Source organism: Microbacterium sp. KR10-403 (assembly GCF_040196215.1).
Taxonomy (GTDB): domain Bacteria; phylum Actinomycetota; class Actinomycetes; order Actinomycetales; family Microbacteriaceae; genus Microbacterium.
Genome location: NZ_JBEGDC010000003.1, coordinates 55861 through 112856 on the forward strand (window position 1 = coordinate 55861; position 56996 = coordinate 112856).

The 56996-nt window shown below is 69.3% G+C and carries 53 protein-coding genes (1 of these 53 running past the window's edge); 13 read left to right on the forward strand and 40 right to left on the reverse strand.

The window, feature by feature from the left end; all coding sequences use genetic code 11:
- Positions 1-202: 202 nt before the first annotated feature.
- The 4 genes from ctaE to qcrB are packed head-to-tail and all read left to right on the forward strand — an operon-like array spanning position 203 to position 4600.
- The gene (ctaE, locus tag ABMQ42_RS07000) at positions 203-841 is read left to right on the forward strand and encodes an aa3-type cytochrome oxidase subunit III (protein ID WP_275279518.1); all 639 of its coding nucleotides are present in this window, start codon (positions 203-205) and stop codon (positions 839-841) included.
- Between the two features lie 20 nt (positions 842-861).
- Positions 862-1668, forward strand: coding sequence for a cytochrome bc1 complex diheme cytochrome c subunit (gene qcrC, locus ABMQ42_RS07005; RefSeq protein WP_349722161.1), 807 nt, complete (start codon positions 862-864; stop codon positions 1666-1668).
- Positions 1669-1700: 32 nt separating this feature from the next.
- Positions 1701-2780, forward strand: coding sequence for a cytochrome bc1 complex Rieske iron-sulfur subunit (gene qcrA, locus ABMQ42_RS07010; protein ID WP_349722162.1), 1080 nt, complete (start codon positions 1701-1703; stop codon positions 2778-2780).
- The gene (gene qcrB / locus ABMQ42_RS07015; protein ID WP_349722163.1) at positions 2777-4600 is read left to right on the forward strand and encodes a cytochrome bc1 complex cytochrome b subunit; all 1824 of its coding nucleotides are present in this window, start codon (positions 2777-2779) and stop codon (positions 4598-4600) included. The genes qcrA and qcrB overlap by 4 nt, the downstream gene beginning before the upstream one ends.
- A gap of 62 nt (positions 4601-4662) precedes the next feature.
- On the opposite strand, the gene ABMQ42_RS07020 is transcribed toward qcrB, so the two are convergent.
- From ABMQ42_RS07020 to ABMQ42_RS07045, 6 genes are all read right to left on the reverse strand, one after another.
- Positions 4663-5136, reverse strand: a complete 474-nt coding sequence (locus tag ABMQ42_RS07020) for a GNAT family N-acetyltransferase (RefSeq protein WP_349722164.1) — start codon at positions 5134-5136, stop codon at positions 4663-4665.
- Between the two features lie 404 nt (positions 5137-5540).
- A complete protein-coding gene (locus tag ABMQ42_RS07025) occupies positions 5541-5975 on the reverse strand; it encodes a cytochrome c oxidase subunit 4 (protein WP_349722166.1) in 435 nt (144 codons plus the stop codon).
- Positions 5976-7700: an aa3-type cytochrome oxidase subunit I gene (ctaD, locus tag ABMQ42_RS07030; protein WP_349722167.1), complete on the reverse strand. Its 1725-nt coding sequence runs from the start codon at positions 7698-7700 to the stop codon at positions 5976-5978.
- 1 nt (position 7701) lies between these two features.
- On the reverse strand, positions 7702-8598 hold the full coding sequence (gene ctaC / locus ABMQ42_RS07035) for an aa3-type cytochrome oxidase subunit II (RefSeq protein ID WP_349722168.1): 897 nt from the start codon (positions 8596-8598) through the stop codon (positions 7702-7704).
- 111 nt (positions 8599-8709) lie between these two features.
- Positions 8710-9075: an iron-sulfur cluster insertion protein ErpA gene (gene erpA, locus ABMQ42_RS07040; protein ID WP_349722169.1), complete on the reverse strand. Its 366-nt coding sequence runs from the start codon at positions 9073-9075 to the stop codon at positions 8710-8712.
- Between the two features lie 79 nt (positions 9076-9154).
- On the reverse strand, positions 9155-10549 hold the full coding sequence (locus tag ABMQ42_RS07045; RefSeq protein ID WP_349722170.1) for a dipeptidase: 1395 nt from the start codon (positions 10547-10549) through the stop codon (positions 9155-9157).
- A 46-nt stretch (positions 10550-10595) separates the two neighbouring features.
- Between ABMQ42_RS07045 and ABMQ42_RS07050 the strand changes: the two genes are divergently transcribed.
- On the forward strand, positions 10596-11162 hold the full coding sequence (locus ABMQ42_RS07050) for a DUF3043 domain-containing protein (protein WP_349722171.1): 567 nt from the start codon (positions 10596-10598) through the stop codon (positions 11160-11162).
- On the opposite strand, the gene ABMQ42_RS07055 is transcribed toward ABMQ42_RS07050, so the two are convergent.
- The 14 genes from ABMQ42_RS07055 to murC all read right to left on the reverse strand — a co-directional run bounded on the left by ABMQ42_RS07055 (position 11134) and on the right by murC (position 26162).
- Positions 11134-12171 (reverse strand): quinone-dependent dihydroorotate dehydrogenase, encoded by a 1038-nt coding sequence (locus tag ABMQ42_RS07055; RefSeq protein WP_349722172.1) that lies wholly within the window; start codon positions 12169-12171, stop codon positions 11134-11136. The two genes, ABMQ42_RS07050 and ABMQ42_RS07055, sit on opposite strands and share 29 nt — an antisense overlap.
- 15 nt (positions 12172-12186) lie before the next feature.
- Positions 12187-12642: a transcriptional regulator NrdR gene (gene nrdR, locus ABMQ42_RS07060; RefSeq protein WP_349722173.1), complete on the reverse strand. Its 456-nt coding sequence runs from the start codon at positions 12640-12642 to the stop codon at positions 12187-12189.
- A gap of 11 nt (positions 12643-12653) precedes the next feature.
- Positions 12654-13955: a histidinol dehydrogenase gene (gene hisD, locus ABMQ42_RS07065; RefSeq protein WP_349722174.1), complete on the reverse strand. Its 1302-nt coding sequence runs from the start codon at positions 13953-13955 to the stop codon at positions 12654-12656.
- Positions 13956-14004: 49 nt separating this feature from the next.
- A complete protein-coding gene (locus ABMQ42_RS07070) occupies positions 14005-15117 on the reverse strand; it encodes a hypothetical protein (protein ID WP_349722175.1) in 1113 nt (370 codons plus the stop codon).
- A 57-nt stretch (positions 15118-15174) separates the two neighbouring features.
- Positions 15175-18693, reverse strand: coding sequence for a DNA polymerase III subunit alpha (dnaE, locus tag ABMQ42_RS07075; RefSeq protein ID WP_349722176.1), 3519 nt, complete (start codon positions 18691-18693; stop codon positions 15175-15177).
- 48 nt (positions 18694-18741) lie between these two features.
- Entirely contained in the window at positions 18742-19662 is a 921-nt protein-coding gene (locus ABMQ42_RS07080; protein WP_349722177.1) for an RluA family pseudouridine synthase, read from the reverse strand.
- Between the two features lies 1 nt (position 19663).
- On the reverse strand, positions 19664-20203 hold the full coding sequence (locus tag ABMQ42_RS07085) for a signal peptidase II (RefSeq protein ID WP_349722179.1): 540 nt from the start codon (positions 20201-20203) through the stop codon (positions 19664-19666).
- Between the two features lie 21 nt (positions 20204-20224).
- A complete protein-coding gene (locus ABMQ42_RS07090) occupies positions 20225-20806 on the reverse strand; it encodes a DivIVA domain-containing protein (protein WP_349722180.1) in 582 nt (193 codons plus the stop codon).
- A 120-nt stretch (positions 20807-20926) separates the two neighbouring features.
- A complete protein-coding gene (locus ABMQ42_RS07095; protein ID WP_349722181.1) occupies positions 20927-21229 on the reverse strand; it encodes a YggT family protein in 303 nt (100 codons plus the stop codon).
- A 5-nt stretch (positions 21230-21234) separates the two neighbouring features.
- Positions 21235-21699, reverse strand: coding sequence for a cell division protein SepF (locus ABMQ42_RS07100; RefSeq protein WP_349722182.1), 465 nt, complete (start codon positions 21697-21699; stop codon positions 21235-21237).
- Positions 21700-21730: 31 nt separating this feature from the next.
- Positions 21731-22417: a YggS family pyridoxal phosphate-dependent enzyme gene (locus tag ABMQ42_RS07105; RefSeq protein ID WP_349722183.1), complete on the reverse strand. Its 687-nt coding sequence runs from the start codon at positions 22415-22417 to the stop codon at positions 21731-21733.
- Positions 22418-23581 (reverse strand): cell division protein FtsZ, encoded by a 1164-nt coding sequence (gene ftsZ, locus ABMQ42_RS07110; protein WP_349722184.1) that lies wholly within the window; start codon positions 23579-23581, stop codon positions 22418-22420.
- Between the two features lie 179 nt (positions 23582-23760).
- Entirely contained in the window at positions 23761-24717 is a 957-nt protein-coding gene (locus ABMQ42_RS07115; RefSeq protein ID WP_349722185.1) for an FtsQ-type POTRA domain-containing protein, read from the reverse strand.
- A 5-nt stretch (positions 24718-24722) separates the two neighbouring features.
- Positions 24723-26162, reverse strand: coding sequence for a UDP-N-acetylmuramate--L-alanine ligase (murC, locus tag ABMQ42_RS07120; RefSeq protein ID WP_349722186.1), 1440 nt, complete (start codon positions 26160-26162; stop codon positions 24723-24725).
- A 67-nt stretch (positions 26163-26229) separates the two neighbouring features.
- Between murC and ABMQ42_RS07125 the strand changes: the two genes are divergently transcribed.
- A complete protein-coding gene (locus ABMQ42_RS07125; RefSeq protein WP_349722187.1) occupies positions 26230-26589 on the forward strand; it encodes a GntR family transcriptional regulator in 360 nt (119 codons plus the stop codon).
- A 6-nt stretch (positions 26590-26595) separates the two neighbouring features.
- Here ABMQ42_RS07125 and ABMQ42_RS07130 read toward each other — a convergent pair whose 3' ends face one another.
- From ABMQ42_RS07130 to ABMQ42_RS07175, 10 genes are all read right to left on the reverse strand, one after another.
- Positions 26596-27669, reverse strand: a complete 1074-nt coding sequence (locus tag ABMQ42_RS07130) for a UDP-N-acetylglucosamine--N-acetylmuramyl-(pentapeptide) pyrophosphoryl-undecaprenol N-acetylglucosamine transferase (protein ID WP_349722188.1) — start codon at positions 27667-27669, stop codon at positions 26596-26598.
- 9 nt (positions 27670-27678) lie between these two features.
- The gene (gene ftsW, locus ABMQ42_RS07135; RefSeq protein ID WP_349722189.1) at positions 27679-28890 is read right to left on the reverse strand and encodes a putative lipid II flippase FtsW; all 1212 of its coding nucleotides are present in this window, start codon (positions 28888-28890) and stop codon (positions 27679-27681) included.
- Positions 28850-30406, reverse strand: a complete 1557-nt coding sequence (gene murD / locus ABMQ42_RS07140) for a UDP-N-acetylmuramoyl-L-alanine--D-glutamate ligase (protein WP_502884640.1) — start codon at positions 30404-30406, stop codon at positions 28850-28852. The genes ftsW and murD overlap by 41 nt, the downstream gene beginning before the upstream one ends.
- On the reverse strand, positions 30388-31497 hold the full coding sequence (gene mraY, locus ABMQ42_RS07145; RefSeq protein WP_349722190.1) for a phospho-N-acetylmuramoyl-pentapeptide-transferase: 1110 nt from the start codon (positions 31495-31497) through the stop codon (positions 30388-30390). The genes murD and mraY overlap by 19 nt, the downstream gene beginning before the upstream one ends.
- A complete protein-coding gene (locus ABMQ42_RS07150; protein ID WP_349722191.1) occupies positions 31494-32906 on the reverse strand; it encodes a UDP-N-acetylmuramoyl-tripeptide--D-alanyl-D-alanine ligase in 1413 nt (470 codons plus the stop codon). Before ABMQ42_RS07150 ends, mraY begins: the two co-directional genes overlap by 4 nt.
- A gap of 19 nt (positions 32907-32925) precedes the next feature.
- Complete coding sequence (locus tag ABMQ42_RS07155) at positions 32926-34707, reverse strand: peptidoglycan D,D-transpeptidase FtsI family protein (RefSeq protein WP_349722192.1); 1782 nt, start codon at positions 34705-34707, stop codon at positions 32926-32928.
- Positions 34708-34711: 4 nt separating this feature from the next.
- Positions 34712-35296, reverse strand: a complete 585-nt coding sequence (ftsL, locus tag ABMQ42_RS07160) for a cell division protein FtsL (protein ID WP_349722193.1) — start codon at positions 35294-35296, stop codon at positions 34712-34714.
- Positions 35293-36261 (reverse strand): 16S rRNA (cytosine(1402)-N(4))-methyltransferase RsmH, encoded by a 969-nt coding sequence (rsmH, locus tag ABMQ42_RS07165; RefSeq protein ID WP_349722195.1) that lies wholly within the window; start codon positions 36259-36261, stop codon positions 35293-35295. Before rsmH ends, ftsL begins: the two co-directional genes overlap by 4 nt.
- 104 nt (positions 36262-36365) lie before the next feature.
- Positions 36366-36797, reverse strand: a complete 432-nt coding sequence (gene mraZ, locus ABMQ42_RS07170) for a division/cell wall cluster transcriptional repressor MraZ (RefSeq protein WP_349722196.1) — start codon at positions 36795-36797, stop codon at positions 36366-36368.
- 197 nt (positions 36798-36994) lie between these two features.
- Entirely contained in the window at positions 36995-37360 is a 366-nt protein-coding gene (locus ABMQ42_RS07175) for an SCO2097 family morphological protein (RefSeq protein ID WP_349722197.1), read from the reverse strand.
- 107 nt (positions 37361-37467) lie between these two features.
- On the opposite strand from ABMQ42_RS07175, the gene ABMQ42_RS07180 reads away from it, so the two are divergent.
- The gene (locus ABMQ42_RS07180; RefSeq protein ID WP_502884659.1) at positions 37468-38523 is read left to right on the forward strand and encodes a polyprenyl synthetase family protein; all 1056 of its coding nucleotides are present in this window, start codon (positions 37468-37470) and stop codon (positions 38521-38523) included.
- A gap of 3 nt (positions 38524-38526) precedes the next feature.
- On the opposite strand, the gene ABMQ42_RS07185 is transcribed toward ABMQ42_RS07180, so the two are convergent.
- Positions 38527-38877, reverse strand: coding sequence for an Rv2175c family DNA-binding protein (locus ABMQ42_RS07185; protein ID WP_349722200.1), 351 nt, complete (start codon positions 38875-38877; stop codon positions 38527-38529).
- Between the two features lie 139 nt (positions 38878-39016).
- On the opposite strand from ABMQ42_RS07185, the gene ABMQ42_RS07190 reads away from it, so the two are divergent.
- Complete coding sequence (locus ABMQ42_RS07190) at positions 39017-40282, forward strand: LysM peptidoglycan-binding domain-containing protein (protein WP_349722201.1); 1266 nt, start codon at positions 39017-39019, stop codon at positions 40280-40282.
- Between the two features lie 43 nt (positions 40283-40325).
- Positions 40326-42287 (forward strand): Stk1 family PASTA domain-containing Ser/Thr kinase, encoded by a 1962-nt coding sequence (gene pknB, locus ABMQ42_RS07195; protein WP_349722202.1) that lies wholly within the window; start codon positions 40326-40328, stop codon positions 42285-42287.
- A gap of 28 nt (positions 42288-42315) precedes the next feature.
- Here the strand turns inward: pknB and ABMQ42_RS07200 are convergent, their stop codons facing one another.
- Positions 42316-43653 (reverse strand): class II 3-deoxy-7-phosphoheptulonate synthase, encoded by a 1338-nt coding sequence (locus ABMQ42_RS07200; RefSeq protein WP_349722203.1) that lies wholly within the window; start codon positions 43651-43653, stop codon positions 42316-42318.
- A gap of 26 nt (positions 43654-43679) precedes the next feature.
- Complete coding sequence (locus ABMQ42_RS07205) at positions 43680-44372, reverse strand: lysophospholipid acyltransferase family protein (protein ID WP_349722204.1); 693 nt, start codon at positions 44370-44372, stop codon at positions 43680-43682.
- Positions 44373-44571: 199 nt separating this feature from the next.
- On the opposite strand from ABMQ42_RS07205, the gene ABMQ42_RS07210 reads away from it, so the two are divergent.
- Positions 44572-46407, forward strand: coding sequence for an AMP-dependent synthetase/ligase (locus ABMQ42_RS07210; RefSeq protein WP_349722205.1), 1836 nt, complete (start codon positions 44572-44574; stop codon positions 46405-46407).
- Between the two features lie 152 nt (positions 46408-46559).
- On the opposite strand, the gene ABMQ42_RS07215 is transcribed toward ABMQ42_RS07210, so the two are convergent.
- The 4 genes from ABMQ42_RS07215 to ABMQ42_RS07230 form a co-directional block, all read right to left on the reverse strand.
- The gene (locus ABMQ42_RS07215; RefSeq protein WP_349722206.1) at positions 46560-47015 is read right to left on the reverse strand and encodes a hypothetical protein; all 456 of its coding nucleotides are present in this window, start codon (positions 47013-47015) and stop codon (positions 46560-46562) included.
- 160 nt (positions 47016-47175) lie between these two features.
- A complete protein-coding gene (gene def, locus ABMQ42_RS07220; protein WP_349722207.1) occupies positions 47176-47667 on the reverse strand; it encodes a peptide deformylase in 492 nt (163 codons plus the stop codon).
- A gap of 3 nt (positions 47668-47670) precedes the next feature.
- Positions 47671-49323, reverse strand: a complete 1653-nt coding sequence (locus ABMQ42_RS07225; RefSeq protein ID WP_349722208.1) for a MinD/ParA family ATP-binding protein — start codon at positions 49321-49323, stop codon at positions 47671-47673.
- Between the two features lie 48 nt (positions 49324-49371).
- Positions 49372-52779 (reverse strand): pyruvate carboxylase, encoded by a 3408-nt coding sequence (locus ABMQ42_RS07230; protein ID WP_349722209.1) that lies wholly within the window; start codon positions 52777-52779, stop codon positions 49372-49374.
- A gap of 94 nt (positions 52780-52873) precedes the next feature.
- On the opposite strand from ABMQ42_RS07230, the gene ABMQ42_RS07235 reads away from it, so the two are divergent.
- A complete protein-coding gene (locus ABMQ42_RS07235) occupies positions 52874-53686 on the forward strand; it encodes a ParA family protein (RefSeq protein WP_349722210.1) in 813 nt (270 codons plus the stop codon).
- 48 nt (positions 53687-53734) lie between these two features.
- Here ABMQ42_RS07235 and ABMQ42_RS07240 read toward each other — a convergent pair whose 3' ends face one another.
- The 3 genes from ABMQ42_RS07240 to ABMQ42_RS07250 all read right to left on the reverse strand — a co-directional run bounded on the left by ABMQ42_RS07240 (position 53735) and on the right by ABMQ42_RS07250 (position 55569).
- Positions 53735-54280, reverse strand: coding sequence for a MerR family transcriptional regulator (locus ABMQ42_RS07240; RefSeq protein ID WP_349722211.1), 546 nt, complete (start codon positions 54278-54280; stop codon positions 53735-53737).
- Between the two features lie 105 nt (positions 54281-54385).
- Positions 54386-55075, reverse strand: coding sequence for a transcriptional regulator FtsR (gene ftsR, locus ABMQ42_RS07245; protein ID WP_349722212.1), 690 nt, complete (start codon positions 55073-55075; stop codon positions 54386-54388).
- Positions 55075-55569 carry an FHA domain-containing protein gene (locus ABMQ42_RS07250; RefSeq protein ID WP_349722214.1) on the reverse strand — a complete coding sequence of 165 codons (495 nt, stop codon included), beginning with the start codon at positions 55567-55569 and terminating at the stop codon, positions 55075-55077. Before ABMQ42_RS07250 ends, ftsR begins: the two co-directional genes overlap by 1 nt.
- 107 nt (positions 55570-55676) lie before the next feature.
- Between ABMQ42_RS07250 and ABMQ42_RS07255 the strand changes: the two genes are divergently transcribed.
- Together ABMQ42_RS07255 and lpdA are read left to right on the forward strand one after the other, a co-directional pair.
- Positions 55677-56225 carry a copper resistance CopC family protein gene (locus ABMQ42_RS07255; RefSeq protein WP_349722215.1) on the forward strand — a complete coding sequence of 183 codons (549 nt, stop codon included), beginning with the start codon at positions 55677-55679 and terminating at the stop codon, positions 56223-56225.
- 9 nt (positions 56226-56234) lie between these two features.
- Positions 56235-56996, forward strand: the 5' portion of a protein-coding gene (gene lpdA, locus ABMQ42_RS07260) for a dihydrolipoyl dehydrogenase (protein ID WP_349722216.1). 636 nt of this gene lie beyond the right edge of the window; only the first 762 of its 1398 coding nucleotides appear in the window; it begins with the start codon at positions 56235-56237; the stop codon falls past the right edge of the window.

Below are 56996 nucleotides of genomic sequence, written 5' to 3' on the forward strand. Positions count from 1 at the left end.
GCGAGACCGCTCCGACCCCTTCGCATGACGACGACCGCCCTTCAGACGGACTGACGCATTCACCGGGGATTCTCAGCGCGGATCCAGCCGTTCCGCGGCGGATTCGCATCGATCCGGCGGTCACTTCTTAGGTTGCCCTAACCCGCGATCCGGGTGCTTTCGGGCATGCCGATGCGAGAATCCCGCCGCAGAATCGGCCATAATGGTCTGCGTGACGACCCCAGCGACTTTCAATCAGGCTTTGCGCACAGTGAAGCGACCTGACCCGGTCGCCGTCGGCACGATCGTCTGGCTCGGCAGCGAGGTGATGTTCTTCGCGGGTCTCTTCGCGATCTACTTCACGCTGCGCAGTACTTCCCCCGACCTGTGGGCGGAGATGACGCAGCACCTGAACGTGCCGTATGCCGCCGTGAACACGATCATCCTCGTGCTCTCGTCGGTGACATGTCAGATGGGCGTGTTCGCGGCGGAGCGGTTCCAGCCCTATTCCGTGAAGAAGCGCGGGCCCCTGGGCTGGGGCATGGTGGAGTGGTTCTTCCTGACCTTCGCGATGGGCGCGATCTTCGTGTCCGGACAGGTGTGGGAGTACGCCCAGCTCGTCGCCGAGGGCATGCCGATCCACGCGAACGCCTATGCCTCCGCGTTCTACCTCACGACCGGCTTCCACGCCCTGCACGTGACCGGCGGCCTCATCGCCTTCCTCCTGGTGATCGGACGCGCCTACGCCGTGAAGAACTTCGGGCGCAAGGAGATGACGACCTCCATCGTCGTGTCGTACTACTGGCACTTCGTCGACGTCGTCTGGATCGCCCTGTTCCTCGTCATCTACTTCCTGAAATAAGAAGCGAAGGCCGCATCGAAATGGCACGTGAGAAGAAGCGTCGCGCCTCCGGGCGCCGCAGTCCCCTGGCAGCAGTCGCCCTCATCGGGATCGGTCTGCTGGCGACCGGCGGCATCTACGCCGGCGCCTCGGCGGCCGTCGCCGCCACCAACGACACGTCGACGTCCGCCTCGACGGCGCTGACCGTCGACGACGGCAAGAAGCTGTTCCAGGCCAACTGCGCCACCTGTCACGGCATGGACCTGCAGGGCTCCGACGACGGACCGTCGCTGGTGGGCGTCGGCGAGCTCGCCGTCGAGTTCCAGGTGTCGACCGGACGCATGCCGCTGGCCATGCAGGGCCCGCAGGCGCCGGAGAAGCCGGCCCAGTTCACCGAGGACCAGATCAAGGCGCTCGCCGCCTATGTCCAGTCGGTGGCCCCCGGCCCGACCTACCCCTCCGCGGAGACGCTCGACGGAAAGGGCGACGTCGCCAACGGCGCGGAGATCTTCCGCACCAACTGCGCGATGTGCCACAACGTCGCCGGCGCGGGCGGCGCCCTCACCCAGGGCAAGTTCGCTCCGTCGCTGGAGTCGACGAGCGCACTCCACATGTACGCCGCGATGGTGACGGGACCGCAGAACATGCCCGTGTTCAGCAACCTGAACCTGAACCTCGACGAGAAGCGCGACATCATCTCGTACCTGCTCTACCTGCAGGACCACGAGTCGGTCGGCGGCTTCGGCCTCGGTTCGCTCGGCCCCGTCGCGGAGGGCCTCTTCATCTGGATCTTCGGCATCGGCACCCTCATCGGTGTGACGGTGTGGATCACCGCGAAGTCCAACTGATCGTTCACGCAATTCCACGCACGAGGAGCACCATGGCACACGAGGAAGACCCGCTCGAGCACGAGAGGGCTTCGTGGAAGCCCTCCCCCGGGCTCGCCGTCGCGGTCCCCGATCCGGTGCAGAACAGCGAGCTGCCGCCGCACCGCGAGCGGGTCACCGACAAGGATCCCGCCGCCATGAAGCGCGCGGTCCGCACGGTCTACACGCTGTTCTACCTGTCGGTCGCCGCGAGCATCTGGGCGGTCGCCGCCTACATGATCTTCCCGATCGAAGACGGCCAGATCACGAGCATCCGGCACAACAACCTGTTCATCGGGATCGGCATCGCCCTGGCGCTGCTTGCGATCGGCATCGGCGCGATCCACTGGTCCAAGGCGATCATGTCCGACAAGGAGTTCGTCGAGCCGCGTCACGCCACGCGTGGTCGTGACACGACCCGTGAGGCCGCCATCAAGGCGTTCGCCGATGCCAACGAGGAGTCCGGCTTCGGCCGCCGCGCGATGGTCCGCAACTCGCTGATCGCGGCGGTCGTGGCATCCATCGCCCCCGGCGTGGTGCTCTTCCGCGGCCTCGCTCCGCAGAGCAGCCCCTCGAACCCGTACGCCGGCGACCCCGTGCACCTGCTCAGCCAGACGATGTGGAAGAAGGGCATGCGCCTGGCGCACGACCCCAGCGGCGTGCCCATCAAGGCATCCGACGTCACCCTCGGCTCGGCGTTCCACGTCATCCCCGAAGCGCTGGCCGATGTCAGCCACGCGGAGGGCTACCTCGACGAGAAGGCCAAGGCCATCGTGCTGCTCATGCGCCTGCCGGTCGACCAGCTGCACCCCGAGCCCGGCCATGAGGACTGGGGCTTCGACGGCATCGTCGCCTACTCCAAGGTCTGCACGCACGTCGGCTGCCCGGTTGCTCTGTACGAGCAGCAGACGCATCACCTGCTGTGCCCGTGCCACCAGTCGCAGTTCGATGTGTCGCATGGCGCACGCGTCATCTTCGGCCCGGCTGCGCGTGCACTGCCGCAGCTGCCCATCGAAGTCGACGACGAAGGCTACATCGTCGCCAAGAGCGACTTCCACGAACCCGTCGGCCCGAGCTTCTGGGAGCGTCATTGAGTACTGCAACCGCCACCTCACGTTTCCAAGAGGAGACGAAGGAAAAGCCGCTCGGCGGGCGATTCGTCGGCTGGGCCTCGAACTACATCGATGAGCGGACGAGCCTCTCCGGCTTCGTCAAAGAGCTCGGCCGCAAGATCTTCCCCGACCACTGGTCGTTCATGCTGGGCGAGATCGCACTGTGGAGCTTCGTCGTCATCCTGCTCTCGGGCACGTTCCTGACATTCTTCTTCCAGGCCTCCATGGTCGAGACCCACTACGCGGGCTCGTTCATCCCGATGCGCGGCGTCGAGATGTCCGCCGCGCTCGACTCGACGCTCCGGCTGTCGTTCGACATCCGCGGCGGCCTGCTCGTCCGGCAGATCCACCACTGGGCCGCGCTCGTGTTCGTCGCCGGCATCGGCGTGCACATGCTGCGCATCTTCTTCACGGGCGCCTTCCGCAAGCCGCGCGAGCTGAACTGGGTGATCGGCTTCATCCTCTTCATCCTGGCGATGGCCGAGGGCTTCACCGGATACTCCCTGCCTGACGACCTGCTCTCCGGCAACGGTCTGCGCATCATCGACGGCATGGTCAAGGGCATCCCGCTCGTGGGCACCTGGATCTCGTTCCTGCTCTTCGGGGGCGAGTTCCCCGGCAACCAGATCGTGGGGCGTCTGTACACCCTGCACATCCTGCTGCTGCCGGCGATCCTCGTCGCGCTGCTGGTGCTCCACCTGATGCTGATGGTCATCAACAAGCACACGCAGTTCGCCGGCCCGGGCCGCAAGAACAGCAACGTCGTGGGCTACCCGATGATGCCGGTCTACATGTCGAAGATGGGCGGCTTCTTCTTCATCGTCTTCGGTGTGATCGTCCTGATCGCCTCACTGTTCACGATCAACCCGATCTGGAACTACGGCCCGTACGACCCGTCCCCCGTCTCGGCCGGCACCCAGCCCGACTGGTACATCGGCTTCGCGGACGGCGCACTGCGTCTCGTGCCGCCGCACCTGGAGTTCGTGTGGCTCGATCGCACCTGGTCGTTCAACATCATCCTGCCGCTGCTGGTGCTGGGTCTGTTCATCGTCCTGGTGCTCATCTACCCGTTCATCGAGGCGTGGGTCACGGGCGACAAGCGTGAACACCACATCGCGCAGCGTCCCCGCCACGCGGCCACCCGGACGGCCATCGGCGTCGCCGGCGTGATCTTCTACGCGGTGCTGTGGGCCGCGGCGTCGTCCGACCTCATCGCCACGCACTTCTCGCTGACGATGGAAGGCGTGATCCACACGCTCCAGGCGCTTCTGATCCTCGGGCCGATCATCGGGTACTTCGTCACCAAGCGGATCGCGATCGCGCTGCAGAAGAAGGACCGCGAGATCGTCCTGCACGGCTACGAGTCCGGCCGGATCGTGCGTCTCCCCGGTGGCGAGTTCACCGAGGTGCACCGCACCGTCGACCAGTACGACCGCTTCAAGCTGGTCGACTACGAGACGTACGAGCCGCTCGTGGTGCGTCCGAACGCGAAGGGCAAGATCGGCTTCTGGCAGAACACCCGCTCGGCACTGTCGCGCTGGTTCTTCGAGGACCGTCTCACCCCCGTCACGCAGACGGAGCTCGACGCGGCCGTGGCGCACCAGCACCACACGCTGGAAGAGGTCAACGCGACCACGTCCGCCGAGATCCAGGGCGCGCACGCCCGTGCCGGCCACCCCGAGTCGCCGCTGCGGCCGCAGGAGCCCGACGCGAAGACGGGTGAGATCCCGACCACTCCGACGTCGGTCCTCAGCGACGACGAAGAGAACAAGCACCACAGGGAGAAGGACCGCGACCAGTAGGCTGCACCGCCTCAATCCCTGGGCCCCGCCCGCACACTGTGCGGCGGGGCCCTTCTCGTCGGTCACAGAGCCGCAGCGAACAGGACGCCCTCTCCCCCGTCGAAGGGCACGCCGCGGAACCCGGGCGCCCGCGCGATCTCCCGGAAGCCCCACCGGCGGTGGGCGGCGATGGATGCCGCATTCCGCACGTTCGTGAAGTAGTAGGCGTGATCCGCGCCCGACCGCCGAATCAGTTCGAGGCGGGCGGCGACCAGGGCCGCGCCCACTCCCCTGCCCCGCTGCGCCGTGCGCACGCGCACGCCCATCAGGTACTCGCCCGCCGGGGCGGCGTCGGCCACGTCGTCGTAGCGACGCGTCGCCGCCCAGCCGACCGGCTCGCCGTCGCTCTCCGCGATGCAGAGACGCTCGTGCGCGGCATCCACCGCCCCGGTCGCCCAGGTGCGGAAGCGCTCGTGCGTGGCGCCGTCGCCGTGTGCCTGCACCTCGAGGATCGCATCGATATCGGATGGGCGGGCGATGCGTACGGAGAGCGACATGGCGTCCAGCGTACCGTCGTACCGTCCGCCTGACTTGGCCCGCCCGGCCCGCCACGACGGCCGCGGAGAGGACAGCTGCAGCCCGAGAGAACGGGGAATCCCCGCACCTTCGGCCTGCAGCTGTTCTCTCGCTTGGCCGATGTGGGCGGTCCCGCGCGCGGCGACGCGACCGCGCACGGCTGATCGGCGGTGCGTCGTCGAGGCCAGCCCGCGCGCGGTGAGAGTGCACCTGGTGGACGAGAGGTAGGGAAACAACCGCTTCCTCGTCCACCAGATGCACTCTCAGCGATGGGGGGCGGTACGCGGGGCTCGGGGCGAGCGAAGCCCGGACGCACGCTCGCACTCCACGAACGAAAAGGGCCCCGGCCCGGGAAACCCGGTGCCAGGGCCCTGTGAAGGGGTGCTCAGCGAGCGAAGTGCCCGCGGTAGTACTCGAAGACCCAGCCGACGATCGCGACCGCGAAGATGCCCAGCCCGATCGGCAGCATCCACGTTCCGACGGCGAGTCCGATCATGGCGAACGCCGCAGACAGCGCCAGCACGAGCGGCCACCACGACCAGGGCGAGAACTCGCCCATCTCGGGGTCGCCGTCGTCGATGTCGGCCGTGAGGACGTCAGCGGGCAGCTCGCCGCCCTGTGCGCGGTGCACGCGGCCGATGTAGAACGCGATCAGCGCGGACATGAGCCCGACGAAGAGCAGAGCGATCGTGCCCACCCACTCCACACCGTGGTTCCACGGCAGGTCGGGGTGCGGAAGCGCCGACCACACCGTGTAGACGGCGGACATCAGCACGAAGAACGCGCAGATCACCCACCAGACGACGACATTGGTACGCATCTACTTCGCCTCTCCGCTCACGACAGCCACAGAATGGACGCCTTCGGGCGCCGCCTCGGGGTGGTTCAGGTCGAACGCGGGGCGCTCGCTGCGGATGCGCGGGATCGACGTGAAGTTGTGCCGCGGCGGCGGGCAGCTGGTGGCCCACTCGAGCGACGCACCGTAGCCCCACGGGTCGTTCACGGTCACCTTCGGAGCGTTCCGGGCGGTGATCCACACGTTCAGGATGAACGGGATCATCGACGAGCCCAGCAGCATCGCACCGATCGTGGACACCTGGTTCATCCAGGTCCAGCCGTCGGACGGCGCATAGTCGGCGTAGCGTCGCGGCATACCGTCGACGCCGGCCCAGTGCTGCACGAGGAACGTCATGTGGAATCCGATGAACAGCATCCAGAAGTGCACCATGCCCAGACGCTCGTTCAGCATCTTTCCGGTCCACTTCGGCCACCAGAAGTAGAAGCCCGAGAACATCGCGAACACGACCGTGCCGAACACCACGTAGTGGAAGTGCGCCACGACGAAGTACGAGTCGGACAGGAAGAAGTCCAGCGGCGGAGAGGCGAGGATGACGCCGGTGAGACCGCCGAAGATGAACGAGGCGAGGAAGCCGATCGCGAAGACCATCGGCGTCTCGAACGTGATCGAGCCGCGCCACATGGTGCCGATCCAGTTGAAGATCTTCACACCCGTGGGGACCGCGATGAGCATCGTCATCAGCGAGAAGAACGGCAGCAGGACCGCACCCGTCACGTACATGTGGTGCGCCCAGACCGATGCCGACAGCGCGGCGATCGAGATGGTGGCGTACACGAGCGTCTTGTAGCCGAAGATCGGCTTGCGGCTGAAGACCGGGAAGACCTCGCTCACGATGCCGAAGAACGGCAGCGCGATGATGTAGACCTCGGGGTGGCCGAAGAACCAGAACAGGTGCTGCCACAGCAGCACGCCACCGTTCGCGGCGTCGTAGATGTGCGCACCGAGGATGCGGTCGGCCGCACCCGCGAGGATCGCCGCGGCCAGCACCGGGAAGACCATCAGGATCAGGATGCTGGTGATCAGCGTGTTCCACGAGAAGATCGGCATGCGCCACATCGTCATGCCCGGTGCGCGCATCGTGATGACCGTCGTGACGAAGTTGACGGCGCCGAGGATGGTGCCGAAACCGCTCATGCCCAGGCCCAGGAACCACAGGTTGCCACCCGCGCCGGGTGAGAACGTCGCATTCGCCAGCGGCTGGTAGGCGAACCAGCCGAACGCCGCCGCACCCTGCGGGGTCAGGAACCCGGCCACCGCGATGAGCGAACCGAACAGGAACAGCCAGAACGCGAACGCGTTCAACCGCGGGAACGCGACATCGGGCGCACCCAGCTGCAGCGGCAGGATCGCGTTCGCGAAACCCGCGAACAGCGGCGTCGCGAACATCAGCAGCATGATCGTGCCGTGCATCGTGAACAGCTGGTTGAACTGATCCTTGGTGGCGACGATCTGGATGCCGGGCTCGAACAGCTCGGCGCGGATGATCAGGGCCATCACGCCGCCGAGCATGAAGAACATCACCGACGAGATCAGGTACATGTACCCGATGATCTTGTGGTCGGTGGAGGTGATCCACCGGACGACGATGTTGCCCTTGGACTCGACGCGCGTCGAGGACATCAGCGCCGCCTGGCGGGGCGGCAGCGTGGTGCGGCCGCTTTCCTGCAACGGGAGCGTTGTCGCCATCTCAGTTCTCTCCCTCGTTCTGCGCGCCCGTGCCCGGCTCATTGCCGAGACGGTCGTACGCGTCCGTGATGTCTCCGGTGTTGCCCTCGGCACGCAGCTCGTCGAGGTGCTGCTGGTACTCGTCGGCGCTGACCACCTTCACGCGGAAGAGCATGGCCGAGTGGTACTCGCCGCACAGCTCCGCGCACTTGCCCTGATAGGTGCCCTCACGGGTCGGCGTGAAGGACCACGAGTTGTCCCGGCCGATGTAGAGGTCCTTCTTGTACAGGAAGTCGATGATCCAGAACGAGTGCGCGACGTCGCGCGACTCGAGGTCGATGCGCACGCTCTCGTTCACGGGCAGGTACAGGGTGGGCAGGGCGTCCTGGTCGACGTTGCCGCTCTTGTCGGGCTGGGCCTGCGTGCCCATCGACCAGACGGCGTCGGAGTTGTCGGAGGCCTCGCCGTTGTACTGGAAGTCCCACGACCACTGCTTGCCGATGGCCGTCACCGACACGTCGGGGTTCTGGTCCTGCGTCTCGAGGATCGTCTGGTCACGCGCGGTGAACGAGAACATGCCCGCCACGAGGATCAGCGGCACGACCGTGTAGAAGATCTCGATCGGCATGTTGTAGCGCAGCTGGACCGGCAGCCCCGTCTGACCCTTGCGACGACGGTAGGCGATCATCGCCCACAGCATGAGGCCCCAGGTGATGAGGCCGACGATCAGGAGAACGACCCAGGAGTTGGTCCACAGCGCCGCCACCATCTCGGTGTGGTTGGTCGCCGGCGGTGCGTCGGCATCCTCGAAACCGGGTAGGAACCCGTGGAGCTGGGTCGAAGTGCAACCCGCCAGCAGAACGGCCGCAGCGGTCCCGAGCGGGAGGGCGAGCCAGCGGAGGCGACGTTTCGAGGGCACAGTGCACCTTTCCGGATCAACGAACTGACAGAGGCCAGTCTAGAGCAACCTCCCACCTGATTCTGGCCATTCGTCCAGGTGGAGGCTCCGCGCCGACGGCGCGATCAGAGCTCAGTGGAAGCTGTCGCCGCAGGCGCAGCTGCCCGACGCGTTGGGGTTGTCGATGGTGAAACCCTGCTGCGCGATGGTGTCCTGGTAGTCGATCGTGGCGCCGTCCAGGTACGGGATGCTCATCTCGTCGACGATGACCTCCACGCCGTCGAAGTCCACGGTGTGGTCGCCGTCGAGGAACCGCTCGTCGAAGTAGAGCTGGTAGATGAGACCCGAGCATCCCCCGGGCTGCACGGCCACGCGGAGACGCAGGTCATCGCGACCTTCCTGAGCGAGCAGGCTCTGGACCTTCTGCGCGGCGGCGTCGGTCAGCAGCACTCCGTGCTCGCGGACGGGCTGATCGGTCGTCAGTGCGGTGTCGGTCATGGCATTCCTCCGTGAGTGGCGGGTGGATGCCACGAGTCTACGCCCGAGGCGAACGCCGGGGCCGCCCGTTCAGGCGTGTTCAGACGGTGCGCGCGTCGAGTCGTTCGAGCAGCAGCGCCTCCGCCGTCAGGGCGTTGTGGAAAGTGCCCAGGTGAAGCGACTCATTCGGGCTGTGCGCCCGCGCGTGCGGGTCCTCGACCCCGGTCACGAGAATCTGCGCCTCCGGGAACTCGCGCACGAGATCAGCGATGAACGGGATCGATCCGCCCACCCCCAGATCGACCGGCGTGACGTCATAGCCGCCCTCCAGCGCCGCCCGCGCCTCCTCCACGGCCCAGCCGGAGCCGTCGACGAGGAAGCCGTCGCCGAAGTCGACGTCGGAGAACGTCAGCTCGGCCCCGAACGGCGCGTGCGCGCGCAGATGCGCGGCGATGGCCTCGTAGGCGTCCTGCGCGCGCTGTCCGGGCGCCACGCGGGCGCTCACGACCACCTTCACCTCAGGGCTGAGCGTGTTCGACGCGTTCACGACGCTCGGGGCGTCGATGCCGGTCACCGTGATCGACGGCTTGTTCCAGATCCGGCTGAGGATGCTGTCGCGCCCGATCGGGGCGACCCCGTCGGGAAGGCCGGCCTCGTCGCGCAGCGTCTCCTCGGTGTACGCGGGGGTCGGGGCATCCCGCACCGTCATCCCCTCGACCGCGACGGCGCCGTCATCGTCCCACAGCGTCGCGAGCAGCTTCACCGTCGCCATCATCGCGTCGGGCACGGCTCCCCCGAACATGCCGGAGTGCGAGGCGTGCTCGAGCGTGCGCACGGTGAGCGTGAACCGCGCGTTGCCGCGCAGCGAGACCGTGAGGGCCGGCGTGCGGGCGTCCCAGTTGCCCGAATCGGCCACGACGATGACGTCGGCCCGCAGCGCGTCGGCATTGTCGGAGAGGAACTGCGCGAAGGAGCGCGAGCCGGCCTCCTCCTCGCCCTCGATGAACAGCGCCACCCCGAGGTCGAGGTCGTCGCCCAGCGCCGCCCGCAGCGCCCGCAGGGCCCCGATGTGCACCATGACGCCGGCCTTGTCGTCGGCGGCGCCGCGCCCGTACAGCCGCCCGTCGCGCACGGTCGGCTCGAACGGCGTCGACTCCCACAGGGACTCGTCGCCGACCGGCTGCACGTCGTGGTGCGCGTACAGCAGGATCGTCGGCCTGCCCCTGCGGGCCGCGCGCGTGGCCAGCACGGCCGGCATGCCGCGCTCGGGTCCGCCGTCGATCGCGGCGTCACGGATCTCGACGCGGTCGAACAGCCCGGTGCCCTCCGCCAGAGCCTTGACCGCCTCGGCGCTGCGCTGCACCTGAGCGCGGTCGAAGCCGGGGAAAGCCACCGACGGGATGCGCACGAGCGCCCCCAGATCGGCGAGTGCCGCGGGCACCGCATCGGCGGCGGCGGCGTGGACGGCTTCGTGTCGAGGCGTCTGTGAGGTCATGCGGGTAATCTTAAGGGCACCCCATCCCCGATCCCGAGGTTCATCCGTGTCCAAGAAGACAGCCGCCGACGAGAACGACGTCACCGATTCCACGCCTGCGAGCGGCAAGGGACGTCCCACTCCGTCGCGCGCCGAGCAGGAGGCCGCCCGCAAGCGGCCCCTCGTCCCGGACACCAAGGAGGCCCGTCAGCGCCAGAAGGCCGATCTGGCCGCGCAGCGTGAGAAGGCGCGCGTCGGCATGGCCGCCGGCGACGACAAGTATCTGCCCGCCCGCGACAAGGGGCCGCAGCGACGCTTCGTGCGCGACTACATCGACGCCGGCTGGCACGTCGGCGAGCTCGTGATGCCGCTGATGATCCTCGTGATCGTCATCATGATGGTCAACCTCGTGATGCTGCAGGTCTACGCGATGATCGTGCTGTGGGCCTACGTCGTCCTCGTGATCATCGACATGGTCATGACGTCGATCCGGGTGAAGAAGGCGGCGGACAAGAGGTTCGGCGGCCGGCGCGAGAAGGGCCTCGGCTGGTACGGCGCGATGCGCACCATCCAGATGCGGTGGATGCGGCTGCCCAAGCCCCAGGTCAAGCGCGGGCAGTACCCGACGAAGTGAGCCCGCGGTTGATCTGCCGCGCCCACAGCGGACCGCGGTAGAGGAACGCCGTATACCCCTGGACGAGGTCGGCTCCGGCATCCCGTCGCTCCTGCACGTCGGCCGCCGTCTCGATGCCGCCGACGGCGATCACGGTGAACGTGCCGGGCACGACCTGTCGCACCTGACGCAGGACGTCGAGCGCGCGCTGCTTCAGCGGGGCGCCCGACAGGCCGCCCTCCCCCGCCGCGGCGACGATCGCGGGATCGGTGGTCAGCCCGTCCCGCGAGATCGTCGTGTTGGTGACGATGATGCCCGACAGGCCCAGCTCGACCGCCATCGTCGCGATCGCGGCGATCTCGTCGTCGGGCAGGTCGGGGGCGATCTTCACCAGCAGCGGGGTCGAGCCCGCGGCATCCTGCACCGCCCGCAGCAGCGGGCGCAGCGTCTCGACCGCCTGCAGACCGCGCAGGCCGGGGGTGTTCGGCGACGACACGTTCACCGCGAGGTAGTCGGCCAACGGCGACAGCAGGGTCGCGCTGCGCACGTAGTCGGCGGTCGCATCGGCCACGTCGACGACCCGGCTCTTGCCGATGTTCACACCGATGACGCCGTGCCGCCCGCCGCGGCGCAGACGCCGCAGGCGTGCCGCCGCCGCCTCGGCGCCGCGGTTGTTGAAGCCCATGCGGTTGACGACGGCCCGGTCGGGGATGAGCCGGAACAGTCGCGGCTTCGGGTTGCCGTCCTGCGGGATGGCGGTGACTGTGCCGACCTCGACATGGCCGAAGCCGAGCGCGGTCAGTCCCCGCACGCCGAGCACATTCTTGTCGAATCCGGCGGCGACGCCGAAGGGCGAGTCGAACTCCAGCCCGAGGGCACGCGTGCGCAGCGACGGGTCGGGCTTCGCGATCGCGCGCGTCACCCAGGAGAACGGACGCACGCCGAGCACACGGATGACGAGCATGGCACTGTGATGGGCGAACTCCGGGTCCATGCGCGACAGGACCGTGCGGAACAGGAACGGGTACATCGGGCTCCGGTGTTCTCAGGCGCGGCCGTGGTCGGCGCGCAGCTGGGCGATGGACGCCTCGAAGTCCTCGAGGGAGTCGAAGGCCTGATAGACGCTCGCGAAGCGGAGGTAGGCGACCTCGTCGAGCTCACGCAGCGGGCCCAGGATCGCCAGACCGATGTCGTTCGTCTCCAGCTGCGAGGCCCCCGTGCCGCGCAGCGCCTCTTCGACCTGCTGGGCGAGCATCGCCAGATCGTCCTCGGTGACCGGGCGCCCCTGGCACGCCTTGCGCACACCCGCCGCGACCTTCTCGCGACTGAACGGCTCGGCGACGCCGGAGCGCTTGATGACCGTGAGACTCGCGGTCTCGACCGTCGAGAAACGGCGCCCGCACTCCGGACACTGCCGACGGCGACGGATGCTGAGACCGTCGTCGCTCGTGCGGGAATCGATGACGCGGGAATCGGGGTGGCGGCAGAAGGGGCAATGCATCAGCCGACAGACTACCCCGCGAACCTGGCCGTGACCGCCTCGCCGTGCGCGGGCAGCGCCTCGGCGTCGGCGAGGGCCACGATGTGGTCGGCGACCTCGCGCAGCGCCTCGCGGTCGTAGGCGATGACCTGCTGCGGTCGCAGGAAGGTCGCGGCCGACAGGCCCGCCGCATAGCGCGCCTGGCCTCCGGTGGGCAGCACGTGGTTGCTGCCGGCGAGGTAGTCTCCCAGGCTCACCGGCGAGTATGCGCCGACGAACAGCGCACCCGCGTTCACGAACCGATCGGGGTGCGGGTCTGCCAGGTGCAGCTCGAGGTGCTCGGGCGCATAGGCGTTGCTGAAGGCCGTGGCGGCGGCCAGGTCGTCGACCAGCACGATCGCCGACTGCTCCCCCGTCAGCGCCACGCGGGCGCGGGCGCCGTTGCGCGTGGCGTCGACACGGGCGCCCACCTCGGTGCGCACGCGCTGGGCGAGGTCTGCGCTGTCGGTGACGAGCACCGCCGAGGCCTGCTCGTCGTGCTCGGCCTGGCTGATGAGGTCGACCGCGACCAGTGCCGCATCGGCGCTGTCGTCGGCCACGATGAGGATCTCGGTGGCACCCGCTTCGGCATCGGTGCCGACGAGCCCCGCCACCGCCCGCTTGGCGGCGGCGACGAAGTTGTTGCCCGGACCGCTCACCACGTCGACCGGATCGAGATCGAGGCTCGCGACGCCGTGCGCGAGGGCGCCGATCGCGCCGGCGCCACCCATCGCGTACACCTCCGTCACGCCCAGCAGCCGCGCCGCAGCGAGGATGTCGGGGTGCACGCGGCCGCCGAACTCCGCCTGCGGCGGCGACGCCAGCGCCACATCGCCGACGCCCGCGACCTGGGCGGGGACGACGTTCATCACGACGCTCGACGGGTACACGGCCTTGCCGCCGGGCACGTAGACACCGGCGCGGCGCACCGGCTGCCAGCGCTGCTCGACCCGACCGCCGTCACTCAGCAGCGTCGTACGCGGTTCGGGGACCTGCGCGGCCGAGGCCTCCCGCACGCGGCGGATCGCCTCCTCGAGCGCCGCGCGCACACGCGGGTCGAGACCGGCCAGCGCCTCGTCGAGGTGCGCGGCCGGGACGCGGATCGCGTGCCCGGACACGTGGTCGAACTCCTCGGCCTGCGCGCGGAGCGCGTCTTCGCCGCGCACGGCCACGTCGTGCACGATGCGCGCGGCGGTCTCGAGCGCGTCGGCGCGGGCCGCCTGCGCGCGCGGAACGGTGGCGAGAAGCTCGGCCGGAGTGAACGTCCGGCCCCTCAGATCGATGGTGCGCAGCATCCCTCCAGGCTATCCGGTGGGATGCTGCGCACTCGTCGTTCTTACGGCCTCAGCCGCGGGTGACCCCCGACACATCGTGCAGGTAGCCGATACGGCCGTCCTCGTGACGGATCACGAACGCCGATCCCCGGTCTTCGATCACGAGCGCCCACGCGGTCGGACCGATGCGGAACAGCGGCGTGTCGTAGTCGTCAACGACGTCGCGCTCTTCGGGAGCGAGCGCCCAGAACGCCTGCTGCGCGGGCTGGGGTGCGGCCTCGGCGGACTGGGGTTCGGCGACAGGCTCGGGTGCCGTCTCCTGAGGCCCGGCCACGGGTTGCTCGGCGTCGGCGGGCGCGTACTGCTCGGGCGCCGCGTACGCCTCGGGCGCCGCGTACGCCTCGGGGGCAGCGTACGCCTCCGCGGGCGCGGGCTGGTAGGCCGGAGCGACCGGCCGCGGGCGCACCGTCACCGGACGCGCGGCACGAGCGCTGCGGTGGGCGACGATCTCTGCGCGGTGCGCGAAGTCCTCGGACAGGCCCGGGATGACCGGCGCGAACACGGTGAGGACGACACCGGCCAGCATGAGCACGAACTCGACCCAGATGACCCAGCTCGTGACCCACGGGCCGCCGGCGATCGTCACCGCGATCTGCGCCCAGATCCGGCCGAGCCACAGCAGGGCGGCGACCGAGAAGGCGACCGAGGCGAACTGGTCGATGCCCAGAGAGCCGACGCGCCGGATGCCGGACGGCGACAGGCGGCGCAACACGATCAGGAAGACCGCGACGGTCGGGACGCCGATCGTGAGGATCCAGTCGATCCCGCTGGTCCACACCGAACTGAATCCGAACGACGACGTGGAGAAGAACGACACCACGAACGCCACGAGCCACACGCCCGCCAGAATCACCTCGCGCAGCGAGAAGGGCCCGATGCCGTACTGGACGGCCGCGGCGGGAGCCGACGCGACGACGTCCGGCGCGGCCCCGTCCGGCGCGGCCTCGTCCGTCTCGGCCACGGCCTCGTCGGCGGGTGCGGGCTCGGTCGTCTCGGCGCCCTCATCGGCAGACGCCTCCGCAGCGGGAATCGCCGCCTCGACCTGCACCTCGTCGGCGGGCGCGGTGTCTTCCGGCACCCCCGCGGCCTCGGCCGTCGGCTCGTCCTGCTTTTCCTCGGTCACCTGTGCTCCCTTCCGATCCGCGCCACCGGGCGCGTGTCGTCCGATACTACCCAAACGTCACCCTAGGCACTGGGGCCCCAGCAGTCCCTTGAGTTCTCCATAGAGATCCGCGGTGACCCTCACAGGGTGCGGGACCTCGAACACCTTCGCCACGGAGCCGCGGTGAAGCTTGAGAGTCACCTCGGTGTCGCCGCGATGCCGGTCGAGCATCTCGGCGAGTTCGGTCACCAGGCGCTGGGTCGCGCGGTGCTCGGGCATCAGCAGCGTCAGCGGGCCCGAGACATCCACCACCCCCAGATCGGGCACGAACGCCGACTGCGCGTGCAGATTGAGCCCGTCGTCGCGCCGCGACACCCGGCCGCGCACGACGAGGATCGAGTCCGCCTGCAGGAGCGTCGAGAACTCGAGGTAGGTCTTGCCCATGAACATGACCGTGACCTCGCCGTCGAAGTCCTCGACGGTGATCATGCCGTACGGGTTACCACTCGATTTCGCGACGCGATGCTGCACGCTCGTCACGAGTCCCGCGACGGTGACCTGGTCGCCGTCGCGCACGTCCTCGTTCGAGAGCAGGTCGTGGATGTTGGTCGAGGCGTGCTTGGCGAGCGGGATCTCGAGGCCCGCGAGCGGATGGTCGCTCACGTACAGCCCCAGCATCTCGCGCTCGAAGGCGAGCTTGTCCTTCTTGGTCCACTCCGGGCGGTCGGGCACCTTCGCGTCGTGCTGCGGCTCGTCGTCGCCCCAGAGGGAGTCGAAGTCGAACCCCACCTCGCCGTTGGCCTCGCGCCGCTTGTCAAGGACCGCCGCCTCGACCGCGTCCTCGTGGATCTCGACGAGCGCCCGCCGCGTCGCCCCCATGGAGTCGAACGCCCCCGCCTTGACGAGCGACTCGACCGTGCGCTTGTTCGCGACGTGCGTCGGCACCCGGCGGAGGAAGTCGTGGAACGACGCGTACGGCCCCTCGGCGCGTGCCTGCACGATGCCGTCGACGACGTTCGAGCCGACGTTGCGCACGGCCCCGAGGCCGAAGCGGATGTCTTCGCCGACGGCCGCGAAGTACTTGATGGACTCGGACACGTCCGGCGGGAGGACGTGGATGCCCATCCGACGGCACTCGTTGAGGTACAGCGCGAGCTTGTCACGGGAGTCGCCGACGCTGGTCAGGAGTGCTGCCATGTACTCGGCCGGGTAGTGCGCCTTCAGGTACGCGGTCCAGTACGAGACGAGACCGTAGGCGGCCGAGTGCGCTTTGTTGAACGCGTAGTCGGAGAAGGGCAGCAGGATGTCCCACAGCGCCTTGATGGCTCCCTCGCCGTAGCCGCGGTCGATCATGCCCTGGTGGAAGCCCGCGTACTGCTTGTCGAGCTCGGACTTCTTCTTCTTGCCCATCGCGCGGCGCAGGATGTCTGCCTGGCCGAGCGAGAAGCCGGCGACCCGCTGCGCGATGGCCATGACCTGCTCCTGGTAGATGATCAGACCGTAGCTGGTCTCCAGGATGTCTTTCAGCGGCTCTTCGAGCTCGGGGTGGATCGGCGAGATCTCCTGCTGGCCGTTCTTGCGCAGCGCGTAGTTGATGTGCGAGTTGGCGCCCATCGGACCCGGCCGGTACAGGGCGATGACGGCCGAGATGTCTTCGAAGTTGTCGGGCTTCATGAGCCGCAGCAGCGAGCGCATCGGCCCGCCGTCGAGCTGGAAGACGCCGAGCGTGTCGCCACGGGTCAGCAGCGCGTACGACTCCGCGTCATCGAGCGGCAGCTCTTCGAGCACCAGCGGGTGGCCGCGGTTGGCCTCGATGTTGTCGAGGGCGTCATTGATGATGGTGAGGTTGCGCAGCCCCAGGAAGTCCATCTTGATCAGACCCAGCGTCTCGCACGACGGATAGTCGAACTGGGTGACGATCTGGCCGTCCTGCTCCCGCTTCATGATCGGGATGATGTCGGTCAGCGGGTGGCTCGACATGATCACGCCCGCGGCGTGCACGCCCCACTGGCGCTTCAGGTTCTCCAGGCCCACGGCCGTGTCGAACACGGTCTTGGCCTCGGGGTCGGTCTCGATGACCGTGCGGAACTCGGAGGCCTCCTTGTAGCGGGGATGCTGGGGGTCGAACATCCCGTTCAGCGGCATGTCCTTGCCCATCACCGCGGGCGGCATCGCCTTCGTAAGCTTCTCGCCCATGCTGAACGGGAAGCCGAGGACGCGGCCCGCGTCTTTCAGCGCCTGCTTGGCCTTGATGGTGCCGTAGGTGACGATCTGCGCGACCCGGTCGTCGCCGTACTTCTCGGTGACGTACTGGATGACCTCGCCGCGGCGGCGGTCGTCGAAGTCGACGTCGAAGTCGGGCATCGACACGCGGTCGGGGTTCAGGAACCGCTCGAAGATGAGGCCGTGGTTGAGCGGATCGAGGTCGGTGATGCGCATCGCGTACGCGGCCATCGAGCCGGCGCCCGAGCCGCGGCCCGGACCCACGCGGATGCCGTTGTCCTTCGCCCAGTTGATGAAGTCGGCGACCACGAGGAAATAGCCCGGGAAGCCCATCTGCGCGATGACGCCGCACTCGTAGTCGGCTTGCTTGCGCACCGCGTCGGGGATGCCGCTCGGGTACCGGAAGTGGAGGCCCTTCTCGACCTCCTTGAGGAACCAGCTCTCCTCGGTCTCGCCGTCGGGCACGGGGTAGCGCGGCATGTAGTTGGCGCCGGTGTTGAACTCGACGTTGCAGCGCTCGGCGATCAGGAGCGTGTTGTCGCACGCGCCGGGGCGCTCACGGAACATCTGGCGCATCTCGGCCGGCGACTTGATGTAGTAGCCGTCGCCGTCGAACTTGAAGCGTTTGGGGTCGTCGAGCGTGGAGCCCGACTGCACGCACAGCAGCGCGGAGTGGCTGGTCGCGTCGTGCTGGTGCGTGTAGTGCGAGTCGTTGGTCGCCAGCAGCGGGATGCGCAGGTCCTTCGCGATCTTCAGCAGGTCGTCGACGATGCGCCGCTCGATGGAGAGCCCATGATCCATGAGCTCGCAGAAGTAGTTGTCGCGCCCGAAGATGTCCTGGAACTCGGCAGCGGCAGCGCGCGCCGCCTCGTACTGGCCCAGTCGCAGCCGGGTCTGGATCTCACCCGACGGGCAGCCCGTCGTCGCGATCAGGCCCTTGTGGTAGTCCTGCAGGATCTCGCGGTCCATGCGCGACTTGAAGTAGTAGCCCTCCAGGCTCGCCAGGCTCGACAGCCGGAACAGGTTGTGCATGCCCTCGGTCGTCTCGCTGAGCAGCGTCATGTGCGTGTAGGCGCCCGAGCCCGACACGTCGTCGTCGTTCTGCTCGGGTGTGCCCCAGCGCACGCGCGACTTGTCGGAGCGGTGCGTGCCCGGCGTGACGTACGCCTCGATGCCGATGATCGGCTTGATGCCCGCCGCGTTCGCGGCCCGGTAGAACTCGAACGCGGCGAAGGTGTTGCCGTGGTCGGTCACCGCGATCGCCGGCATCTCGAGTCGCGCGGCCTCCGCGACCATCTCGGTGATGCGGGCCGCACCGTCGAGCATCGAGTACTCGCTGTGCACGTGCAGGTGAACGAAAGAGTCGGATGCCACGGCTTCGAGTCTACGTACCGGCTCCGACGCTCGCGCCTGCCACGCGGCTCACTCGGCGCGCAGCACGTCCAGCGCGTGCTGGAAGTCGTCCGGGTACGGCGATGTGAACGACATCCACTCCCCCGTTCCGGGGTGTTCGAAGCCCAGGCGATGAGCGTGCAGCCACTGCCGGTTCAGGCCGAGCCGGGCGGAGAGCGTGGGGTCGGCGCCGTACAGCGGGTCGCCCACGCACGGATGCCGGTGGGCCGCCATGTGCACGCGGATCTGGTGGGTGCGGCCGGTCTCGAGGTGGATCTCGAGCAGGGATGCCCCGCGGAACGCCTCGATGGTCTCGTAGTGCGTGACCGAGTCCTTGCCGTCGGGAGTGACCGCGAACTTCCACGGGTGGCTGCGATGCCGCCCGATGGGGGCGTCGATGGTGCCGGCGAGGGGGTCGGGGTGCCCCTGGACGACGGCGTGGTAGATCTTCTCGACCGTGCGCTCCTTGAACGCGCGCTTGAGCGCGACGTACGCGCGCTCGCTGGAGGCCACGACCATCAGGCCGCTGGTACCGGCGTCGAGCCGGTGGACGATCCCCTGACGCTCGGCGGGGCCGCTCGTCGCCGTGCGGAAGCCGGCGGCGGCGAGGGCGCCCAGGACCGTCGGCCCTTCCCAGCCGAGCGAGGGGTGTGCGGCCACGCCCGCCGGCTTGTCCACGACGATGATGTCGTCGTCGCTGTACACGATCCCCAGCTCGGGCACCGCCATCGGCACGACCTGGGGCTCGCTCTTGGGCGTCCAGCTCACCTCGAGCCAACTGCCCGCGTGCAGGCGGTCGGACTTGCCCAGCGCCCTGCCGTCGGCCAGGACGCCGCCGGCGTCGGCCACCTCGGCCGCGAAGGTGCGCGAGAATCCGAGCATCTTCGCCAGCGCGGCATCCACCCGCGTGCCCTCGAGCCCGTCAGGCACCGGGATCGTGCGCGACTCCATGTCAGTCCTCGTCGGCGGGCGCGGTCTTGACGCGCGGGCGGCCGTCGAGGCGCACGCCGATCAGCACGAGGATCGCGACGCCGACCATCATCGTGGTGATGAACATGTCGGCGACGTTGTAGGTGGCCGGCATCATCCACGGCGTGTTGATGAAGTCGACGACGTGGCCCACGCCGAATCCGGGCTCACGGATGAGCCGATCGGTGAGGTTGCCGAGGACGCCGCCCAGAAGGAGACCCAGGATGACCGTCCAGGCCCGGGAGCGCACCCGCGTCCCGACGAGCCAGATGATCACGAGGGCGACGACCGCGAGTGCGATCGTGAACACCCAGGTCACGTTCTCGCCGAAGGAGAAGGCGGCCCCGGCGTTGGTGATGCGGAAGAAGATCAGGAAGTCGCCGATGACGTGCACCGGCTGCTCGAGGGGAAGGTGCTGCAGTGCGAGGTACTTGGTGAACTGGTCGGCGGCCAGCACCAGCGCTGCGAGGATCACAACGATGGTGCCGGCCGCCGCCGTACGCAGTGGTGCGCGACCGGTCAAGGGACTGAGCCCGCGACGGGGCTAGAGGCCCGCCGAGACCGGCGTCGCACCCGAGCTGGTGCCCGTGGTCTCGAGGTCGCGGAGCTTGCCCTCGATGTAGCTGCGCAGCTGCGAGCGGTAGTCGCTCTCGAACTTCTGCAGCTCGGCGATGCGGCCTTCGAGCGCGCCGCGCTCCTTCTCGAGCCGGGCGATCTCGTCACGACCGCGGGCCTCCGCGTCGGAGACGATGGCCGCGGCCTGCGATCGCGCGTCGGCGATGAGCTTGTCGCGCTGGGACTTGCCCTCGGCCACGTGCTCGTCGTGCAGACGCTGGGCGAGTTCGATGATGCTCGCGCTCTGCGTCGCGCCGTCGGCCGTGCTCACCGCAGGGGCGGCGACGACGGGAGCGGGCGCGGGTGCGGGAGCCGCCTGGACCGGGGCCGCGGCCTCACCGGACTCGTAGGCGGCGAGCTTCGCCTTCAGCTCCTCGTTCTCGGCCAGTGCCTTGCGCCACTCGACCACGATCTCGTCGAGGAAGTCATCGACCTCGTCCGGGTCGAAGCCCTCCTTGAACCGGACGTGTTGGAACTGCTTGGTGACGACGTCATCCGGAGACAGTGGCATTTCTTCCTCTTTCGGGCTCGTTTGGGCAATGAATCTGCTTGGCCGATGCCAGGGCGACCGGCCGGGGTCGGTCGCTTCACGCAAGCATAGTCGTCGGTCCCGGCCGACGCGAAGGTGCGGTCATATGACGGAAAGCGCGCCGGTGATCGACATCAGCACGAAGCACACCACGATCACGATGGTGAAGGAGAGGTCGATGGCGACCGGACCCACGCGCAGCGGACGGATGAAACGGCGGAGGAACCGCAGCGGAGGGTCGGTGATCGTGTACACGACCTCGGCGAAGATCAGACCGGCGCCCCGCGGCCGCCAGCCGCGGTTGACCATCGGGATGATGTCGAGGATCATCCGTGCGAACAGCACCAGGACGTAGAGCAGGAGGAGGACGTTGACGATCCCCGCGATCAGCCGGACTGCTCCCACGGCTGCTACGACTGCGAGAAGGGCGCGACGTCCGGATCGGCCTGGGCCACCGTGCCGTCGCCCGAGAGCGCCACGTTCTCCGGCGACAGCAGGAACACCTTGCTGGTCACGCGCTCGATGCGCCCGTGCAGGCCGAGCGAGAGTCCGCTCGCGAAGTCGACGAGACGACGTGCGTCCGCGTCGCTCATCTGCGACAGGTTGATGATGACCGGGATGCCCTCGCGGAAGTTCTCGGCGATCAGCTGCGCGTCGCGATACTGCTTGGGGTGGACCGTGAGGATCTCGGTCACGGCGCTCGGCGCGGGCTGGCGCACCACGGCCGGGCGATGGATCGGGGTCACGGGAGCGGCCTTCTCGACGCTCTTCGCGGTGCTGCGAGGCGCCGGCTGCGGCGCCTGCTCCTCTTCGTAGACCTCTTCTTCGTCGGCCAGGCCCAGGTACACCATGGTCTTCTTGAGCGGGTTCGACATCGCATCCTCCGTTTGCTCGTCTGTTTCGAGGCTAAATGTGCAGGGGTCGCTCGCCCGTGATTGCCGAGCCGATCCGTAGGTGTGTCGCGCCCGCGGCGATCGCCTCAGGGAAGTCGGCGGTCATCCCCGCGGAGATCCACTCCGCGTCCGGGACGACGCTCCGCAGTCGGCGGGAGCATTCGGCCAGGCGCGCGAAGGCCGGCGCGGCCGGCGCGTCGAGCGGCGCGACCGCCATCACCCCGCGGACGCGCAGGGTGGGGCATCCCGCCGCCACGTGCTCGGCGAGGGCCTCGAGCTCGGCGGGTTCGACGCCGCCGCGGCCGGGATCGTCGGTCAGGTTGACCTGCAGCAGCACCTCGAGCACGTCGCCGTCCTCACCGACGCGGTCGAGGGCGTCGGCGAGACGCGGGCGGTCGACCGAGTGGACGAGGGATGCCGCGGCCCGGATCGCCCGGGCCTTCTTGGTCTGCGCCTGCCCGATGAAGTGCCAGCGCAGATCGGCGAGCCCGGCGAGCTCCTCCGTCTTCGCCGTCAGCTCCTGCTGCCGGTTCTCCCCCACGTCGCGGACCCCGAGACGGTAGAGGTCTGCGACGAGGGAGGCCGGATGGAACTTCGTGACGACGATGCGGGTGATCTCACCGGGATCGCGCCCGGACGCGCGCGCCGCATCCGCGATGCGCGCGTCGACCGCGGCGAGCCGGGTGGCGAGATCGTCCACTTACTTCAGGAAGTCGGGGATGTCGAGATCGTCGTCGCCGAAGGCCGAGTCGTACGCCGTGTCGGCGACGACCGCCACGGGCACCGACTCCGGCTTCTTCGCGGTCGCGGTCGCGCTCTCGTCCTCGCTCGCGCGCGCCGCCTCGGCGGCGGGCACGTCGGGCAGGGCGGGGGCCTCCGGACGCTGCAGGCTCATCGGCTCGATGCGCGCCTGCGGCTCGCCGCCGTCGAACCCTGCGGCGATCACCGTCACCCGCACCTCGTCGCCGAGCGTGTCGTCGATGACGGTGCCGAAGATGATGTTCGCCTCGGGGTGCGCGGCCTCCTTGACCAGCTGCGCGGCGTCGTTGATCTCGAAGATGCCCAGGTTCGATCCGCCCTGGATCGACAGCAGCACACCGTGCGCGCCCTCGATCGATGCTTCGAGCAGCGGCGATTCGACGGCCAGCTCGGCCGCCTTGATCGCCCGGTCGGCACCGCGGGCCGACCCGATGCCCATGAGGGCGGATCCGGCTCCCTGCATGACCGACTTGACGTCGGCGAAGTCGAGGTTGATGAGGCCGGGCGTCGTGATGAGGTCGGTGATGCCCTGGACACCGGCGAGGAGCACCTGGTCGGCCGTCGCGAACGCCTCGATCATGGAGATGCCGCGGTCGCTGATCTCGAGCAGCCGGTCGTTGGGCACGACGATGAGGGTGTCGACCTCTTCCTTCAGGCGGGCCACACCGCCCTCGGCCTGACTCTGCCGACGACGCCCCTCGAACGAGAACGGCTTGGTGACGACACCGATCGTCAGTGCGCCGATCGACTTCGCGATCTTGGCGACGACGGGTGCGCCGCCGGTGCCCGTGCCGCCGCCCTCACCCGCGGTGACGAAGACCATGTCGGCCCCCGCGAGGGCCTCTTCGATCTCCTCCGCGTGATCCTCGGCGGCGCGACGGCCCACCTCGGGGTCGGCACCCGCGCCGAGGCCTCGGGTCAGCTCGCGACCGACGTCCAGCTTGACGTCGGCGTCGCTCATCAGCAGCGCCTGCGCGTCGGTGTTGATCGCGATGAACTCCACGCCCCGCAGCCCAAGCTCGATCATGCGGTTGACGGCGTTGACTCCGCCGCCGCCGACGCCGACCACCTTGATCACTGCGAGGTAGTTCTGGTTCTGGCTCATGCCGGCCTCCGTCTCGTCCCGAACCAAGCTCTTAAACCTTCAACCTCACCTAGAGGCTTAAAGAATTGCCCGGTATGCAATTCCTTCTCGTTGAAGGTAAGCGGCACCGCGCCTGCCGGACGGCACATGCTGGGCGTGTCGCGATTTGCGGGCCGAACTCGAAAGCTCAGGATGAGACTTCAGCGCACGAGCACGGCGTCGGGGCTGGACACGTCGTACGAGCTGACCTTCGACGGCGGCTTGGCCTTCATCAGCGTCTGCAGCACCACGCCCTTGCGCGCCGACTCGTCGGCGCTGCCCCACACCACCTTCGTGCCGGTCGCGCCGAGCGTCAGCGTCACGTCGTCGGGTGTGGTGGCCGACACGGCCGTGACCTTCGCACGGATCGCCTCCGGCAGCGACCGAATCACCTGACCGGCCGAGCGGAAGGCCTCCGACGAGGTGCCGCCGTCGATCGACAGCACAGGAAGGGACTTCGGCTTCGCGGATGCCGTCGACAGCGCCACCCCGGCGGCGTCGACGACGGTGTACCCCGCGGAGGACTTCACCGCTCCCACCGGGGTCCGCTCGACGATCCGGACCACGAGTTCATGCGGCGGCTGCGCCTGGAGCGTGTAGGTCTCCACGAGCGGGAACCGCACCAGCGCGGCCTTCACCGCCGCTTCGTCGACGAGCGGGAGCGGCGTGCCCAGCTGTCCCTTCAGCGCCGCGACCACCTGCGCCTCGTCGAGGGCGGAGGTGCCGACGACGCGGATCTCGCGCACGGCGAACAGCGGACTGTACGCCGCGCCGAACGAGCCCGCGACGAACAGCACGACGGCACCCAGTGCGCTCAGCCACACGATGCGACGGCGGCGCTGACGCGCCGTGAAGCGGCGCACCTCCGCGCGCAGCGCCCGGCGGCGCGCACGGGATGCCCGCCACACGTCGCGCCACCGCACGTGCTCGCCCGGCTCCGCCGGCGCCGCGGCGGCGTCGCGGGCGGCGGGTGCGGCATCCCCTCCCGTCGTCAGCGGGATGATGGGCGCCGTGGCCTCCGCCTCGACCTCGACCTGCTCGGGCTCGATCGCCGGTGGCTCGGGCTGCTTCGGGCGCTCCACCCGGGGCGGAGCGGGCAGGGGCGTCGGCCGGCGCATCCGGGCTACTCCCCCGTCGCCGCCGTGATCGTGCCGGTCGCGGGCTCGACGCCCTCGCCCGCGGCCAGCGCCTGCAGCACCTGCGGAATGATGAGGTACACGTTGCCGCAGCCGAGCGTGATGATGTAGTCGCCGGCGCGCGCCACGGAGGCGGTGTAGTCGGCGGCCTCCTGCCAGTCGGCGACGAAGTGCACGCGCGACGCGTCGGCGAAGTCGTCGCTGACGAGCCGGCCGGTCACGCCGGGGACCGGGTCTTCCCGCGCACCGTACACGTCGAGCACGACGGTGTGGTCGGCGCGCGACTCGAGCACCTCGGCGAACTCGCGGTGCATCTGCTGGGTGCGCGAGTAGGTGTGCGGCTGGTGCAGGGCGATGATGCGCCCTTCGCCGATCACGGTGCGCGCCGCGTCGAGCGCCGCGGCCACCTCTGTCGGGTGGTGGGCGTAGTCGTCGTACACGCTGACGCCGCGCTCGATGCCGTGCAGCTCGAACCGGCGCACCGTGCCCGTGAAGCCGGTGACCGCCGCCGCGGCCGCCGCGAGGTCGAAGCCCAGCGTGAGGAGTACGGCGACGACTCCGGCCGCGTTCAGCGCATTGTGCGCGCCGGGGATCGCCAGTCGCACGTGCACCGAGGCGCCCGCGTGCGTCAGGGTGAAGGCGACCGGCCCGTCGGTGGTCACATCCGTCACGCGCACGTCGGCGTCGGGCGCCGTGCCGAAGGTGACGACGTTCGCATGGGTGAGGGCGCGGGAGACGCGCTGTGCGCCGGGATCGTCGGACGAGATCACCACGGCCTCGCGCGCCCTGTCGGCGAACGCGGCGAAGGCCGCGTAGAACGCGTCGGCCGTGCCGTAGTGGTCGAGGTGGTCGGGGTCGACGTTGGTGATGAGGGCGACCGAGGTGTCGTAGAGCAGGAACGTGCCGTCGGACTCGTCGGCCTCGATCACGAAGAGGTCGTCGGATCCCGTGCCGCTCGAGACGCCGAGCTGGGCGATCACGCCGCCGTTGACGAACGTCGGATCGGCATCGAGCGACCGCAGGGCCGTGACGATCATGCCGGTCGAGGTGGTCTTGCCGTGCGCACCGGCGACCGAGACCAGGCGGCGGCCGCCGATGATCCAGTGCAGCGCCTGTGAGCGGTGGATGACGGCCAGCCCCCGTTCTTTCGCGGTGACGTACTCGGGGTTCTCGGGCCAGATCGCGCCGGTGTGGATGACGGTGTCGGCGTCGCCCAGGTGCGCCGCGTCGTGCCCGATGTGCACCTCGGCGCCGAGCTCGGCGAGAGCGCGGAGATTCGCACTGTCGGCACGATCAGAGCCGGAGACCCGGATGCCGCGGGCCAGGAACATGCGCGCGAGGCCCGACATCCCCGAACCGCCGATGCCGATGAAGTGCGCGGCCCGGATCTCGTCGGGGATGGGGAGGGTCAAATCGGGTCTGATCATGTCGCCTCCATCCTAGGTTGGCCCGTCGATACGCCCGGTCGTGGCGCGCTGGGAGGATGCTGGAGGCATGTTCACCGTCGATCCCTCCAGCCCCACGCCGCCGTTCGAGCAGCTGCGTGCACAGTTCGTCGACGCCGTCACGTCGGGCGAGCTCGCCCCCGGCGAGCGGCTACCCACCGTGCGGCGCCTCGCCGACGACCTGGGCGTGGCGCCCGGCACCGTCGCGCGCGCCTATCGCGAGCTCGAGACGGCCGGCGTCATCGAGACCCGCGGCCGCGCCGGCAGCTTCGTGAGCCTGGACCGTGACCCGATCCGGCAGCAGGCGCAGCGCGCGGCGGCGGCGTTCGTCGAGCAGATCCGCTCTCTCGGGCTTGATGCCGACGAGGCGCTGCAGATCGCCGCGGCCGCGCTGCGCGCGCAGGCCTGAGGGGTCTCAGCGCCCGAGCGCGCGGTCGATCAGAGCGATGACGTTCTCGGTTCCGGTGCGGATGCCCGTGGATGCCGCAGCAGCCCGCATCGCCGCCAGCGCCGCCTCGTCGTCCAGAAGCGAGACGATCTCGTCGCGCACGAGGTCGAGAGTGAACTCCGCATCGGGGACGAGCCGTGCCGCCCCTGCGCGCACCGCCGAGGCCGCGTTCAGGCTCTGCTCGCCGTTGCCCACCGCATACGGCACGTACACGGCCGGGATCCCCAGCGCGCTGATCTCGCTGACTGTGGCCGCCCCCGATCGTGACACGATGAGGTCGGCCAGGGCGAACGCGAGGTCCATGCGGTCGATGTAGCGGTGCAGCGCATAGCCCTCCACCTCGGGGTCGGGCAGCTCACTGCGCTCCCCCGTCACATGCAGCAGCTGCCACCCGGCGCCGAGGATGTCGCGCCAGGCACCGCCGAACGCCTCGTTGAGCCGCCGGGCACCCAACGAGCCGCCGAACACGAGCACCGTCGGCCGCGCGGCGTCGAGCCCGAAGAACTCGGCGGCCTCGCTCCGGACCGCCGCACGATCGAGATCGACGATCTCGCGGCGCAGCGGCATCCCCACCACCTCTCCGTCACGCAGGCGCGTGCCGTCGAAGGCGACGCCCACCGCGGCCGCGCGGCGCGCGCCCAGCACGTTGGCCAGCCCGGGCTTCGCGTTGGCCTCGTGCACGACGACCGGCACGCCCTCGCGGCGCGCGGCGACGTACGCGGGGGCGGCCGCATAGCCGCCGAAGCCGACCACCACGTCGACGCCGCGCTCGCGGATGTGCGCACGGACCTGCAGGATCGCCCGGCGGAAGCGGGCGGGGAAGGCCGCGGCATCCCGATTCGGCCTGCGCGGGAACGGGACCTTGTCGACGAACAGCAGCTCGTACCCGCGCTCGGGTACGAGCCGGGCCTCCAGCCCCTCGCGGGTGCCGAGCACCAGCACCTCGGCGTCACTCTCACGGCGGCGCAGGCCGTCGGCGACCGCCAGCAGCGGGTTCACGTGCCCGGCGGTGCCTCCGCCGGCCAGAAGATACGTCGTCACCCAGAGAGACTAACCGGTCACGGCCGGTCGCTTCGCCGGCAGCGTGCGCGCGAACGACAGCAGCACGCCGCAGGCGAGCAGCGTGGACAGCAGCGAGGTACCGCCCTGCGACATGAACGGCAACGGCACGCCGAGCACCGGGAACAGACGCAGCACGACGCCGATGTTCAGGAGCGCCTCGCCGACGATCCAGACGGTGATCGCACCCGACACGATGCGCACGAACGGATCGTTCGTGCGCCGGATGACGTGGAACGCGCCGACGGCGAACAGCGCGAACAGGACGAGCACCACGCAGCAGCCGATGAGGCCCAGCTCTTCGCCGACGATCGCGAAGATGTAGTCGTTGGCCGCCGCGGGCAGCCAGTCGTACTTCTGCTTCGAGTTACCCAGGCCCAGCCCGAACACGCCGCCGCTGGCCAGCCCCCAGATGCCGTGCAGGGGCTGATAGCACTTGTCGAAGTAGTCGGTGCACTGCGCATCGAGGAACGTCATGATGCGCGACATGCGGTTGGGGCTGGTGACCGCGAGCACCGCGACGCCGACCACCGAGAGGAGCGCCGGGAGGATGAAGATGCGCAGCTTGACGCCCGAGAAGAACAGCGCCGACAGCACGATGAGCACGAGGATCATCGCGGTGCCGAGGTCGTGCCCGGCCATGACCGTCGCGATCACCGCGATCGAGACGGGCACCAGCGGGATGAACACATGCCGCCACAGCCCCAGCAGGGTCTGCTTGCGGAACAGCACGTAGCCCAGCCACAGCGCGAGAGCGAGCTTGAGCAGCTCGGACGGCTGCGCCTGGAGTCCGGCGATGCGGATCCAGTTCGTGTTCCCGTCGTTGTTGATGCCCAGCGGGGTGAACACCAGCATCTGGAACGCCGTGGCGGCGATGAGCGCGGGCCACGCGATCTTCTTCCAGAACGACACCGAGAAGCGGCTGGCCACGAGCATCATCGGAACGCCGATCGCGGCGAACACCGCCTGCTTGGCGAGCGCCTCATACGGTTGATCGCCGTTGGCCGAGCCCACCGCCGACGTCGCCGAGAGCACCATCACCAGACCGAAACCGGTCAGCATCAGCGCCGTCGACAGGATCAGCAGGAACTCGCTGGGCACCGGGGCGAACACGCGCCCCAGGACGACGCGGGCCGACAGCGGCCGACGCCCCTCGGGCTCGTCAGCGGCCCCGTGCGGAGGACGGATCGTCGTGCTGGTCATCGTCCCCCTTCGCGAGCAGCTCGTGCACGGCGGCGGCGAAACGCGACCCCCGGTCGGCGTAGGACGAGAACTGGTCGAAAGACGCCGCGGCCGGAGCGAGGAGAACCACGTCACCGTCAGCGGCGATTCCGGTCGCGATCTCGACGACCCGCGCCATGACATCCTCAGTCTCGCCGCCCGCGACCTCCACCACCGGCACCGCCGGCGCGTGTCGCGCGAACGCCGCCACGACCGGGGCGCGGTCGACCCCGATGACGATGGCGGCTTTCGCGGCCGGTCCTCGGCTCGCGACGAGGTCACTGATGTCGACACCCTTCAGCAGGCCGCCGACGACCCACACCGCGCCCGGATACGCGGCGAGCGATGAGGCCGCCGCATGCGGGTTCGTGGCCTTGGAGTCGTCGACCCACGTGACGCCATTCGCGGTCGCGACGATCTCGATGCGGTGCGCGTCCAGCCGAAAGCCGCTCAGCGCCTCGCGGATGGCGGCCGGTGCGACGTCGAGCGAACGCGCCAGCGCCGCGGCGGCCAGCGCGTTGGCGACGATGTGCGGCGCGGCGAGTCCCTGGGCGGCGAGGTCCTCGAGGGTGCACAGCTCGAGCGCAGTGGTGCGGCGCTCGTCGAGGAACGCACGATCGACCAGGATGCCGTCGACGACGCCGAGATCGCTGGGACCGGGCACATCCAGCCCGAAGCCGATGGCGCGGGCTCCCTCGACGACGTCGGCCTCTTCGACCATCCGCCGGGTGGCGACATCGGCCCGGTTGTACACGCACGCGACGCGCGTGTTCGCGTACACGAACGACTTCGCCTCACGGTAGGCCTCGAACGAGCCGTGCCACTGCAGATGGTCGGGCGCGAGGTTCAGGCACACGCTCGCGTGCGGCGAGACCGGGTCGGGTCCGGCGATCTGATGGGACAGATACCAGAGCTGATGGCTCGAGACCTCGACCACGAGCACGTCGAAGCCCGCGGGGTCGCGCACCGCATCGAGCACCGGGATGCCGATGTTGCCGCAGGGCGCCGCGCGCAGTCCGCCCGCGACGAGCATCGCCGCGGTCATCTGCGTGGTCGTGGTCTTGCCGTTGGTGCCCGTGATGAGCACCCAGTCGGCAGGGCGCCCGTCGGCGCGGGTGACCTTGTCGCGCACGCGCCAGGCGACCTCCAGGTCGCCCCAGAGCGGGATGCCGCTCTCGAGCGCCCAGCGGATGACGGGATGGTGCGGCGCGAAGCCCGGCGAGGCAACGACCACCTCCGGCCCGAAGGCGCGCAGTTCGTCGGGCACCGCGTCGAGCGGCCCCTCGTGCAGTCGGGCGCCGATCACCGGCAGCAGCCGGGCGTACTCGTCGGACGCGCTCTCGGTGACCACGAGCACGTCGGCGCCGAGCTCGGCGAGGGTGTCGGCGACGGAGAATCCCGTGACCGACAGGCCGAGCACCGCGACGCGCAAGCCCTTCCAATCGGCATGCCAGCTGGTGAGTGCGGCGAGGCGCCCGGTCATGTCAGCGACAGCCATTCCACGTAGAAGAGGCCGATGCCCGTCACCGCGAGGATCCCCGCGATGATCCACATCCGCACCACGATGGTGATCTCCGGCCAGCCGCGCATCTCGAGGTGATGGTGGAAGGGGCTCATCAGGAAGAGCCGCTTGCCGCGCGTGGCCTTGAAGTAGATCCGCTGCAGGATCACCGATCCCGGACCGATGATGAAGGCGCCGGCGATGAGGGCGGCGAGGATCTCGGTGTGCGACAGGATCGACATCGCGGCGATGACGCCGCCGATCGCCATCGAGCCCACATCGCCCATGAACACCTTGGCCTTCGGGGCGTTCCACCACAGGAACCCGACCAGGGCGCTGACGAAGGATGCCGCGACGATCGTGAGGTCGAGCGGATCGCGGGTCGTGTAGCAGGCCGGCTGATAGGCGGTCAGGAGCGCCGCGTCGGCGCACGACTGCTGGAACTGCCAGAAGGTGGCCAGGCTCATCGCGGCGATCGTGAAGATGCCGATGCCGGTGGCCAGCCCGTCGAGCCCGTCGGTCACGTTCGTGCTGTTCGACCACGCGACGCCGAGGAAGCTGATCCAGATCAGGTAGAGGATCCATCCGACGATCGCACCGAGGGCGAACAGATTCAGGACCGGGATGTCGCGGAACAGCGAGATGAAGCCGGACCCGGGCGTCTGGTTGTAGGCGTCGGGGAAGTTCATCGCCATGATGCCGAACGGCACGGTGACGATGACCTGGCCGAGCACCTTCGGCCAGCCGCTGAGACCCAGGCTGCGCTGTTTGCGCACCTTCATGAAGTCGTCGATGAAGCCGACGACGCCGAAGCCCACCATCATCCAGATGACGAGCCACCCCGACACGGTCGGCGGTGTGTTGCCGGTGTAGCAGCCCACGAGGTAGCCGACGATGCTGCCGGCGATGAAGATCGTGCCGCCCATCGTGACGGTGCCGCGTTTGGCGGCGTGGCTCGGGTTGTGCGGGTCTTCGGGCGTGCGGATGACCTGCCCCCAGCCCCACTTGCGGAACAGGCGCATGAAGACCGGTGTCAGGAAGAGCGTGAACGCGAGCGAGACCGCTGCCGCTGTCAGGAGGGACCTCACGAGAACGATTCTCCCAGACGATCGCCGAGGAACCGGAGCCCCGCGGAGTTGGACGACTTCACCAGCACCCGGTCGCCGTCGCGCAGCTCGGTGAGCAGGTAGTCGTAGGCCTCATCGGCCGTGGCGAAGAACACGGCCTCGTCATCCCACGAGCCTTCCCCGACCGCGGCGAGGTAGAGCCGGCGCGCCTCGGCGCCGATCACGACGATGCGCTGGATGCGCAGCCGCACGGCCAGCTCGCCGATGCGGTCGTGCTCCTCGCCGGCGTACTCGCCGAGCTCGCTCATCGCGCCGAGGACGGCCACCGTGCGCTCGTTCGGGCCGGTGATCTGCGCGAGCGTGCGCAACGCGGCGGCCATCGAGTCGGGGCTCGCGTTGTACGCGTCGTTGATGATGCGCACCCGGTCGCCGCCCAGCGGCTGCATGCGCCACCGCTCCGCCAGCTCGACCGTCTCGAGCCGCGCGACGGCGTCACGCGGGTCGACGCCCAGCGCCACGGCGGCGGTCAGTGCGGCCATCGCGTTCCACACGTGGTGCGCGCCGAGCACGCGCAGGTGCAGCGGCAGGCGCGCGCCGTCGACGACGAGCGTGCAGCGGGTGCCCGCGGCATCCGTCTCGATCTCCTCGGCACGCACATCGGCCGCCGGAACACTGCCGAATCGGCGCACGCTCAGCCCCCGGTCGTCGGCGATCGTCGCCATCGCCGCGACGCGCGCGTCGTCGGCATTGAGCACGGCGACACCGCCCGGGCGCACGGCCTGCACGAGCTCGGCCTTGGCCGCAGCGGTCCCCTCGATGCCGCCGAAGCCGCCGGCGTGGGCCATGCCGACCATCAGCACGACGCCGACGTCGGGCGTGACGAGCCCCGCCAGGTGGGCGATCGCGCCGGGCCCGGAGGCCCCGAACTCGCAGACCAGGTAACGCGTGGCATCCGTCACCCGCAGCATCGTGAGCGGGGCACCCACCTCGTTGTTGAACGATGCGCGCGGAGCGACGGTCTCACCCTCGTCCTGCAGGATGCGCGCCAGCAGATTCTTGGTGGTGGTCTTGCCGTTCGAGCCGGTGATGCCCACGACCTTCAGCCGGCCCTGTGCACGCACGCGTGCCACCACCTCGCGTGCGAGGTCCGCCAGCGCCTGCACGGCGTCGGCCACGACGACCTGCGAGACCTGCTCGTCGACGGTGCGCTCGACGATGGCGACCGCGGCGCCGTTCGAGACGGCGGCGCCGACGAAGAGATGGCCGTCGGTGACCTCGCCGGGCTTGGCGACGAACACGCCGCCGGAGTCGATGAGGCGCGAGTCGGTGTCGACACCGCCGGTGACGACGGTGTCTTCCGTATCGGCGCCTGCCAGGTGCAGGCTGCCCGACACGGCGTGGGCGATCTGGGCGAGAGTGAGGGCGATCATGAGTCTGGGGTGCCGCGCGTCAGCCGAACTTCGGCAGCATGGTCGGCTTGGTCGTCGAGGGCATGACCCGATAGGTCTTCAGAACCTGGGTCATCGCCTTCACGAAGGTGGGTGCGTTGGCCGTAGACGACCTTACCTTAGTGGGCTCGTCCAGCGTGACCGCGATCAGGTACTGCGGGTCGTCGGCGGGGGCGAATCCGATCATCGTCGTGTAGTAGACGCCGCTCTTGTAGCGGCCGTTCTCGGCGATCTGGCCGGTACCCGTCTTCACCCCGAGCCGGTACCCGGGGATCTTCACCATGTCGGCGTACGAGTTCGACTGCAGGGCGACGTTCTCGAAGATCTCGCGCATCTGCGCCGACGTCTTCTCGCTGATCACGCGCTCGGCCTTCGGCAGCGTCGGCGTCACCACCGTGCCGTCGGCCTTGGTGCACGAGTCCACGAGCTGGATGGGGTACTTCACTCCCCCGTCGATGAGGGCCTCGTAGGCGGTCAGCAGCTCGGGCACGGTCGTGGTCAGGCCCTGACCGTACGAGGTGTCGTAGCGCATCTGGTTGTCCCAGTCCTGATACGAGTGCACGATGCCGTTCGTCTCACCGAGGAAGTGGATCGCCGAGCCGTCTCCAATGCCGAACTTCTTCAGGTACTCGTACCGGGTCTTCAACGTCGTGCGCTCACTGAAGATCGACGCGCCGACGTTCGACGAGTCCATGAGGGCGCCGGCGAGCGTGTACTTCGAGACGCCGTGCCGGAAGGCGTCGTTGACGACCGCGCCGTTGGAGAAGTGCTTGACCCACGGCACCTCCGCCGTCGAGGTGGGGGTCGCGGCGCCGGTGTCGATGAGCGTGGCCGCCGTGATGCCCTTGAACGTCGATCCCGGCTCGAACTGCGAGTTGAAGATGTGACTGTTCAGGAACGAGCCCTTCGCGTCGTAGTTGTTCGGGTCGACGGTCGGGTACTCGGCGGCGGCCTTGAGCTTGTGTGTCTTCACATCGAGCACCGAGATGGTCGCATACTGTGCGCCGGTCTCCTTCGTCGCCTGCTCGGCCAGCTGCTGCATGTACCACTGCAGGTCGGAGTCGATCGTCAGCTTCAGCGTGCCGCCGTCCTCCGCCGGCGTCTCGGTCTCCGTGCCGGGGATGATGACGCCGTCCTTGCCGTTCTGGAAGGTGAGCTTTCCGTTCGTCGGCGTCAGGCACTGGTTGTACTGGTCTTCCAGACCCGCACCCGGCTTGCCCTCGGCGTTCATGAAGCCGATGAGGTTGCCGGCCACCGCGCCGTTCGGATAGGTGCGCGCCGCATTCGGCGAGCACGCGACGTAGTCGGCGCCCAGCGCGGTGATCTTGCGGTACTGCTCGGTCGTGAGGTCCTTGGCCAGGGGTGCGTACTGCGACTTCGGGTTGTCCACGAGCGCGTCGGAGACGACCTGTCGCAGGTCGTCGACATTCTGACCGGTGATCTCGGCGATCTTCTCCGACATCTGCTCCCAGGTGACCTCTACCTCGTCACCCTGGGTGTCGTGCAGGGTCAGGGTGCGCACGATGTTCGGGCTGAACTGGCAGGTGTAGCTGAGCGTGCCGACGGCCAACGGCGTTCCGTCGTCGTCGACGATCTCGCCGCGAGTGCCCGCCAGCACCTTCGTGGTGCTCAGGCCGTGCGCCATGGCGTTGTCGATGTTCTCCTGGGCGTTGACCACCTGGATGTCGACGAGCCGGATGACGAACGCGCACAGGATGATGAGGACGACGCCGAGAGCGACGACGGTGCGGCGACGGGGACTGCGGGTGCTGCGGGTCGTCATGATCTCAGTGTGTGCGCACCGTGGGCAGACCGTCGGTCACGGGCACGGGTGTCACGTTTTCCGTGGTCGAGGTCTTCGTGTTCTTCTCATCGCCGGCGATCGTGGCACCCGGATCCGTCACCAGCGGCGTGTCGGCGATCAGCTCGTTGGCGACCGAACCCTTGCCGAGGGTGATCGCGGACGTCGACGACGCCGCCTTCTGCGTTCCGAGGATCTTGCCGTCGCTCAGCCGCAGGTAGCTGGGTGTCTTGTCGACGACCATGCCCAGCGCCGACGCGTTCGCGGCGAGGTACTGCGGCGAGTTGAGCCCGGTGAGCTCGTCGTCGAGCACCTGCTTCTGCAGGGTCAGCTCGCGGTGCTGGGAGTTCAGCCGCGCCAGTTCATACGAGCTCTGCGTCGACATGACCGAGAGCACCATCTGCGCGCCGACGATCGCGAGCGCGGCGGCGACGGCGACGAGGCCGTACAGCATCCGCGGCCGACGACGGAAGGCGGGCAGTTCGAGTGCCCGCAGCCGCCGTTCGGGCCGGGACTGGGGCCGTCCGCTCGGTGCGGACAGCGGGCGGGCGGTGGCTGCCTGGCTGCTCATGCGCTCTCCTCGGCATCATCGGGGCGTACGCGCTCGGCGGCGCGCAGCCGGACGGGCGCGGCACGGCGGTTGCGTGCGCGCTCGTCGTCGGATGCCTGCTCGGCTCCCTTGACCAGCAGACGGAATCGGGGGGCGTGTTCGGGGAGTTCGACGGGCAGACCCGCGGGGGCGGTGGAGGTGGATGCCGCGGCCAGCGCCCGCTTGACGAGACGGTCTTCGAGCGACTGGTACGACAGCACCACGATGCGGCCGCCCACGTGCAGGGTGCCCAGGGCGGCGGGGATCGCGTGCTCGAGCGCCGACAGTTCGGCGTTGACCTCGATGCGCAGCGCCTGGAACACCCGCTTGGCGGGGTGCCCGGCACGGGCGACAGCGGCGGGTGTGGCCTCGGTGAGGATCTCCACGAGGCGCCCGGAGCGCTCGATGGGCGCCGTCCTGCGCGCGGCGATGATGGCGCGGGCGTAGCGGCCGGCGAGCTTTTCCTCGCCGTAGCGCTCGAAGATGCGCCGCAGCTCGCCCTCGCTGTAGGCGGCCAGCACGTCGGCGGCCGTGGTGCCGGCCGACTGGTCCATGCGCATGTCCAACGGCGCGTCCTGCGCGTAGGCGAAGCCCCGCTCGGCTTCGTCGAGCTGCAGGGAGGAGACGCCCAGGTCGAAGAGGATGCCGTCGACGCCGTCGCGTCCGGTGCCGGCCACCGCGTCGGCGATGCCGTCGTAGACCGTGTGCACGAAGGTGACGCGGCCGGCGAAGCGGGCCAGGCGCTCCTGCGCGATGCGCAGCGCATCGGTGTCGCGGTCCAGGCCGATCACGTGGAGGTCTGGGAAGCGATCGAGGAACGCCTCGGTGTGCCCGCCCATGCCGAGTGTCGCGTCGACGAGCACGGCGCCGGGGCGTTCGAGGGCGGGGGCCAGCAGCTCGACGCAGCGCTCGAGCATCACCGGAGTGTGGATGTCGCGGATGTCCATGATCGGCGGGTGGGCTCCGTTCCCGGATCCTGATCCCCATCCGCTCTGACCTGGCGCCGGGGAAGTGCGTCAGGGCGTGAGCGGCTGGGCATCACGAACAGGGATCAGAACAGTCCCGGAATCACCTCCTGCTCCATCTCGGCGTAGGTCTCCTCGTTGCTCTCGGCGTACGCGTTCCAGGCGTCGGCATCCCAGATCTCGGCGTGGGCGCCGACGCCGGTGACGACGAGCTCCTTCTGCAGGCCGGCGTACGACCGGAGCGGCACGGGGAGGGTGATGCGGTTCTGGCCGTCGGGCTTCTCGGCGCTGGCTCCGGAGAGGAACATGCGCAGGAAGTCGCGGGCCTGCTTGTTGGTCAGGGGCGCCTCGCGGATGCGCTCGTGGATGCGCTCGAACTCGTCGGTGGCGAACACGTACAGGCAGCGCTCCTGCCCGCGGGTGACGACCACACCGGCTCCGAGGTCATCGCGGAACTTCGCCGGCAGGATGACGCGGCCCTTGTCGTCGAGCTTCGGAGTGTACGTCCCGAGCAACATCGCCGATCACCCCCCTTCGTCCGGCCCCCCGTGAGGTTTCACGCCACTTTACTCCACTATCCTCCACTTCACTACCACTTCGAGCGTGTTTCCTCCCCCGGCGCTCCCCCGACGCGTTCTCCGCCCTCGCCCGGGCACAAAAAAAGACACCGACCCGAAGGTCGGTGTCTGTGTCTTCTTCTCTGCGGCGGCTGCTCTCAGCGCTCCTCTTGCCGGCGGTCCCACCGGTCGTTCATGCGGTCCATGAACGACGACGCGGGTTTGTCGTTCTTCGGCGGTGTCGTGCGATCGCGCGGCCCCTTGCTCCCCCTGGCCGGCGTCACGGCGAGGACGACCCCGCCGAGCATCAGCACGAAGCCGATGACCCCGACCACAGCGAGCGGCACGGCGACGCCGGCGATGAGGCCGCCGAGGCCGATGAGCACGAGTACCGTGCCGTACACGATGTTGCGGTAGCTGAGGGTGCGGCCATCGCGCGACGCGTGCACGACGTCGGCGTCGTTTTGCATGAGATGGCGTTCCATCTCGTCGAGCAGGCGCTGCTCTTGTTCGGAGAGTGGCATGCATCCCCCTCGGGTGAACTCTTTCCCACGAGTCTACTCGTGGCTGTCATCACTAGGCTAGGCCTGTGGCATCCCCCTCCGACCCGGTTGCGGCCGTTTCCCAGCAGATGGAAGCCTTCTTCACGGCGCAACGCGCGCAGACGGGCTCTTACGGTGCCGAAGCGGGCCGGATGATGGATGCCGCGGCAGCGGCCGTCACCGGCGGCAAGCGCCTGCGCGCCCGGTTCTGCATCACCGGATACCGCGCCGTGGCGGAGGCGTCGGGGCCGAGTCCCGCGCCGATCCCCGACGCCGTGCTCGGCGCCGCCGGTGCCCTTGAGGTCTTCCACGCCGCCGCGCTCGTGCACGACGACATCATCGACAACTCCGACACCCGCCGCGGTCGCCCGTCCGCCCACCGTCGCATCGAGAGCGCGCACGAGGCCGCCGGGTGGAGCGGCGACGCCGTGGCCTTCGGCCGTGCCGGCGCCCTGCTGCTGGGCGATCTGCTGGTCGCCCTGAGCGATGACCTGCTCGAGCGCGCGCTGTCGGGCGCCTCCCCCGAGATCGCGGCATCCACCCGTTCTCAATACGGGGTCATGCGCCGCGACGTCACGATCGGCCAGTTCCTCGACATCGCCGAGGAATCCGCGCACGCGACCGCGCCCGACACCGAGCACGCCGAGCGCGCTCTGCGCGTGGCATCGCTGAAGTCCGCGCGCTACAGCGTCGAGCAGCCGCTGCTGATCGGGGCGCGACTCGCCGGAGCCGATGAGGCCCAGCTCGATGCGCTGTCGCGGTTCGGGCATCCCGTGGGCATGGCCTTCCAGCTGCGCGACGACGTCCTGGGCGTGTTCGGCGACGCGTCCGAGACGGGAAAACCGGCGGGCGATGATCTCCGCGAGGGCAAGAGGACCGTGCTCATCGCGTACGCGCGCGAGACGCTGCCGGCGAGCACCCGCGCGGTCGTCGACGAACTGCTCGGCGACCCGGCGCTCGACGACGCGCAGGTGGCGTCGCTGCAGCGCACGATCCAGGACACCGGGGCGCTCGCCCGCGTGGAGCAGCTCATCGCCGCCTACACGCTCGACGCCGATCGCTCCCTCGCCGGCGCACGGCTGGGCCACGCCGCCGTCAGCGAACTGCGCGATCTCGCCCGTGCGGCGGCCGTGCGCTCGTCCTGACGGTCAGGCCAGGGCACGCGCGACGCGGCGCACTTCGCTCTTGCGCCCCTGCAGCAGCGCCTCGATCGGGGGCATGCCGATCGTGTCCTCCGGGGCGAACAGCCAGTCGATCGCCTCGTCATCGCTGAACCCGACGTCATGCAGGACGAACAGCGTCCCGCGCAGGGAGCCGAGCGGCGCACCGTCGACGATGAACGCCGCGGGAACCTTCGCGGGCCCCTCGCGGCGCGACGCGACGAGCTGCCGGTCGTCGATGAGGCTGCGCACGCGCCCGAGGCTCTCGTCGAGAGCCTCGGCGAGGTCGGGCAGGGTCAGCCATTCGATGGGAGTGGATGCTGCGTTCTCACCGGTCACCAGGCCACTATCTCATGCTGTCCGCACTCTGTCGTGTGATCACATCTTTCACACCAATCACACCATTCGCACCAATATCACTCGTTGACACCAATGCACATCCGTGACACGGTGTGATGGTCACCGAGGGGGGAAACTCGTGCCACATCCGCACAGCGTCATTCGTCGTACCACCACCGCAGCCCTGCCCGCCGCGATCGCGGGATCGCTCGCACTGTCTCTGGCCGCGGCGCCGGCGGCACACGCCGAGAACCGTGCCGAGCAGGTGCGCACTCGGCAGGCGCCGACCACCCCCGAACGTGCGGAGCAGATCGACGGAGTCGCTCGCGTGTCGGGACTGGACGGCGCTCTCGCCGCCGCGGTGGCCGCCGCCGGTCTGAGCGAAGCCGCCCGGCGTACGCCGACGACCCACACCGTCGTGCGCGGCGACACGATCTTCGGCATCGCCCGGCACTACGGACTCTCGACCGCCGACGTGCTGTCATGGAACGGACTGAGCCACTCCACCGTCATCCACCCCGGTCAGAAGATCCGCCTGACGCCGCCGTCGGGCTCGGCCAAGGCCTCGGTGGCGAAGAAGGCCACGAAGAAGGCCACCGCATCGCGCGCATACACGGTCCGCGCCGGCGACACGATCAGCGGCATCGCCCGCGCCCACGGCCTGTCCACCCAGACTCTGCTGAACGCGAACGGGCTGCGGTGGTCATCGATCATCTACCCGGGCCAGAAGCTCTCCGTGCCCGGCACGGCGGCGGCCGCGGCATCCACCTCTTCCTCCTCATCGACGAAGAAGAAGGCCGCGCAGAGCACGAAGAGCACATCGGGCGGCACCGTCCAGCCGGGCCAGCGCTACACCGTGCGCGCCGGCGACACGATGTCGGCGATCGCCTCGCGGCACGGCGTCGGCGTGGCCGCGCTGCTCAAGGCGAACGGCATGGATTTCAGCTCGATCATCTATCCCGGGCAGTCGATCAAGATCCCGACCAGCGGGATCCCGGGCCTGTCGACCGAACAGGCCGCGAACGCCCGACTGATCGTGCGGGTCGGCCGGCAGCTCGGGGTGTCCGACCGGGGCATCGCCATCGCTCTGGGCACCGCCATGCAGGAGTCGGGGCTGCGCAACCTCGACTACGGGGACCGCGATTCCCTGGGGCTGTTCCAACAGCGGCCGAGCACCGGCTGGGGCACCGCCGCGCAGGTGCGCGACGCGGAGCGAGCGACGCGCGCGTTCTTCGGCGGGCCCTCCGATCCGAACGGATCGCGCACCAACGGCCTGCTCGACATCGCCGGGTGGCAGAAGATGAGCTTCACCGAGGCCGCGCAGGCCGTGCAGATCTCCGCCTACCCCACGCGATACGCGCAATGGGAGAAGCCCGCATTCGCCTGGCTCGCGGCGATCAAGTGAGCCGCTGCGCGGGGTGCCGTCCGGTTCTCCGTAGACTTCCAGGGTGACCACCAGCGCGCAAGCCGATCCCCTCATCGGGCGTCTCGTCGACGGCCGATACCGGGTTCGCGCGCGCATCGCCCGTGGCGGCATGGCCACGGTGTACGTCGCCACCGACCTGCGACTCGAACGTCGCGTCGCGCTGAAGGTCATGCACAGCCACCTCAGCGACGACGCCGTCTTCCAGAGCCGGTTCATCCAGGAGGCCCGTGCGGCCGCGCGCCTGGCGGACCCGCACGTGGTCAACGTCTTCGACCAGGGCCAGGAAGGCGAGATGGCCTACCTGGTCATGGAGTACCTGCCCGGCATCACGCTGCGCGAGCTGCTGCGCGAACAGAGGCGGCTGACCATCGCGCAGGCGGTGACGATCATGGACGCGGTGCTCTCCGGCCTGTCGGCGGCGCACCGCGCGAACATCGTGCACCGCGACGTCAAGCCCGAGAACGTGCTGCTGGCCGAGGACGGCCGCATCAAGATCGGCGACTTCGGTCTCGCCCGCGCGACGACGGCCAACACCGGCAGCGGGCAGATGCTGCTGGGCACGATCGCCTACCTCGCCCCCGAGCTGGTCACCCGGGGCACGGCGGACGCCCGCAGCGACATCTACGCCCTGGGCATCATGCTGTACGAGATGCTCACCGGCGAGCAACCGTACAAGGGCGAGCAGCCCATGCAGATCGCCTTCCAGCACGCGACGGAGTCCGTCCCGCGTCCGAGCGTGCGCAATCCGGGCGTTCCCGAGCAGCTCGACGAGCTCGTCCTGTGGTCGACCGAGAAGTCGCCCGACGAGCGTCCCGCCGACGCGGGGGTCATGTTGGCGCGGCTGCGTGAGATCGAGCAGCAGCTCGGCATCGCGCCGCAGGTGCAGCGCACCCTCGCCGTGGCGGGGGCCGCGGCATCCGACCATCTCGACACCGGCGAGCTGACGAAGGTGCTGCCGCCCAGCGTGGAGGTCGACACCCCGGTGGAGGGCGACGACAACAGCACGAGGCTGCGGCGGCAGGCCTCACGGCGCCGCACGAAGGGGTGGTGGCTGTTCGCGATCGTCATCCTGCTGGCGGCCGCCGCAGCCGGTGTCGGGCTCTGGTTCGGTTCGGGGCCCGGGTCGCAGGTGACCGTCCCGACCGTGGCCGGCAAGACGTTCGACCAGGCGAAGGCGCTGCTGGCCGAACAGCAGCTGGTCGCGAAGAAGACGGGTGAGAACAGTCTCGACGTCGCAGAGGGCCGCGTGATCTCGACGGATCCCGGTCCGAACACGCGCCTCGACAAGGACTCCACGGTGACCGTCACCGTGTCGTTGGGGCCGGCCGAGGCGACCATCGACACGCTCAAGGGCACCACTGAGCAAGCCGCGCGTGACGCGCTCGAGGCGCAGCACATCACGGTCGTCGAGGAGAACAAGACCTTCTACACCGATGACGACGAAGGCACCGTGATCGGCGCCGTCGTGCACCCGGCCGACGGCGGCAAGAACGTCGACTGCGCGAAGGGCTGCACCGTGCACCAGGGCGACTCGGCGACGCTGTCGGTCTCGCTCGGGCAGCTGCCGAGCGTGATCGGCATGTCGCTGGACGACGCGGTCGCCTCTCTCAAGGAGAAGGGCATCACCGTCACCTCGCACTCCGAGGAGTACAGCAACTCCGCGGCGAAGGGCACGGTCATCAGCATGGCCGACCGCGACGGCGGCGGCGCCTGGCGCCCCGGCGACAAGACGACGCTCGTCGTGTCGAAGGGGCCGCAGCTATTCGAGGTGCCCGACGTCACAGGCGTGACGCGCGACGAGGCGAAGCAGACGCTGTCCCGGGCCGGATTCCAGGTCACCTACAACGGATTCTGGGATGCCGTCATCAATGGCGTCACCAAGGTGACGGCCCAATCCCCCGTCGACGGATCGACCTGCAACGAGGACGGTACGCTGTGCGCGGCCGGCACGACCATCGAGCTTAAGATCAGCGGTTCGTTCTGAGGCGTCCGGCCGGGAGCCGGCCCGCGCCTCAGCGCTTCTCGAGCTCCTCGGCCACCAGGAACGCCAGCTCGAGGCTCTGCATGTGGTTCAGGCGCGGGTCGCACAGCGACTCGTAGCGGGTCGCCAGCGTGTCCTCATCAATGTGCTCGGAACCACCCAGGCACTCGGTGACGTCGTCGCCGGTGAGTTCGACATGGATGCCGCCGGGGAACGTCCCCGCTTCGCGGTGGGCGTCGAAGAACCCGCGCACCTCGTCGACGACGTCGTCGAACCGGCGCGTCTTGTAGCCGGTCGGCGTCGTGATCCCGTTGCCGTGCATGGGGTCGGTGACCCAGAGCGGGGTGGCTCCGGCATCCTTCACCGCCTCCAGCAGCGGCGGCAGCGCGTCGCGGATCTTGCCGGCGCCCATGCGCGTGATGAACGTGAGCCGGCCCGGCTCGCGCTCGGGGTCGAGCTTGTCGATGAGGGCGAGAGCCGTCTCGGGGGTCGTGGCGGGACCGAGCTTCACGCCGATGGGGTTGCGGATGCGCGAGAAGTAGTCGACGTGCGCGCCGTCGAGGTCGCGGGTGCGCTCGCCGATCCACAGGAAGTGCGCCGAGGTGTTGTACGGCAGGTCGGTGCGCGAGTCGATGCGGGTCATGGGGCGCTCGTAGTCCATGAGCAGGCCCTCGTGGCCCGTGTAGAACTCGACGCGCTTGAGCTCGTCGAAGTCGGCGCCGGCGGCCCCCATGAACTTGATGGCGCGGTCGATCTCGGCAGCCAGGCGCTCGTAGCGCTGGTTGGCCGGGTTCTGCGCGAACCCCTGGTTCCAGCTGTGCACCTCGCGCAGGTCGGCGAAACCGCCCTGCGTGAACGCCCGGATGATGTTCAGCGTCGACGCGGCCGTGTGATAGCCGCGCAGCAGCCGCTGAGGGTCCGCCCGGCGCGACCCCTCGGTGAAGTCGTAGCCGTTGACGATGTCGCCGCGGTAGGCGGGCAGCGTGACATCCCCCCGCGTCTCGGTGTCGCTCGAGCGGGGCTTCGCGAACTGCCCCGCCATGCGGCCCATCTTGATGACCGGCATCGAGGCGCCGTAGGTCAGCACGACGGCCATCTGCAGCACCGTCTTGATACGGTTGCGGATCTTGTCGGCCGTGGCGCCCGCGAACGTCTCGGCGCAGTCGCCGCCCTGCAGCAGGAACGCCTGACCGGCGGCGGCCCGTGCGAGCTTCTCGCGCAGGTTGTCGACCTCGCCGGCGAACACGAGCGGCGGCATGGCGGAGATCTCGGTGGATGCCGCGGCAACCGCGTCGGGATCATCCCAGAGCGGCTGCTGCTTGATGGGCAGAGTCCGCCAGTGATCGAGCGCGTCGAGGTGCTGCAGCATCCCTCCAGTCTATCCGCCGGGCGTGCTCAGCCCTTCGCAGATGACGGGAGGCGGTCCTTCACGGTCGACGCGTAGACGTCGTCATAGCGCTGCTGGCCGAGGCGCTGGAGGGCCACCATGATCTCGTCCACCACGGAGCGGAGGATGTAGCGGTCGTTCTCCATGCCCGCGTAGCGCGAGAAGTCGAGCGGCTCGCCGATGACGACGCCCACCCGCACGATGCGCGGAAGGGTCGTGCCGATCGGCATCATCGTGTCGGTGTCGACCATGATCACCGGGATCACGGGGACCTTGGCCTCCAGCGCCATGCGCGCGATGCCCGTGCGGCCGCGGTACAGACGCCCGTCGGGGCTCCGCGTGCCCTCCGGGTAGATGCCGAGCAGCTCACCGCGGCCGAGCACCTGCAGGCCCGTGTTCAGCGAGGCCTCCGAGGCCTTGCCGCCCGAGCGGTCGATGGGGATCTGCCCCGTCGCCTTCATGAACAGACGCGTGGCCCAGCCGCTGATGCCCCGGCCGGTGAAGTAGTCGCTCTTCGCCAGAAAGGCGACCGGGCGGTCGATCATCAGCGGCAGGAAGACCGAGTCGACGAAGGAGAGGTGATTGCTGGCCAGGATGGCCGCGCCGGTGGCCGGCACGTTGCGGCGCCCGACGACCCAGGGGCGGAAGATCGCCTTCACGATCGGGCCGATCACCACGTACTTCATGAGCCAGTAGAACATGGCCCTCCCTCCGGTGGACGAGTCTACCCAGCGGGAGAGCGCCGCCCGGCGGCATCCCTCCCCCCGGCTTCGCCGGTCTGCGCCGGCCACGACATCGCGTATCGTGAATCGTGAGACTGAATCTCAGGCGGCTCGCCCAGCGGCACCGGCTAGACTCAGGGCACAGCACTACCCGAACGGTACCGAAGGAGATGCCGGCATGACCCCCGCCGCCGAGTTCAACGCCCCTCTGATCGTCCCCGCCGATCCGAACGAGAACATCACCGATCTGCTCGAGGAGCGCGTGGCGGCGACGCCGGATCTGGCCCTCTTCGCCGTTCCCGACGGCGATGGATGGCGGGATGTCACCGCCGCCGAGTTCCGCCGGCAGGTCATCGAGCTCGCCAAGGGCTTCGTCGCCGACGGCATCGAGCCCGGCGACAAGGTCGGGTTCGTCGCCCGCACCACCTATGAGTGGACGCTCGTGGACTTCGCGCTCTTCTACGCCGGCGCAGTGATGGTGCCCGTGTACGAGACGAGCTCGGCCGCGCAGATCCACTGGGACCTCTCCGACTCCGGCGCGATCGCATGCCTGACCGAGCTGCCCGAGCACACCGAGCGCTTCGAAGAGGCCCGTGCCGACCTGCCGCTCATCCGCGTCGCCTGGCGTATGCACGAGGGTGCGCTCGACGCACTGCGGGCGAAGGGTGCATCGGTCGCCGACGAGGAGATCGAGCGCCGTCGCCAGATCGCCGATGCGGACGACATCGCGACCCTCATCTACACGGCCGGCACGACCGGACGCCCCAAGGGCTGCGTGCTCACGCACTCGAACTTCGTCGAGCTCGCCCGCAACTCCGCGCGTTCGCTGCGCGAGGTCGTCGAGACCCCGGGCGCATCCACGCTCCTGTTCATCACGACCGCGCACGTGTTCGCGCGCTTCATCTCCATCCTCGACGTGCACGCCGGCGTGAAGACCGGGCACCAGCCCGACACCAAGCAGCTGCTGCCCGCACTCGGGTCGTTCAAGCCGACCTTCCTACTGGCCGTGCCGCGCGTGTTCGAGAAGGTGTACAACTCCGCCGAGCAGAAGGCCGAGTCGGGCGGCAAGGGCAAGATCTTCCGCTCCGCCGCCAAGGTCGCCATCGAGCACTCGCGGCTCGTCGAGTCGGGCGCCAAGGTGCCGTTCTGGACCGGGGTGAAGTTCAAGATCTTCGACAAGCTCGTCTACAGCACCCTGCGCGAGGCCATGGGCGGTCGGGTCGTCTACGCGATCTCCGGCTCTGCGCCGCTCGGCGAGCGACTCGGACACTTCTTCGCGAGCCTGGGCGTGAAGGTGCTCGAAGGCTACGGCCTGACCGAGACCACGGCGCCCGCGACCGTGAACCTGCCCACCAAGACGAAGATCGGCACCGTCGGCCCCGCCCTGCCGGGCGTCTCGGTGCGCCTCGCCGACGACGGCGAGGTCGAGGTGAAGGGCATCAACGTCTTCCGCGAGTACTGGAAGAACCCCGAGGCCACCGCGGCCGCCTTCGACGACGGCTGGTTCCGCACCGGCGACATCGGCTCGTTCGACGCCGACGGGTTCCTCACGATCACCGGCCGCAAGAAGGAGATCATCGTGACGGCGGGCGGCAAGAACGTGGCCCCCGCGATCCTCGAGGACCCGATCCGCGCCAACCCCATCGTCGGGCAAGTCGTCGTCGTCGGAGAGAAGCGCCCCTTCATCGCCGCGCTGATCACGCTCGACTCCGAGATGCTGCCGACCTGGCTGGGCAACAACGGACTGCGCGCCGACATGACGCTCGAAGAGGCCGCGGTCGACCCCGACGTGCGCGCCGAGGTGCAGCGTGCGATCGACGAGGCGAACAAGTTCGTCTCGCGCGCCGAGTCGATCCGCAAGTTCACGATCCTGCCGACGGAGTGGACCGAGGAGAGCGGCCACCTCACGCCGAAGTTCAGCATCAAGCGCCACGCGATCCTCAAGGACTTCGCCGGGGCGATCGATGAGATCTACAACGTGCCGGTGGAGACCACGAACGTCTCGCTGAAGTAGCCCGGTCGCGCGCGGCGGGTTCGGGCCCGCAGCATCCACCCCATCCCTCGCTGGTCCAGCAAATTCACATGAGTCTGTCCCATGGACATCACACCGCCCTCCGGTTTCGTGTTCAGGGGACAGACTCACGTGCACTCGCACGACGTCGACGCTCAACAGTCGGGCGCGGGCGGCCCCGGATCGGGCGAAGGACGCCGTCGAGGCGGTGGGATGCCGTACTCGGCCAGACGGCGGACGCACGCGTCGACCGTGCGGACGTGCTCATCCGCGAGGTGCACCGTCACCCGATCGGTGCGCGCACGGATCCAGTCCTCACGCTTCTTCTCCGCCAGGATGACCTGTTCGATCAACGCGCCGTTTCGCAGGTCGCTGTCGAGGTACTTGCCATTGCCGTCGAACTCCGCCCGCCACTGTTCCGCGTCGATGTCGACGACGTAGAACGCGTCATCAGGACCATCGATGCGGACCTGAAGGTCAGGTGGCGAAAGACATCGGGGCTGCTCGACGACCGCCCTTCGCCGATGCACAGCACGTGCACGCGCGAAGGGCGTTGTTCGCGACCGGCAGCAGCGCGTCGGAGCATCCAGGCAGATCGGTGGAGAACCCACGCCGACTCACCGCTTGGGGAGGAACCGCTGCTCAGCCCGCCCTGCACATCGAACCGTCTCATGCACGTCAAACCGCCGCCGGTCTGATGTGCATGGGACAAACTCATGTGAATTTGCCCGAAGGAGGCGTGGATGCGGCGGCCCGGGAAGCAGCGGCGGGTCAGAACCAGTCGGACTCGCGGATCTCGCGCATGGCGACGCGGCGCTCGGCCTTGTCGAGCCGATCGATGTAGAGCATGCCGTCGAGATGGTCGGTCTCATGCTGCAGCGCCTGGGCCAGCACCCCGTCGCCTTCGACCTCGATCGGGTTGCCGTCGACGTCGACGCCGGTGACCTTCGCGTGCGGGTAGCGCAGCACGTCATGCCAGAGACCGGGCACCGAGAGGCATCCCTCGCCGATGTGCTCGGGCTCGCCCGACGTCTCGACCAGCACGGGGTTGAGCACGTACCCGATCTCACCGTCGACGTTGTAGCTGAAGGCGCGCAGCCCCACGCCGATCTGCGGTGCGGCGACGCCCGCACGACCGGGCAGCTGCACGGTCTCGACGAGGTCGTCGACCAGCGCACGCACGCCGTCGTCGAGCTCGTCCACAGGCGCGCACTCCCCCCGTAGCACGGGGTCGCCGAAGAGACGGATCTGCCGGACGGTCATGCGTCAGGCCGCCGCGGCGGGCGTCCGCAGGCCCTCGACGACCGCGGCCGCAAGCGTGCGCGCGGCCTGCCGGGTCTCGGGCTGGAGGTCGTGGAACACGATCGCGCTGCCGGTTCCGATCGCGGCGTCGTACGGCATGCGCACGACCTGACGCACACGGGTGCGGAAGTGGGCCTCGAGCTCGTCCTCGCGCACCAGAGGCGCGCCGGGACGTGCATTGTTCAGCACGACGACCGCGTTGCGCGCCTTGCCGGCGTAGCCGTTGGTCTCCAGCCAGGTGAGCGTCTCGGACGCCAGTCGCGCCTCGTCGACGCTCAGGCCGGCGACGACCACCAGCTGGTCGGACAGCCCCAGCGTCGCCCCCATGACCGAGTGCACGATGCCGGTGCCGGTGTCGGTGAGAACGACCGAGTAGTAGTGCGCGGCGAGCTTGGCGACGTCCTCGTAGTCGTCGTCGCTGAACGCGACCGACACCTGCGGGTCGGCGTCGGAGGCCAGCACGTCGAGACGCGTCTCATCGCGGGCGACGATCGTCGACACGTCGTTGTAGCCCGAGACGCTGTCTTTCATGCGGACCAGGTCGCGCACCGTCTTGCCGTTGTGACGGGTGATGCGCTCTGCCAGCGTGCCGCGGTCGGGGTTGGCGTCGATCGCGATGATCCGGTCGTCGCGGGCGTCGGCGAGGGCCATGCCCAGGAGCGTGGTGATCGTGGTCTTGCCGACGCCGCCCTTGCGTGAGAGGACGGGCACGAATCGCGCACCACCGGTCAGCGGCGCCGCGATGCGGCTCGTCAGCTCCTTGCGGGCACGCGCGCGCTTGCCGTCGCCGAGGTTGATCCGGCCGCCCGAAAGCGAGTACACGAAGTGCTGCCATGCCCCCTCGGGCTCGGCGCGCGACAGGCGCCCGGGCTCGAGCAGGCGATCGGGCGTGAGCAGGTCGGAGCTCTCGGTGTCGGCCTCGAACTGGTTGAGCCGCTTGGACGCGAGGCTCAGCTCGGGGCGACGGGTGCGGACCCGCTCCACCGCGTGCGCGCGCTCCGTACGGGTCTCGTCCACGTCCGCCTCCTCATCGACCGGCGCGGCGATCCGCACGGGGGCCGGCGCCGCTTCGACTGCCACGGTACCAACAGCGACCGGCTCGGGAACAGGTGCGATCTCCTCCGCGTCCCCGTCGGCGACGGATGCCACGGGCACCGCCTCGACGGCGGGCTCCGCGACGGCCTGCTCCGTGACGACCGGCGCCGCGACTGCGGGCTCTGCAGCGACGGGCTCGGCGACGATCGGCTCATCGGCGACCGACTCGGCGGGTGCGGCATCCTCGGGCTCCGCATCGGCGGCGGTCGCGGCATCCACGTCCGCCTCGTCGTCGGCGGGCTCGATCTCGGCCTCGACGACCTCGATCTCGGCCTCGTCGGCCGGCTCCGGAACGGCGGCAGGCGCCTCGAGCTCATCCTCGGGGTCTTCCAGCACGACCTCGTCGCCGATGACGTCATCGTCGGCGAGGTCGTCCTCGTCGGCCACGGGCAGCGACACGCTCACCTGAGCGGTCGCGGCACCGAGGAAGCCGAGTGCAGACGTGTCGGTGCGTGTCGAATCGTCGAGGACACCGCGTTCATCGGTGTCGGCGGACGTCGGTTCAGTGTGATCGGGCGTCAAAACGAGAGTCTCCAAAGAAGCGGGGCTCGGGTGAACCCGCCCTCGAGATTACTGCCCGGGCCTGATCACGACCAAAAGATCGCCCGCCTCGACCTGCGCCGTGCCGCTGAGCACGACCCGTTCGACGACGCCGCCGACGGGGGCGGTGATGGCCGCCTCCATCTTCATCGCCTCGATCGACGCGACCGGCTGGCCCGCCTCGATCGTGTCGCCCTCGGCGACCTTGACCGTCACCGCGCCCGAGAACGGGGCGGCGACCTGGCCGGGCTTGGACGTGTCGGCCTTCTCGGCCTGGCGCGCTTCGACGGTGATGCTGCGATCGCGGACGAACACCGGCCGCAGCTGGCCGTTGAGCGTCGTCATGACCGAGCGCATGCCCTTCTCGTCCGCCTCGCCGATGGCTTCGAGACCGACGTACAGCTGCACGCCGCGCTCGAGGTCGACGACGTGCTCACTGCCGGGGACCAGGCCGTACAGGTAGTCGGCGGTGTCGAGCACGCTGAGGTCGCCGAACTGCTCGCGCTGCTGACGGAACACCTTGGTGGGCGCCGGGAACAGCAGCTCGTTGAGCATGCCGCGCCGGGTCGCCGAGTCGGCGGCCAGCGCCTCCTCCTGCGCCGCGGTGATCGGCGTGAGCGAGACCTTCGGCTCGCGCCCGGCGAGCACCTTGGTGCGGAAAGGCTCGGGCCATCCCCCGGGCAGGTCGCCCAGTTCGCCGGCCATGAACGAGACCACCGAGTCGGGCACGTCGTACTTCTCCGGGTGCTCCGCGAAGTCGGCCGGGTCGGCCTTGACAGCCGCCAGGTGCAGCGCCAGGTCGCCGACGACCTTCGACGACGGCGTCACCTTCGGCACGCGCCCGAGGATGTCGTTCGCGGCCGCGTACATGTCCTCGATGAGCTCGAAGTCGTCGGCCAGGCCCAGCGCGATGGCCTGCTGGCGCAGGTTCGAGAGCTGCCCGCCCGGGATCTCGTGGCGGTAGACGCGCCCTGTCGGGCCGGGCAGACCCGACTCGAACGGGCCGTACAGGTGGCGCACGGCCTCCCAGTACGGCTCGAGATCGCTGACCGCGGCGAGGTCGAGCCCGGTGTCGCGCTCGGTGTGCGCCATGGCGGCGACCAGCGCCGACAGCGACGGCTGGCTCGTGGTGCCCGACATCGGGGCGGCGGCGGCGTCCACCGCATCGGCACCCGCGGCGCTGGCCGACAGGAGCGTCGCCAGCTGGCCCCCCGCGGTGTCGTGGGTGTGCACGTGCACCGGGAGATCGAACCGGTCGCGCAGCGCGCCCACGAGCTTCGCGGCGGCGGCGGGCTTGAGGAGGCCCGCCATGTCCTTGATGGCGAGGATGTGCGCTCCGGCGTCGACGATCTGCTCGGCCAGGCCCAGGTAGTAGTCGAGCGTGTAGAGGTCCTCGGCGGGGTTCAGCAGGTCGCCCGTGTAGCAGAGCGCGACCTCGGCGACCGCGGTGCCGGTGCCCAGCACGGCGTCGATCGCGGGGCGCATCTGGCTGATGTCGTTGAGCGCGTCGAAGATGCGGAAGATGTCGATGCCGGATGCCGCGGCCTCACGCACGAACGCGTCGGTGACCTCGGTCGGGTACGGCGTGTAACCCACCGTGTTGCGGCCGCGCAGCAGCATCTGGATCGCGATGTTCGGCATCGCCTGACGCAGCTTGTCCAGGCGCTCCCACGGGTCTTCGCCGAGGAAGCGCAGCGCGACGTCGTAGGTCGCGCCGCCCCAGGCCTCGACACTGAGCAGCTGGGGCGTCAGCCGCGCGACGTAGGGGGCGGCGGCCACGAGGTCCTTCGTGCGCACGCGCGTCGCCAGCAGCGACTGGTGCGCGTCGCGGAACGTCGTGTCGGTGACGGCCAGCGCCGTGCGCTGCCGGAGGTCGGCGGCGAAGCCGGCGGGCCCGAGCTTCTGCAGGCGCTGCCGCGACCCGTCGGGTGCGGGCGCGCCGAGGTCGATCGACGGCAGCTTCGAAGCCGGGTCGATGCTGATCGGGTTCACGCCGTTCGGCCTGTTGACGGTGGTGTCGACGAGCCAGTTCAGGATCTTCGTGCCGCGGTCCTTCGACACGCGGCCGCGCAGCAGTTCGGGGCGCTCCTCGATGAACAGCGTCGACACGTCGCCGGCGAGGAACTCGGGGTCGTCGAACACGGCCTGCAGGAACGGGATGTTGGTGGCCACGCCGCGGATGCGGAACTCAGCCAGCGCCCGACGCGCACGCTTCACCGCGGACGGGAAGTCGCGACCACGGCAGATGAGCTTGGCGAGCATCGAGTCGAAGTGCGGGCTGATCTGCGAGCCCGCGGCGGTCGTGCCGCCGTCGATGCGGATGCCGGCACCACCCGGCGACCGGTAGGTCGTGATCTTGCCGGTGTCGGGGCGGAAGCCCTGCGCGGGGTCCTCCGTGGTGATGCGGCACTGCAGCGCCGAGCCGCGCAGGCGGATATCGTCCTGCTCCAGTCCCAGCTCGGCGAGCGTCTCGCCGGCCGCGATGCGCATCTGCGACTGCACGAGGTCGACGTCGGTGACCTCCTCGGTCACGGTGTGCTCGACCTGGATGCGCGGGTTCATCTCGATGAAGACGACCTCGCCGGCGCGCTCCCCCGCGGTCTCGAGGAGGAACTCCACGGTGCCCGCGTTCTGGTAGCCGATCGACTTGGCGAACGCGATGGCGTGCTGGTGAAGCCGGCCGCGGATCTCGTCGTCGAGGTTCGGCGCGGGGGCGATCTCCACGACCTTCTGGTGACGACGCTGCACCGAGCAGTCGCGCTCGAACAGGTGCACGGTCTCGCCCGTGCCGTCGGCGAGCACCTGCACCTCGATGTGGCGCGGGCGCAGCACGGCCTGCTCGAGGAACATGCGAGCGTCACCGAAGGCGCTGGCGGCCTCGCGCATCGCCTCGGCCAGTGCCGGAGCGAGCTCGTCCTTGGTCTCGACCCGCCGCATCCCGCGCCCGCCGCCGCCGGCGACGGCCTTGGCGAACAGCGGGAAGCCGATGTCGTCGGACTGCGCGACCAGCGCGTCCACGTCGTCGGACGCCTCGGTCGACCGCAGCACCGGAACGCCGGCAGAGATCGCGTGGTGCTTGGCCTCGACTTTGTTACCGGCCATTTCAAGAACGGATGCGGGAGGTCCGATGAAAGTGATGCCGGCTTCGGCGGACTTGGCTGCGAGCTCGGGGTTCTCGGAGAGGAAACCGTACCCGGGGTAGATCGCGTCGGCGCCCGCCTCCTTGGCGACGCGGACGATCTCGTCGACATCGAGGTACGCGCGGACGGGGTGACCCTGTTCGCCGATCTGGTACGCCTCGTCGGCCTTCAGCCGGTGCAGGGAGTGCCGGTCTTCGTAGGGGAAGACGGCGACCGTGCGGGCCCCCAGCTCATACGCGGCCCGGAACGCTCGGATGGCGATCTCGCCTCGGTTGGCGACCAGGATCTTCGAGAACATGCGACCTCCGATACGTGCGGCATCCGTCCGACATGGCGGACACCGGAAGCGGCTGAGTGTCTTCACAGACTACGGGACGGTAACGTAGGTCTTTGTGCACGTCCTCTCCGTCAGCTCTCTCAAGGGTGGCGTCGGCAAGACGACCGTGACCCTCGGGCTCGCCTCTGCGGCGTTCGCCCGGGGTGTGCGGACTCTCGTCGTCGACCTCGACCCGCAGTCAGACGTGTCCACGGGCATGGACATCCAGGTCGCCGGCCGGCTCAATGTCGCCGATGTCCTCGCGAACCCGAAGGAGAAGGTCGTCCGCCAGGCGATCACCTCCAGCGGGTGGGCGAAGGTGCATCCGGGCACGATCGACGTCATGATCGGCAGCCCGTCGGCCATCAACTTCGACGGCCCGCACCCGAGCGTCCGTGACGTCTGGAAGCTCGAAGAGGCCCTGGCCGCCGTCGAGGCCGACTACGACCTCGTCCTGGTCGACTGCGCCCCGTCGCTGAACGCGCTCACCCGCACGGCGTGGGCCGCCAGCGACCGCGTGATCGTCGTGACCGAACCGGGACTGTTCTCAGTCGCGGCCGCCGACCGCGCGCTGCGTGCGATCGAGGAGATCCGCCGCGGCCTGTCGCCGCGCCTGCAGCCGCTGGGCATCGTCGTCAACCGCGTGCGCCCGCAGTCGATCGAGCACCAGTTCCGCATCAAGGAGCTGCGTGACATGTTCGGTCCGCTCGTGCTCACGCCGCAGCTGCCCGAGCGCACCTCGCTGCAGCAGGCGCAGGGCGCGGCCAAGCCGCTGCACATCTGGCCCGGCGACTCCGCTCAGGAGCTCGCGGCCGACTTCGACGCGCTGCTGGATCGCGTCATGCGCACCGGCCGCATCCCCTCGCCGGACGGCACCGCCGTCGTCTGACGGCGGACGCGGAAACGCCGCCCCCTCGAAGAGAGAGCGGCGTGAGGCTTACGCCGTGCGCTTCGCGCGCCGCGCGGCCAGCTCGTCGACCGGGTCGGGCTTCTGCGGGTCGAAGTCGAGGAGGGTCGACTCGACCTCGGTCAGCACCTTGCCCACCGCGATGCCGAACACGCCCTGGCCGCGGCTGACGAGGTCGATGACCTCGTCGTTCGACGTGCACAGGTAGACGGACGCGCCGTCGCTCATCAGCGTGGTGCCGGCGAGGTCGCGGATGCCCGCAGCGCGCAGCTGCTCGACGGCCGTGCGGATCTGCTGCAGGGAGATCCCCGTGTCGAGGAGCCGCTTGACGAGCTTGAGCACCAGGATGTCCCGGAAGCCGTAGAGACGCTGCGTGCCCGATCCGTTCGCGCCGCGCACGGTGGGCTCGACGAGTTCCGTGCGAGCCCAGTAGTCGAGCTGACGGTAGGTGATCCCGGCGGCACGCGCGGCCACGGCCCCGCGGTATCCGACCTCGTCGTCCATCGCCGGCAGTCCGTCGGTGAACAGGAGGTCGACCGCGAACCGCTGTTCGCCTGTGGCATCCTCAGCGGTCATGGAGATCCCCCTCTTCCGAATTCGCATGGAATGAATCCACGGTAGATGAGCTTTGCCCCGCGGGCAACGACATCGGCGTTCCGACCGGGGCGTGTCGCGCGCGACTCACCGCACGAGCCGCTCGAGCGCGCTGCGCACGAAGTGCGAGCGCACCTCGGCCAGACGCGCCGCCAGCTCCGGCGCCAGTTCGCCGGCCCGGCCGCGAGATGCGGCATCCGTCCGCCGCAGCAGCGGCGCGAGCGCCGACTCGATCAGGGCCACCTCACGGTCCACGGACTGCCGCAGCGTGCGGATGTGTCGCGGCTCGATGCCGTGGCGCTCGAGCGCCACCAGCGACCGCAACACGTCCAGCGACTGATCGGTGTAGCTGTCGGCAGCGCCGATGACGCCGGTGCTGATCGCGTCGTTCAGCAGCTGGGGGCTGGCGCCCGCCGCGCGCAGCAGCTCGTCGCGGCGATAGCGGCGCGGCGCCGGGGTGATCGACGGCGGCACGACGGCCGGCGCCGACGGGGCCCGGCCGGCGTCCACGTCGTCCATGTACTCGCGGATCCGCGCCAAGGGCAGGTAGTGGTCGCGCTGCAGGGTGAGCGCGACCCGGAGGCGCTCCACGTCGTCGGGGGTGAATTTGCGATAGCCCGACTCGGTGCGCATCGGCGTCACGATGCCCTGCACCTCGAGGAAGCGCAGCTTGCTCGCCGTGAGCCCGGGGAAGTCTCCGCTGAGCCGGGCCAGGACCTGGCCGATGCTCAGTGCTCCCCCGTTCGCCGCGCGGCGGGGGGCGGAGGCCGCTGCCATCACTTCTCCGCGTCGGCGGCGAGGTCTGCAGGCGAACCGAAGAAGTTCAGACGGAACTTGCCGATGCGCACCTCGGCGCCGTTCGCCAGACTCGCCCGATCGACGCGTTCGCCGTTCACGTATGTGCCGTTCAGCGACCGCTGATCGACGATCTCGAACCGGCTGTGATCGCGGGTGATCTCGGCGTGACGACGGGAGACGGTGACGTCATCGAAGAAGATGTCGGCCTCGGGGTGACGCCCCACGGTCATCACATCGCTGTCCAGAAGATAGCGCGCGCCCGCGGTCGGTCCCGACCTCACGATCAGGAGCGCCGCACCGGCGGGAAGCGCGTCGATGGCGCTCAGCTCCGCATCGGAGAGGTCGCTGCCGAACGGGACGAACGACAGGTCGGAGTCATGGCCGAACGTCTGCGTCGTATCCGACGACGCCCGTGCGGACGTGCTCTGACCGCGGTGGATGTCACCGATGTCACGACGGCGGTTCTCTTCCACGGCGTCCTCCCTTCCCCCAAGACTAACCGATTCGACCCTATTGAAGAGGGGCGACCGATGTCCACTTCTCCAGCCTGCTCCACACCACGGCGGGTAGGCTCCGGGCCGTGAGAGTCTCCACCGCCATCGCCTCCGCGGTCCTGGCCGCGATCGCCGTCCTCGGCGTCGCGGCCCCCGCCTCCGCCCACGACCAGCTGCTGTCCACCGATCCGCAGGACGGCGCCACGGTGGCCACGATGCCGGAGAAGGTGACGCTCACCTTCAGCGACATCGTGCAGGACGCCGGCCCCGAGGCGAATCAGGTGAAGGTGATGGATGCCGCGTGCACCGTCATCGACGACGGCGACGCCGAGATCGCCGACAACGTGGTGACCCAGAAGATCTCGGGCGACTCCACGGGGCCCGTCACGGTGCTCTGGCGGGTCGTCTCGCGCGACGGACACCCCGTCTCGGGCGAGTTCACCTTCACCGTCGGCGACGCCGCGGCCGCGGCATCCCCCACCCCCTGCGCGACCGGGGACGCCACCGCGTCCTCCTCCGCGACGACGCAGAGCTCGCCGGTGCCGTGGATCATCGGCGGCATCGTCCTGCTGGTGCTCGTCGCGGGCGTCATCGTGCTCCTGGTGACCCGTTCACGACGCCCCGACGACCAGTAGGCTGGAGGCATGCCACATTTTGACGTCGTCATCCTCGGCGCCGGTCCCGGCGGATACGTCGCGGCCGTTCGCAGCGCCCAGCTCGGCCTTAACACGGCCATCATCGAAGAGAAGTACTGGGGCGGTGTGTGCCTCAACGTCGGCTGCATCCCCTCGAAGGCGCTCCTGAAGAACGCCGACCTCGCCCACCAGGTGCTCCACAAGGCCGACCTGTTCGGGATCTCCGGCGACGTGCACTTCGACTTCGGAGTGGCCTGGGACCGCAGCCGCAAGGTCGCGGACACCCACGTCAAGGGCATCCACTTCCTGATGAAGAAGAACAAGGTCACCGAGTACGAGGGCCGCGGCGCCTTCACCGGCCCGAACGCCATCACGGTGGCCAAGGCCGACGGCTCGACCGAAGAGGTCACGTTCGACAACGCGATCATCTCGACCGGTTCGACCGTGCGCAGCCTGCCCGGCGTGACCATCGGCGGCAACATCGTGACGTACGAGGAGCAGATCCTCTCCCGCGAGCTGCCGAAGTCCATCGTCATCGTGGGCGCCGGCGCCATCGGCATGGAGTTCGCCTTCGTGCTGCGCAACTACGGCGTGGACGTGACGATCGTCGAGTTCCTCGACCGGGCGCTGCCCAACGAGGACGTGGAGGTCTCCAAGGAGATCACCAAGCAGTACAAGGGCTACGGCATCGACATCCTCACCTCGACGAAGGTCGAGAAGGTCGAGGACTCGGGCGACAAGGTCACCGTCACGTACACCGGCAAGGACGGC

What these genes read in the sequence shown, in the direction of transcription:
- ftsZ (WP_349722184.1), bottom strand. Translation starts at nt 23,581, where the DNA reads ATGAGCCAGAACCAGAACTACCTCGCAGTGATCAAGGTGGTCGGCGTC.
- qcrC (WP_349722161.1), top strand. Translation starts at nt 862, where the DNA reads ATGGCACGTGAGAAGAAGCGTCGCGCCTCCGGGCGCCGCAGTCCCCTG.
- ABMQ42_RS07150 (WP_349722191.1), bottom strand. Translation starts at nt 32,906, where the DNA reads ATGATCGCCCTCACTCTCGCCCAGATCGCCCACGCCGTGTCGGGCAGC.
- mraZ (WP_349722196.1), bottom strand. Translation starts at nt 36,797, where the DNA reads ATGTTGCTCGGGACGTACACTCCGAAGCTCGACGACAAGGGCCGCGTC.
- ftsL (WP_349722193.1), bottom strand. Translation starts at nt 35,296, where the DNA reads ATGAGCAGCCAGGCAGCCACCGCCCGCCCGCTGTCCGCACCGAGCGGA.
- ctaE (WP_275279518.1), top strand. Translation starts at nt 203, where the DNA reads ATGGTCTGCGTGACGACCCCAGCGACTTTCAATCAGGCTTTGCGCACA.
- ABMQ42_RS07230 (WP_349722209.1), bottom strand. Translation starts at nt 52,779, where the DNA reads ATGTTCTCGAAGATCCTGGTCGCCAACCGAGGCGAGATCGCCATCCGA.
- murC (WP_349722186.1), bottom strand. Translation starts at nt 26,162, where the DNA reads ATGATCAGACCCGATTTGACCCTCCCCATCCCCGACGAGATCCGGGCC.
- ABMQ42_RS07175 (WP_349722197.1), bottom strand. Translation starts at nt 37,360, where the DNA reads ATGCCACTCTCCGAACAAGAGCAGCGCCTGCTCGACGAGATGGAACGC.
- ABMQ42_RS07055 (WP_349722172.1), bottom strand. Translation starts at nt 12,171, where the DNA reads ATGTACCCGTTCCTGTTCCGCACGGTCCTGTCGCGCATGGACCCGGAG.
- ftsW (WP_349722189.1), bottom strand. Translation starts at nt 28,890, where the DNA reads ATGACCAGCACGACGATCCGTCCTCCGCACGGGGCCGCTGACGAGCCC.
- murD (WP_502884640.1), bottom strand. Translation starts at nt 30,406, where the DNA reads ATGGCTGTCGCTGACATGACCGGGCGCCTCGCCGCACTCACCAGCTGG.
- ABMQ42_RS07045 (WP_349722170.1), bottom strand. Translation starts at nt 10,549, where the DNA reads ATGACCTCACAGACGCCTCGACACGAAGCCGTCCACGCCGCCGCCGCC.
- nrdR (WP_349722173.1), bottom strand. Translation starts at nt 12,642, where the DNA reads ATGCATTGCCCCTTCTGCCGCCACCCCGATTCCCGCGTCATCGATTCC.
- def (WP_349722207.1), bottom strand. Translation starts at nt 47,667, where the DNA reads ATGACCGTCCGGCAGATCCGTCTCTTCGGCGACCCCGTGCTACGGGGG.
- ABMQ42_RS07025 (WP_349722166.1), bottom strand. Translation starts at nt 5,975, where the DNA reads ATGCGTACCAATGTCGTCGTCTGGTGGGTGATCTGCGCGTTCTTCGTG.
- ABMQ42_RS07115 (WP_349722185.1), bottom strand. Translation starts at nt 24,717, where the DNA reads ATGCGCCGGCCGACGCCCCTGCCCGCTCCGCCCCGGGTGGAGCGCCCG.
- ftsR (WP_349722212.1), bottom strand. Translation starts at nt 55,075, where the DNA reads ATGGCAGCGGCCTCCGCCCCCCGCCGCGCGGCGAACGGGGGAGCACTG.
- ctaD (WP_349722167.1), bottom strand. Translation starts at nt 7,700, where the DNA reads ATGGCGACAACGCTCCCGTTGCAGGAAAGCGGCCGCACCACGCTGCCG.
- ABMQ42_RS07155 (WP_349722192.1), bottom strand. Translation starts at nt 34,707, where the DNA reads ATGACGACCCGCAGCACCCGCAGTCCCCGTCGCCGCACCGTCGTCGCT.
- ABMQ42_RS07020 (WP_349722164.1), bottom strand. Translation starts at nt 5,136, where the DNA reads ATGTCGCTCTCCGTACGCATCGCCCGCCCATCCGATATCGATGCGATC.
- rsmH (WP_349722195.1), bottom strand. Translation starts at nt 36,261, where the DNA reads ATGGACATCCGCGACATCCACACTCCGGTGATGCTCGAGCGCTGCGTC.
- qcrA (WP_349722162.1), top strand. Translation starts at nt 1,701, where the DNA reads ATGGCACACGAGGAAGACCCGCTCGAGCACGAGAGGGCTTCGTGGAAG.
- ABMQ42_RS07180 (WP_502884659.1), top strand. Translation starts at nt 37,468, where the DNA reads ATGGAAGCCTTCTTCACGGCGCAACGCGCGCAGACGGGCTCTTACGGT.
- hisD (WP_349722174.1), bottom strand. Translation starts at nt 13,955, where the DNA reads ATGCTGCGCACCATCGATCTGAGGGGCCGGACGTTCACTCCGGCCGAG.
- ABMQ42_RS07205 (WP_349722204.1), bottom strand. Translation starts at nt 44,372, where the DNA reads ATGTTCTACTGGCTCATGAAGTACGTGGTGATCGGCCCGATCGTGAAG.
- ABMQ42_RS07240 (WP_349722211.1), bottom strand. Translation starts at nt 54,280, where the DNA reads ATGACCGCTGAGGATGCCACAGGCGAACAGCGGTTCGCGGTCGACCTC.
- ABMQ42_RS07080 (WP_349722177.1), bottom strand. Translation starts at nt 19,662, where the DNA reads ATGGAGTCGCGCACGATCCCGGTGCCTGACGGGCTCGAGGGCACGCGG.
- ABMQ42_RS07125 (WP_349722187.1), top strand. Translation starts at nt 26,230, where the DNA reads ATGTTCACCGTCGATCCCTCCAGCCCCACGCCGCCGTTCGAGCAGCTG.
- ABMQ42_RS07210 (WP_349722205.1), top strand. Translation starts at nt 44,572, where the DNA reads ATGACCCCCGCCGCCGAGTTCAACGCCCCTCTGATCGTCCCCGCCGAT.
- erpA (WP_349722169.1), bottom strand. Translation starts at nt 9,075, where the DNA reads ATGACCGACACCGCACTGACGACCGATCAGCCCGTCCGCGAGCACGGA.
- ABMQ42_RS07200 (WP_349722203.1), bottom strand. Translation starts at nt 43,653, where the DNA reads ATGCTGCAGCACCTCGACGCGCTCGATCACTGGCGGACTCTGCCCATC.
- ABMQ42_RS07090 (WP_349722180.1), bottom strand. Translation starts at nt 20,806, where the DNA reads ATGCCACTGTCTCCGGATGACGTCGTCACCAAGCAGTTCCAACACGTC.
- ABMQ42_RS07100 (WP_349722182.1), bottom strand. Translation starts at nt 21,699, where the DNA reads ATGTCGAACCCGCTCAAGAAGACCATGGTGTACCTGGGCCTGGCCGAC.